At 65.1% G+C, this 55,663-nt stretch carries 57 protein-coding genes and 2 pseudogenes (1 of these 59 cut by a window edge); 29 read left to right on the top strand and 30 right to left on the bottom strand.

Annotation, left to right across the window (positions count from 1 at the left end; all coding sequences use genetic code 11):
* Positions 1-316 carry the final stretch of a thiol reductant ABC exporter subunit CydC gene (gene cydC, locus D4765_RS01240; protein ID WP_136640409.1) on the top strand. 3,077 nt of this gene lie to the left of the window's left edge, so the window shows 316 of its 3,393 coding nt (coding positions 3,078-3,393); the start codon falls outside the window, past its left edge; it ends in the stop codon at positions 314-316.
* Here the strand turns inward: cydC and D4765_RS01235 are convergent.
* Positions 313-1,062 carry an SDR family NAD(P)-dependent oxidoreductase gene (locus tag D4765_RS01235; protein WP_136640408.1) on the bottom strand — a complete coding sequence of 250 codons (750 nt, stop codon included), beginning with the start codon at positions 1,060-1,062 and terminating at the stop codon, positions 313-315. The two genes, cydC and D4765_RS01235, sit on opposite strands and share 4 nt — an antisense overlap.
* An 86-nt stretch (positions 1,063-1,148) precedes the next feature.
* Here D4765_RS01235 and D4765_RS01230 point away from each other — a divergent pair, with 86 nt between their 5' ends.
* Positions 1,149-1,775 (top strand): TetR/AcrR family transcriptional regulator, encoded by a 627-nt coding sequence (locus D4765_RS01230; protein WP_136640407.1) that lies wholly within the window; start codon positions 1,149-1,151, stop codon positions 1,773-1,775.
* 309 nt (positions 1,776-2,084) lie between these two features.
* Here D4765_RS01230 and D4765_RS01225 read toward each other — a convergent pair whose 3' ends face one another.
* Entirely contained in the window at positions 2,085-2,342 is a 258-nt protein-coding gene (locus tag D4765_RS01225) for a hypothetical protein (protein WP_136640406.1), read from the bottom strand.
* Positions 2,343-2,407: 65 nt separating this feature from the next.
* On the bottom strand, positions 2,408-2,686 hold the full coding sequence (locus D4765_RS01220) for a GlsB/YeaQ/YmgE family stress response membrane protein (protein WP_136640405.1): 279 nt from the start codon (positions 2,684-2,686) through the stop codon (positions 2,408-2,410).
* Positions 2,687-2,805: 119 nt separating this feature from the next.
* Here D4765_RS01220 and D4765_RS01215 point away from each other — a divergent pair, with 119 nt between their 5' ends.
* Positions 2,806-3,477, top strand: a complete 672-nt coding sequence (locus D4765_RS01215) for a response regulator transcription factor (protein ID WP_136640404.1) — start codon at positions 2,806-2,808, stop codon at positions 3,475-3,477.
* Positions 3,478-3,545: 68 nt separating this feature from the next.
* Here the strand turns inward: D4765_RS01215 and D4765_RS01210 are convergent, their stop codons facing one another.
* Positions 3,546-4,097, bottom strand: a complete 552-nt coding sequence (locus D4765_RS01210) for a dihydrofolate reductase family protein (protein ID WP_136640403.1) — start codon at positions 4,095-4,097, stop codon at positions 3,546-3,548.
* A gap of 391 nt (positions 4,098-4,488) precedes the next feature.
* Between D4765_RS01210 and D4765_RS01205 the strand changes: the two genes are divergently transcribed.
* The gene (locus D4765_RS01205; RefSeq protein ID WP_136640402.1) at positions 4,489-5,496 is read left to right on the top strand and encodes an oxidoreductase; all 1,008 of its coding nucleotides are present in this window, start codon (positions 4,489-4,491) and stop codon (positions 5,494-5,496) included.
* Between the two features lie 113 nt (positions 5,497-5,609).
* Here D4765_RS01205 and D4765_RS01200 read toward each other — a convergent pair whose 3' ends face one another.
* Positions 5,610-6,041, bottom strand: a complete 432-nt coding sequence (locus tag D4765_RS01200; RefSeq protein ID WP_136640401.1) for an Hsp20/alpha crystallin family protein — start codon at positions 6,039-6,041, stop codon at positions 5,610-5,612.
* Between the two features lie 205 nt (positions 6,042-6,246).
* On the opposite strand from D4765_RS01200, the pseudogene D4765_RS01195 reads away from it, so the two are divergent.
* Positions 6,247-6,700 (top strand): annotated as a pseudogene (locus D4765_RS01195) (LysE family translocator).
* A gap of 64 nt (positions 6,701-6,764) precedes the next feature.
* Here the strand turns inward: D4765_RS01195 and D4765_RS01190 are convergent.
* The 4 genes from D4765_RS01190 to D4765_RS01175 are packed head-to-tail and all read right to left on the bottom strand — an operon-like array spanning position 6,765 to position 10,359.
* Complete coding sequence (locus D4765_RS01190; RefSeq protein WP_136640400.1) at positions 6,765-8,000, bottom strand: redoxin domain-containing protein; 1,236 nt, start codon at positions 7,998-8,000, stop codon at positions 6,765-6,767.
* Positions 7,993-8,853, bottom strand: a complete 861-nt coding sequence (locus tag D4765_RS01185) for a cytochrome c biogenesis CcdA family protein (protein ID WP_136640399.1) — start codon at positions 8,851-8,853, stop codon at positions 7,993-7,995. Before D4765_RS01185 ends, D4765_RS01190 begins: the two co-directional genes overlap by 8 nt.
* A complete protein-coding gene (locus D4765_RS01180; protein WP_201799195.1) occupies positions 8,850-9,827 on the bottom strand; it encodes a cytochrome c oxidase assembly protein in 978 nt (325 codons plus the stop codon). Before D4765_RS01180 ends, D4765_RS01185 begins: the two co-directional genes overlap by 4 nt.
* A 55-nt stretch (positions 9,828-9,882) precedes the next feature.
* Positions 9,883-10,359: a MarR family transcriptional regulator gene (locus D4765_RS01175; RefSeq protein WP_161580306.1), complete on the bottom strand. Its 477-nt coding sequence runs from the start codon at positions 10,357-10,359 to the stop codon at positions 9,883-9,885.
* Positions 10,360-10,499: 140 nt separating this feature from the next.
* On the opposite strand from D4765_RS01175, the gene D4765_RS01170 reads away from it, so the two are divergent.
* The 3 genes from D4765_RS01170 (at position 10,500) to D4765_RS01160 (ending at position 14,584) form a co-directional block, all read left to right on the top strand.
* Positions 10,500-12,404, top strand: a complete 1,905-nt coding sequence (locus tag D4765_RS01170; RefSeq protein WP_136640397.1) for a chloride channel protein — start codon at positions 10,500-10,502, stop codon at positions 12,402-12,404.
* A gap of 67 nt (positions 12,405-12,471) precedes the next feature.
* On the top strand, positions 12,472-13,623 hold the full coding sequence (locus D4765_RS19560; RefSeq protein ID WP_237280202.1) for an RNA polymerase sigma factor: 1,152 nt from the start codon (positions 12,472-12,474) through the stop codon (positions 13,621-13,623).
* 142 nt (positions 13,624-13,765) lie between these two features.
* Positions 13,766-14,584 (top strand): SGNH/GDSL hydrolase family protein, encoded by an 819-nt coding sequence (locus D4765_RS01160; protein WP_136640396.1) that lies wholly within the window; start codon positions 13,766-13,768, stop codon positions 14,582-14,584.
* On the opposite strand, the gene D4765_RS01155 is transcribed toward D4765_RS01160, so the two are convergent.
* Complete coding sequence (locus D4765_RS01155) at positions 14,571-16,046, bottom strand: MFS transporter (RefSeq protein WP_136640395.1); 1,476 nt, start codon at positions 16,044-16,046, stop codon at positions 14,571-14,573. The genes D4765_RS01160 and D4765_RS01155 overlap by 14 nt on opposite strands.
* Before the next feature lie 166 nt (positions 16,047-16,212).
* Between D4765_RS01155 and D4765_RS19555 the strand changes: the two genes are divergently transcribed.
* A complete protein-coding gene (locus D4765_RS19555) occupies positions 16,213-16,806 on the top strand; it encodes a TetR/AcrR family transcriptional regulator (protein WP_338054612.1) in 594 nt (197 codons plus the stop codon).
* A gap of 9 nt (positions 16,807-16,815) precedes the next feature.
* Here the strand turns inward: D4765_RS19555 and D4765_RS01145 are convergent, their stop codons facing one another.
* The 9 genes from D4765_RS01145 to D4765_RS01105 form a co-directional block, all read right to left on the bottom strand.
* Positions 16,816-17,310, bottom strand: coding sequence for a hypothetical protein (locus tag D4765_RS01145; protein ID WP_136640393.1), 495 nt, complete (start codon positions 17,308-17,310; stop codon positions 16,816-16,818).
* Positions 17,311-17,450: 140 nt separating this feature from the next.
* Entirely contained in the window at positions 17,451-18,188 is a 738-nt protein-coding gene (locus D4765_RS01140) for an FAD:protein FMN transferase (protein ID WP_136640392.1), read from the bottom strand.
* Complete coding sequence (locus tag D4765_RS01135; protein ID WP_136640391.1) at positions 18,188-18,736, bottom strand: FMN-binding protein; 549 nt, start codon at positions 18,734-18,736, stop codon at positions 18,188-18,190. The genes D4765_RS01140 and D4765_RS01135 overlap by 1 nt, the downstream gene beginning before the upstream one ends.
* Positions 18,733-20,184, bottom strand: a complete 1,452-nt coding sequence (locus tag D4765_RS01130; protein ID WP_136640390.1) for a ferredoxin reductase family protein — start codon at positions 20,182-20,184, stop codon at positions 18,733-18,735. Before D4765_RS01130 ends, D4765_RS01135 begins: the two co-directional genes overlap by 4 nt.
* 124 nt (positions 20,185-20,308) lie before the next feature.
* Positions 20,309-21,670 (bottom strand): sensor histidine kinase, encoded by a 1,362-nt coding sequence (locus D4765_RS01125; RefSeq protein ID WP_161580305.1) that lies wholly within the window; start codon positions 21,668-21,670, stop codon positions 20,309-20,311.
* Positions 21,670-22,362 carry a response regulator transcription factor gene (locus D4765_RS01120; protein WP_136640388.1) on the bottom strand — a complete coding sequence of 231 codons (693 nt, stop codon included), beginning with the start codon at positions 22,360-22,362 and terminating at the stop codon, positions 21,670-21,672. Before D4765_RS01120 ends, D4765_RS01125 begins: the two co-directional genes overlap by 1 nt.
* A 58-nt stretch (positions 22,363-22,420) precedes the next feature.
* Positions 22,421-23,158, bottom strand: coding sequence for a VIT1/CCC1 transporter family protein (locus tag D4765_RS01115; RefSeq protein ID WP_136640387.1), 738 nt, complete (start codon positions 23,156-23,158; stop codon positions 22,421-22,423).
* A 47-nt stretch (positions 23,159-23,205) separates the two neighbouring features.
* Positions 23,206-24,321 carry a cation diffusion facilitator family transporter gene (locus D4765_RS01110; protein WP_136640386.1) on the bottom strand — a complete coding sequence of 372 codons (1,116 nt, stop codon included), beginning with the start codon at positions 24,319-24,321 and terminating at the stop codon, positions 23,206-23,208.
* A complete protein-coding gene (locus tag D4765_RS01105; RefSeq protein ID WP_136640385.1) occupies positions 24,318-24,680 on the bottom strand; it encodes an ArsR/SmtB family transcription factor in 363 nt (120 codons plus the stop codon). Before D4765_RS01105 ends, D4765_RS01110 begins: the two co-directional genes overlap by 4 nt.
* Before the next feature lie 155 nt (positions 24,681-24,835).
* Between D4765_RS01105 and D4765_RS01100 the strand changes: the two genes are divergently transcribed.
* Positions 24,836-25,741, top strand: a complete 906-nt coding sequence (locus D4765_RS01100; protein ID WP_136640384.1) for a Fic family protein — start codon at positions 24,836-24,838, stop codon at positions 25,739-25,741.
* Between the two features lies 1 nt (position 25,742).
* On the opposite strand, the gene uxaC is transcribed toward D4765_RS01100, so the two are convergent.
* Complete coding sequence (gene uxaC / locus D4765_RS01095; RefSeq protein ID WP_136640383.1) at positions 25,743-27,245, bottom strand: glucuronate isomerase; 1,503 nt, start codon at positions 27,243-27,245, stop codon at positions 25,743-25,745.
* A complete protein-coding gene (locus tag D4765_RS01090) occupies positions 27,238-28,320 on the bottom strand; it encodes a LacI family DNA-binding transcriptional regulator (RefSeq protein WP_136640382.1) in 1,083 nt (360 codons plus the stop codon). Before D4765_RS01090 ends, uxaC begins: the two co-directional genes overlap by 8 nt.
* A 157-nt stretch (positions 28,321-28,477) precedes the next feature.
* On the opposite strand from D4765_RS01090, the gene D4765_RS01085 reads away from it, so the two are divergent.
* Entirely contained in the window at positions 28,478-29,887 is a 1,410-nt protein-coding gene (locus tag D4765_RS01085) for a mannitol dehydrogenase family protein (RefSeq protein ID WP_136640381.1), read from the top strand.
* Entirely contained in the window at positions 29,884-31,122 is a 1,239-nt protein-coding gene (gene manD, locus D4765_RS01080; RefSeq protein WP_136640380.1) for a D-mannonate dehydratase ManD, read from the top strand. Before D4765_RS01085 ends, manD begins: the two co-directional genes overlap by 4 nt.
* A 34-nt stretch (positions 31,123-31,156) precedes the next feature.
* On the opposite strand, the gene D4765_RS01075 is transcribed toward manD, so the two are convergent.
* Positions 31,157-32,026, bottom strand: coding sequence for a hypothetical protein (locus D4765_RS01075; RefSeq protein WP_136640379.1), 870 nt, complete (start codon positions 32,024-32,026; stop codon positions 31,157-31,159).
* A gap of 101 nt (positions 32,027-32,127) precedes the next feature.
* On the opposite strand from D4765_RS01075, the gene D4765_RS01070 reads away from it, so the two are divergent.
* The 6 genes from D4765_RS01070 to D4765_RS01050 all read left to right on the top strand — a co-directional run bounded on the left by D4765_RS01070 (position 32,128) and on the right by D4765_RS01050 (position 35,930).
* Complete coding sequence (locus D4765_RS01070) at positions 32,128-32,496, top strand: hypothetical protein (RefSeq protein ID WP_136640378.1); 369 nt, start codon at positions 32,128-32,130, stop codon at positions 32,494-32,496.
* A 64-nt stretch (positions 32,497-32,560) separates the two neighbouring features.
* Positions 32,561-33,052 (top strand): MarR family winged helix-turn-helix transcriptional regulator, encoded by a 492-nt coding sequence (locus tag D4765_RS01065; RefSeq protein WP_136640377.1) that lies wholly within the window; start codon positions 32,561-32,563, stop codon positions 33,050-33,052.
* A gap of 30 nt (positions 33,053-33,082) precedes the next feature.
* The gene (locus D4765_RS01060) at positions 33,083-33,523 is read left to right on the top strand and encodes an OsmC family peroxiredoxin (RefSeq protein ID WP_136640376.1); all 441 of its coding nucleotides are present in this window, start codon (positions 33,083-33,085) and stop codon (positions 33,521-33,523) included.
* A gap of 119 nt (positions 33,524-33,642) precedes the next feature.
* On the top strand, positions 33,643-34,701 hold the full coding sequence (locus tag D4765_RS01055; RefSeq protein ID WP_136640375.1) for a PHP domain-containing protein: 1,059 nt from the start codon (positions 33,643-33,645) through the stop codon (positions 34,699-34,701).
* A 178-nt stretch (positions 34,702-34,879) separates the two neighbouring features.
* Positions 34,880-35,056, top strand: a complete 177-nt coding sequence (locus tag D4765_RS19055) for a hypothetical protein (protein ID WP_161580304.1) — start codon at positions 34,880-34,882, stop codon at positions 35,054-35,056.
* A 16-nt stretch (positions 35,057-35,072) separates the two neighbouring features.
* Positions 35,073-35,930 (top strand): phosphatase PAP2 family protein, encoded by an 858-nt coding sequence (locus D4765_RS01050; RefSeq protein WP_237280200.1) that lies wholly within the window; start codon positions 35,073-35,075, stop codon positions 35,928-35,930.
* On the opposite strand, the gene D4765_RS01045 is transcribed toward D4765_RS01050, so the two are convergent.
* The gene (locus tag D4765_RS01045) at positions 35,931-36,572 is read right to left on the bottom strand and encodes a hypothetical protein (protein WP_136640373.1); all 642 of its coding nucleotides are present in this window, start codon (positions 36,570-36,572) and stop codon (positions 35,931-35,933) included.
* A 102-nt stretch (positions 36,573-36,674) separates the two neighbouring features.
* On the opposite strand from D4765_RS01045, the gene D4765_RS01040 reads away from it, so the two are divergent.
* Entirely contained in the window at positions 36,675-37,754 is a 1,080-nt protein-coding gene (locus D4765_RS01040; RefSeq protein ID WP_136640372.1) for an NYN domain-containing protein, read from the top strand.
* A 56-nt stretch (positions 37,755-37,810) separates the two neighbouring features.
* Here the strand turns inward: D4765_RS01040 and D4765_RS01035 are convergent, their stop codons facing one another.
* Positions 37,811-38,107, bottom strand: a complete 297-nt coding sequence (locus D4765_RS01035; RefSeq protein WP_136640371.1) for a putative quinol monooxygenase — start codon at positions 38,105-38,107, stop codon at positions 37,811-37,813.
* A gap of 57 nt (positions 38,108-38,164) precedes the next feature.
* On the opposite strand from D4765_RS01035, the gene D4765_RS01030 reads away from it, so the two are divergent.
* From D4765_RS01030 to D4765_RS01020, 3 genes are all read left to right on the top strand, one after another.
* Positions 38,165-38,578: a YchJ family protein gene (locus D4765_RS01030; RefSeq protein WP_420824519.1), complete on the top strand. Its 414-nt coding sequence runs from the start codon at positions 38,165-38,167 to the stop codon at positions 38,576-38,578.
* Positions 38,579-38,640: 62 nt separating this feature from the next.
* Positions 38,641-40,113: a cardiolipin synthase gene (gene cls / locus D4765_RS01025; RefSeq protein WP_136640369.1), complete on the top strand. Its 1,473-nt coding sequence runs from the start codon at positions 38,641-38,643 to the stop codon at positions 40,111-40,113.
* A gap of 106 nt (positions 40,114-40,219) precedes the next feature.
* Entirely contained in the window at positions 40,220-41,359 is a 1,140-nt protein-coding gene (locus D4765_RS01020) for an ice-binding family protein (protein WP_136640368.1), read from the top strand.
* Here the strand turns inward: D4765_RS01020 and D4765_RS01015 are convergent.
* Positions 41,343-42,884 carry a tyrosine-protein kinase domain-containing protein gene (locus tag D4765_RS01015; RefSeq protein WP_272898601.1) on the bottom strand — a complete coding sequence of 514 codons (1,542 nt, stop codon included), beginning with the start codon at positions 42,882-42,884 and terminating at the stop codon, positions 41,343-41,345. The two genes, D4765_RS01020 and D4765_RS01015, sit on opposite strands and share 17 nt — an antisense overlap.
* Before the next feature lie 65 nt (positions 42,885-42,949).
* Positions 42,950-44,992 (bottom strand): glycogen debranching protein GlgX, encoded by a 2,043-nt coding sequence (gene glgX / locus D4765_RS01010; protein WP_136640520.1) that lies wholly within the window; start codon positions 44,990-44,992, stop codon positions 42,950-42,952.
* Positions 44,993-45,150: 158 nt separating this feature from the next.
* Between glgX and D4765_RS01005 the strand changes: the two genes are divergently transcribed.
* The 4 genes from D4765_RS01005 (at position 45,151) to D4765_RS00990 (ending at position 50,491) form a co-directional block, all read left to right on the top strand.
* The gene (locus tag D4765_RS01005; RefSeq protein WP_136640366.1) at positions 45,151-46,296 is read left to right on the top strand and encodes an acyl-CoA dehydrogenase; all 1,146 of its coding nucleotides are present in this window, start codon (positions 45,151-45,153) and stop codon (positions 46,294-46,296) included.
* Positions 46,290-47,699: a PIG-L family deacetylase gene (locus D4765_RS01000; RefSeq protein WP_136640365.1), complete on the top strand. Its 1,410-nt coding sequence runs from the start codon at positions 46,290-46,292 to the stop codon at positions 47,697-47,699. The genes D4765_RS01005 and D4765_RS01000 overlap by 7 nt, the downstream gene beginning before the upstream one ends.
* Positions 47,696-48,502: a glycosyltransferase family 2 protein gene (locus D4765_RS00995; protein WP_136640364.1), complete on the top strand. Its 807-nt coding sequence runs from the start codon at positions 47,696-47,698 to the stop codon at positions 48,500-48,502. Before D4765_RS01000 ends, D4765_RS00995 begins: the two co-directional genes overlap by 4 nt.
* Before the next feature lie 222 nt (positions 48,503-48,724).
* The gene (locus D4765_RS00990; protein WP_237280207.1) at positions 48,725-50,491 is read left to right on the top strand and encodes a glycoside hydrolase family 15 protein; all 1,767 of its coding nucleotides are present in this window, start codon (positions 48,725-48,727) and stop codon (positions 50,489-50,491) included.
* Here the strand turns inward: D4765_RS00990 and D4765_RS00985 are convergent.
* Positions 50,475-51,398 carry an SMP-30/gluconolactonase/LRE family protein gene (locus D4765_RS00985; protein ID WP_136640363.1) on the bottom strand — a complete coding sequence of 308 codons (924 nt, stop codon included), beginning with the start codon at positions 51,396-51,398 and terminating at the stop codon, positions 50,475-50,477. The two genes, D4765_RS00990 and D4765_RS00985, sit on opposite strands and share 17 nt — an antisense overlap.
* Before the next feature lie 80 nt (positions 51,399-51,478).
* On the opposite strand from D4765_RS00985, the gene D4765_RS00980 reads away from it, so the two are divergent.
* On the top strand, positions 51,479-52,279 hold the full coding sequence (locus D4765_RS00980; RefSeq protein WP_136640362.1) for an SDR family NAD(P)-dependent oxidoreductase: 801 nt from the start codon (positions 51,479-51,481) through the stop codon (positions 52,277-52,279).
* A 75-nt stretch (positions 52,280-52,354) separates the two neighbouring features.
* The gene (locus D4765_RS00975) at positions 52,355-52,900 is read left to right on the top strand and encodes a Dps family protein (RefSeq protein ID WP_136640361.1); all 546 of its coding nucleotides are present in this window, start codon (positions 52,355-52,357) and stop codon (positions 52,898-52,900) included.
* A gap of 85 nt (positions 52,901-52,985) precedes the next feature.
* On the opposite strand, the gene dhaM is transcribed toward D4765_RS00975, so the two are convergent.
* From dhaM to dhaK, 3 genes are read right to left on the bottom strand one after another with little or no spacing between them, the layout of a single operon-like run.
* Positions 52,986-53,729 carry a dihydroxyacetone kinase phosphoryl donor subunit DhaM gene (gene dhaM, locus D4765_RS00970; RefSeq protein WP_237280198.1) on the bottom strand — a complete coding sequence of 248 codons (744 nt, stop codon included), beginning with the start codon at positions 53,727-53,729 and terminating at the stop codon, positions 52,986-52,988.
* Position 53,730: 1 nt separating this feature from the next.
* Complete coding sequence (gene dhaL / locus D4765_RS00965; protein ID WP_136640360.1) at positions 53,731-54,396, bottom strand: dihydroxyacetone kinase subunit DhaL; 666 nt, start codon at positions 54,394-54,396, stop codon at positions 53,731-53,733.
* Positions 54,397-54,403: 7 nt separating this feature from the next.
* Positions 54,404-55,405 (bottom strand): dihydroxyacetone kinase subunit DhaK, encoded by a 1,002-nt coding sequence (gene dhaK / locus D4765_RS00960; RefSeq protein ID WP_136640359.1) that lies wholly within the window; start codon positions 55,403-55,405, stop codon positions 54,404-54,406.
* A 119-nt stretch (positions 55,406-55,524) separates the two neighbouring features.
* On the opposite strand from dhaK, the pseudogene D4765_RS19550 reads away from it, so the two are divergent.
* Positions 55,525-55,663 (top strand): annotated as a pseudogene (locus D4765_RS19550) (aquaporin family protein); the annotation flags it as partial.

The raw sequence follows: 55,663 nt of genomic DNA, 5'->3' as shown, positions 1-55,663 counted from the left end.
GCTGGTCGCCGAGCTGTCGAACGGTCTCGACACGCGACTGGGCCCCGAAGGCAGCTACCTCTCAGGGGGCCAGCGTCAGCGCGTGGCGGTGGCGCGGGCCGTGCTCGCCCGCTCCGACGTTGTGCTGCTGGACGAGCCCACCGCCCATCTCGGTTCTGACGACGCGCTGACACTGATGGGCGACTTACGGCAGGCTCTCGCCGACAAGATCGTCGTTCTGATCACCCACCACAGCGCCGAGGCCCTGCCCGGCGATGTGCGGGTGCGACTGGGGGCTCCGGCGCGAGCGTTGGAATCCTCGGCAAGAGGGCGCTAAACCGCCAGGCGCCCGCCGTCGACGGGCAGAACGGCGCCGTGGATGTGACGAGCCGAATCTGACACCAGAAAGACGATCGCATCGGCTATGTCGGTGGCCGCGCCGGGATGTCCTGCCGGAGTCGTGGCGGCGAGCTGATCGAGGCCCTCACCCATGCCGGCGGTTCCCTCGGTGCGGGTCGGCCCGGGGCTCACCGCATTGACTCGCACGCCGTGCCCTCCGAATTCTGCGGCCCACGCCTTGGTGAGCAGTTGCAGCGCGGCCTTGCTTGAGCCGTACAGGGCCATGCCGGGCATCCCGAAGTTCGCGACCATTGTCGAGATGTTCACGATGGCGCCTGAGCCCTGCGCTATCATCGCTGGAGCGAGGCCGGCAACGAGCAGGAACGGTGCTTTCACGTTGATCGCAGCGACACTGTCGATTTGCTCATCGGTGACGTCGACTGTCGGCCCGAATGGAAAGACGCCTGCATTATTGACCAGGATGTCGACGTGACCGCCGCCGAGTTCGAGCGCCCATGCGATGAGCTGACGCACGCTCGAGGCGTCTGAAAGTTCGACGGCGACGAAATCCGCGGTGCCGCCGGCCTGGCGGATGGCGGCCACAGCCGCCTGCCCACGGGTGATATCGCGCCCGCTGATGATGAGCCGGGCGCCTGCAGCGGCAAGCTTGTCTGCGGTGGCGCGGCCGATGCCGCTGGTCGATCCGGTGACGAGGGCGGTCTTGCCCGTGAAGTCGTATGTCATGAAACTCTTCTCTCAGTGGATGGTGATATCGCAAGAGTGGACGAGACAAAATGGAGTGGCAACTACAAAACGGATATAGTCATCACATGGCCGTATCGAATCTCGAGTACCCTGCAGTTCGCACCTTCACAGCGAAAGGCCTCGCAACGCGTGAACGAATCGTCGTCGCCGCAAGTTCATTGATGCTCGAGCACGGTGTCGACGCGGCGAAGCTCGAAGACATTCAGGCCGAAGCGCGCGTGAGCGCCTCGCAGCTGTACCACTATTTCGAAGACAAAAGCGCCCTCATCCTCGCGGTGATCGACCACCAGACCGACGCGGTTCTCGGCATGCACCGGCAGATTCTCGTGCGGCTCGACAGCTTTACTGCCCTGCAGGAGTGGCGAGACCTGATCGTCGCGTCAATCGAGTCGAACCAGTGCGTGGGCGGGTGCCCGCTCGGATCATTGGCGAGCGGACTCGCCGAGTCTGACCCGCTTGCACGGGCGGCCCTCGCGAAATCGTTCGCCGAGTGGCAACGGATGCTTCGCGTGGGCCTTGAGACGATGCGCGATCACGGCGAGTTGCGGGCCGACATCGATGCCGAATCTCTCTCACTGAGTATTCTCGCCAGCGTGCAGGGCGGACTGCTGCTGAGCCAGACCCGCCGCGACTCAGACGCGGTTCGCGCTTCTGTCGACATGGCAATCGCCTACCTGAAGACGCTCAGGTGACATCGCGCTGTGATCGCTTTTCTTCTTCGTCATGAAATGGGTTTGGCAGCGCGCTCGGGTCGCTGATAATGCACATTATGTCAAGTAAAGTGTTGGGCCAGCCCCCCAACCGCTGCTCGGCGGAGGAAAAAACGCAATCGGCGGCCCTGGTTCACACCGCGGCGAATACAGCAGAGGTATGAACGAGGGCCGCCGATTGGGTGCTTCCGGAGCGATTCTGGCGAGGCGAGCGCAGCCTACCGTCCGCGGTAAGGCGCAGTCGCGATCCGTTACCGCGTGAGAACGACCTGAGCGGCAAGCTGGCGTCCGTCAGTGTTTGGGCAGCCTCGCCAGTGCGGTGTCAGCCGAACCCTCGCTGACACCGAGGTCATCAATGAGCAGAGCACGGGCGGGAGCGTGGTCGCCGCTCTTGAGGGCCTGGTAAGCCGAGTCGGCCTTCTCCCCCAGCGCCTCGGTGGGTTCTTTTGTCACGCCGAGCTGGTCGGCGAGTTCTTGGGCTGTGTCGACACCGTAGACCGTCGTGATCGCTCGTGGCAGACGGTAGCTGCTGAGGTATCCGAGGTTCATGTTTGTACCTTTCCCTTGCAGTCGGGTGCAGGCGTATTGCCTGCGGGTTTCAGCGAACGGGTCGCTCAGCGGTTCACGGCGCGGCGGCCGCCGACGCGCGTGTAGATGAAAAGCACGATGATCGCGCCGATGACGGAGCCGATGATGCCGGCGGGCTGAAAGAAGCCGTCCATCGGGTCGTGCTGGAAGATCAGAAAGCCGAGGAAGCCGCCGACGAAAGAGCCGATGATGCCGAGCACGATCGTCATCAGAACAGACATGTGCTGACGGCCGGGGATGATGAGTCTGGCGAGGGCGCCGGCAATGAGGCCGATGACGATGAGGCTGATGATGAGACCAAGCATGATGTTTGTCCTTCTGGTTGTAGGTGGGTGGTACGTGTAAGAGCAAATCAGCCTAGAAGGCGTACCGGACCACCCCAAGGGGTGGTCTTTGACGAACCCGTGTGATGTACCTTCGAATCATGAGTGGATCGACACACCCGGCCCCCCTGCGCATCGCGCTCGTGGACGACTACGACGTTGTTCTGTCGGGCCTGGCGCACATGTTCGACCAGTATCGCGACCGTGTCGTGGTCTGCGAGATCGATGCGAATGCCCCGCTTGACGACGTGGTCGACATCGTTCTGTATGACTCGTTCGCCCAACCCGAGTCAGACCAGCAAGAACTTGGTGCGCTGGTTCGAAATCCGCGGGCAAGTCGGGTCGTTGTCTACACCTGGAACTTTCAGCCCGCACTTCTGAGTAGCGCCCGGCAGCAAGGCATCCACGGTTACCTTTCGAAAACCCTTCCGGCCAGGGATTTGGTTGCGGCCCTCGAGTCGGTTCACGCAGGCGAGATCGTCATCAGTACGCCGCCGCCGCGAAGCGGAAGCGCCATGGGCCTTGACTGGCCCGGCCGGAGGGAGGGTTTCACCGACCGCGAATCCGAGATCCTGGCGCTCATCACGCAGGGCAAGAACAATGCCGACGTTGCGTCGCTCACGTACCTCAGCCCAAACACCGTGAAGTCATACATCCGGAGCATCTATCGCAAGATACGCGTGACGAGTCGCACCCAGGCCGTGCTGTGGGGTGTCGCTCACGGATTCACGCCCGATCATCACCGCATCGACCACTGGCTCGGTGGGCCCTGAAGCCCGGTACACGCGCCCCGAAACATCACTTTTGTGCACCACTGACGAGCAGCGCTGCTGCATGTGAGCTAGTGCTTGCGCAGACCGTAGGTCGTGAGCACATTTCCTTTGCTGGTGGTGCTTGAGCGGAGTAATACGAGTGGCGTGATCGGGTCGTTGGTGGTGAAGAGATGCCGCCCAGCTCCGGCAATCACCGGATGGGTTATGAGCGTGAGTTCGTCGAGCAGACCCGCGAAGAGCAGGTGCCGTACGAGGGAGATGCCGCCCATGAGGCTGATCTCGCCACCGTCGATGTTCTTCAGATGGCGGATGAACGTGTCTAGATCGCCTTCGATCAATTCAGAATTCTGCCACTCGAGAGTGCCCGAAAGCGTGTTCGACGCCACGAACTTCTGTACCGGGTTGATGAAGACGCCGAATGGATCATCCGGCCCGGCGTTCGGCCAATACCCCGACCACTGCTGGTATCCGATCCTGCCGAGGATGACCGAATCGACTCTCGCCAGCAGCGAGCCCATCTCGTCGCCGAGCTCCGCGTCGAAGCTGTCGCCCTGCCACAGGTTTGGCGCTTCTACGACCCCGTCGATCGAATGAAACAATCCCGCACTGAGTTTTCTCATCGGTTACCTCCAGTACGAAACAGGCTACTCGGCCAGGCGCTGTCGCACGATATCCCGGGTCGCGAGGGTGACCACCGCATCCGTCGGCGCTCATGCACTTACTCAGCGGGTGCTCGGGAGCATCCTGCAGCCTGAGGCGCGCCTGGATCTGGTGAATGGTGGTCGCAGCTGACGACTGCGGGTGGGCCGTTGTGATGGGTTTTGGTCAGGTCAAGCCCTGCCCGTTCCGTCCAGATGTGAGAAGAATGGTGGATGTTCCGTTGGCTCGCGGCGGTGTTCTCTGAGACGGGTGTGTACGATGGTATCCAAAGTCAGATCGACCGTCCGGCTCGGCCTGTCAAGGCCCCTACTACCCGACTGCTAATTCGCTGCCGCTGCGTAGATTGGCAACATGACATCTCGGTGGACTACGTCGAACATTCCTGACCAGACCGGAAAGACCATCATTGTCACCGGAGCCAACAGCGGCCTGGGCGAGGCAACCACTAACGCCCTGGCCACACACGGTGCGCGGGTCATTTTGGCGTGCCGCGACACAGACAAAGGTGCCGCCGCGGCCAAGAAAATGAACGGTGACGTGACAGTGCGAGAACTTGACGTCGCTGACCTCGATTCCGTCCGCAGCTTCGCAGACCAGACCGGCCAGGTGGATGTGCTGATCAACAACGCCGGGGTGATGGCCACTCCCGAACAACGCACCTCGGACGGATTCGAGCTTCAACTCGGAACGAACTATCTGGGTCACTTCGCTCTCACCGGCCTGCTGCTACCGCACATAACCGAACGCGTCGTGATGGTGTCGAGCCTCGCGCACATCATCGGGCGGATCGACTATGACGATCCCAACTGGCGTACCCGCAGCTACCGGCGTTGGCCAGCATACGGGCAGTCCAAACTCGCCGATCTGATGTTCTCGTACGAACTGCACCGACGCCTGCAGGCCTCGGGATCCACGCTGCGATCGATCGCGGTGCATCCGGGCCTGGCCCGCACCGCACTGCACACCCACACCGATTCGGTGCAGAGCGGGCTGATCGCCGCTCTCACCAGCGTCGGCCAGAACAGCGCACGAGGAGCGCTCCCTTCGTTGTTCGCCGCAACCGCCCCGGATGCCGCAAGCGGCCACTACTACGGCCCGAGTGGACCCGGAGAGATTCGCGGCTACCCTCGCCCCGCGTTCTCGACACCGGCGTCTCGCAATGTTCAGGCCGCCGCCGCACTCTGGGATCTTTCTGAAACCCTGACGGACGTGCACTTCTTGACGCCGATTCCAGCTGGCACCGAATCAGTCCCTGTCGGTGGCGCGGCAACGGGCAGAGAAAAAGCTTCGTGGCTGACGGCGGGCGCTGTATTGGGGGCTGCTGTTCTCACAGTGGCTTTGCGGCGTTCCCGACGCTGATCGCAGGTCGTGAGCACCAAAGGAGGGGGTGCGTGCACGGCCCGCACCCCCTCCTTTCTGTATTCATATGGCTCGCGGAGGCGATCTCCTGGTCATGCACCGGCATCCGGTTCTCAGACGCTGACGGTTTTCCGATCCCCACTCTGCTCAGCCGAGCTGACCTGGATCTTTCGCGGCTTCGCTTTCTCGCTGACGGGCATCACGACGGAGAGCACGCCATTGTCGTAGCTTGCCGAGATGTGCTCGGAGTCGACACCCTCGCCGAGGCTGAACTGTCGGAGGTAGGTACCGTGCGGTCGCTCTTCGGCCAACCACTTCACGCCGTCCTGGCTCTCCCCGCTGCGTTGAGCTCGGATCGTGAGCAGCTGGCCATCAACGTCGACGTCGACTGATCCCGGGTCGACCCCTGGGAGGTCAGCGTTCAGTACGTACCGGTCGCCGTCACGATAAAGGTCCACAGGCATGAACCGGGGACCGGGGCGGAACTGGAGCAGGTTGCCGGTGAGGCGGTCCAATTCGCTGAAAGGATCAAAAGACATTGCCATAATGAGGATTCCCCTTCCTTGTAGTTGAGTCCCTATGACTCAACTTCCGAAAGATATTAACTCCACAAAGCGGGTGCACGCAACATACAGTCAAAATTTTTTGGGCCTTTTATGTCGCACCGGGAAAGCTGCCCCTCGCGTACCGTCCGGAGTGAACCGAGCCGGTCTACGTGTTTCGGCGGCAAAGCAATGGAAGTCGCCTTCGATGCCCGCACTCATTGTCATCCCTGGTCCGAGTGTGCTCTTCGTCATCGGACGATCGCTCTCGCTTGGTCGGAGGGGTGGATTCCTCAGCGTGCTCGGCAACGCCATCGGCATGCTGCCCGCCGTCGCACTGGTGTCGGCCGGAGTTGGTTCGACTACTCCGCGAAGGCTTCACCGTGGGTGCCACGAATCCCAAGTCGATCGTTTTCTTCGTCGCGGTCCTCCCCCAGTTCGTTGCCTACGACATAGGCTCCGTGCCTTTGCAGATGGCGCTCCTCGGACTGGTCTTCTTCGTTATCGCCCTCGCGAGCGACAGCGCATGGGCCTTCACCGCAGGCACCGCCCGCAACTGGTTTGCACGCAACCCCCATCGTCTCGCTCGAATGAGCGCCGGCGGGGGCGCCATGATGATCGGCCTCGGCGGAACGCTTGTACTTACGGGAAACAAATCCTGATGCGCCGCTAGCCCGCACCAGTTGTCAACGCGCTTCTCAGTACTCGTGAAAATACCGCGACGAGCTAACCGAGGCTGCGCAACAGGTAGTCGAGCTGGTCTTGAGTGAATGCGCCCGGATGCCGAATCACGACCTGACCGCCAGGATCCAGCACGACGGTGTACGGCAGCCCCGTAATCGCGTATCGGCCGGCAACCGCGCCGGTGGCGTCGGAGACGACGTCGTAGGTCGTACCGAATCGCTGAGTGAAGGCTCCTCCCGCCGCGGTCTTGTCGTCGACGTCGACCCCCACAAAGGCAACACGGCCGCCGAGAAGACGATATTCCGATTCGAGGGCGGGCATCTCAGTGGCGCAGGCCGTGCAGGTACTCCCCCAGAAGTTGATGACCGTGTATTTGCCGTCGTCTGCACGCGTGGAGACGGTGGTTGACGGGTCGCTGAGCTTCGGCAGTTCGACAGGCGCCGGGGTCGACCCGAGCTCCGCATTGTCGGTATTCGCCGACAGAACACCGTGCCCCGAGACGGTCGTGCGCTCCCCGGCCGGCAGAAGATCATCGGCGACCCGGGCCACCGCGTAGGCGAACGGCGCGGTGTCAGCAGATTCTGTGCCGAACTCCCCCAGCCGCGTCTCATTGCCAGAGGGGTCGATGAAGAAGATCTCCGTGCCGTGCTGAACGGTCCTGTCAGCAGGGTCGAGCTGAATGGGCACGCCGTATGCTGCAGCCACCGCAGAGAGCACCCCAGGCGTGCCCGTACCGAAATACCAGTTGGCGGTGTTGCCGAGGCCCTGCTGATCACTCCACTGTTTCACCGTGGCCGGAGCCGGGAAATACGGGTTGGCATTGAGAGAAACGAACGCAACAGTGTTCTGTGCCGCACCGAGATCGGTATTCGCGGCGAGTACGTCTTCGGCGAGCAGAGTGCAGAGGTCAGTGCACTGATCGTCGTTGAAGGTGAGCACCACCGAGCGGCCCTGAAACTGGTTCAGCGTCATCGGGGCGCCGTTCTGGTCGGTGAGCGAGAATGCAGGGGCGGCTACGCCTGGTTGATCGGTGCCGTCGAGTTGCAAGAGGTCAGCGGTGGCCTGCGTGATGCCGGGCATGACATCGGCACTCGCCGGCTGCGCCTGTGCTGAACCGTAGACGATGACGAGTGCCACAGCTACAGCGACCGTGACGGCACCGGTCAGCCAGAGCATCCAGACCGAGCCTCGCCGCTTGGTGGTGACAGAAGGCACCCGGATGCTCGGGTCACCCGTGTCGCGATCGTGCGTTTCGTCTTCTTCTGCCTTGTCAGGCATCGGGCGTGCCACCTTTCGGAATTGTGGATTCGCTGCGTGCGGCAAGGATCGTGACGAGAGCGAGAGCCGCGACGACAAGAAAGCCGAGACCCGCACCGACGGGAAGAGCAGCCGCGCCCAGCCCTGAGGCCATGGCGCTCTGAACCGTTTGCACGGCCGTTATCAGACCCGAGCCGATCGCCGGGTCGATGAGGTCATGAAGCCAATAGAAGACGAGATAGCCGCCTGACGTGACGAGCACTGCTCCGGCCAACGGCGACAGAATGCGTGTCAGGGGCCGCAGCACCCGCACCGCGTTGCCGCCGGCGAACGCCGCCACGATGCTCAGGGTTGTGACGAAGACGCCCATACCGAGGCCGTAGGCGACGAACGCAGACAAGCCGTTCACGAACGACCCTCGCACAAAGGCGCCGAAGACCCCGGCGAGAAAGAGTGGGAGGGAACAGCTGAGCGAGCCCACAGCGTAGCTTGCGCCGAAACCGAGGATGGCCGGCACACCGGTTCCGGAGCGGAAGGCCAGCGACGGAAGGTGAACGGCAACGGAACGCCCCGTCACGGTGATGACGCCGACGACGACGAGAGCCCCACCGACGGCGATCATCAGCCACGGTACGCAGGCGAGCACAACACTGACCGCCGATGCCGTCACCAGTCCCACGATGGTGAACACGAGGAGAAAACCGGCAGTCATGCAGAGGCCTGCTCCGAGACCCCGCATGAGCCGTTGGGGCCAGCGCACGCGCTCGCGGGTGACGAACAGGGTGAGATACGCCGGCAGCAGCGGAAAACCGCAGGGGTTCAGAACACCGACGAGACCGAGGGCGAAGGCGTATCCGACGACCGTGTAGCTCATCGCCCGACCGGTCTCGTGCCGGTCTGGTCGCGAGCGGCCAGCGCCGCCAACTGCGCGTTGTAGTCGTTCAGCTCGGCATCCCCATTCCGGGCCGCCTTGCGATCGGCCACTCGACTCTGGCGCGAGTCTGCCTTCTGCCACTGCCAGAACAGAACACCGAGAACGACGAGCGTCGGCAACTCGGTGAACCCCCAGGCGATTCCGCCACCGACCTGCTGATCGCCGAGTGGAGTGATGTTCCACCCCGGCATCGTGCCGGCATACGAACGCACAATGAGCACGGTCGACATCATCACCACAACCCCGAAGAACGCATGGAACGGAACCGTCGCGGCCAGCTCGATGACCCTCAGCGCAGGCTTGCTCAGCTGGTGAAGGCCACGGCCACTGTTGCGCGGGCTCGGGTCAACGCCTACGACACCCCAGAAATAGAGGCACCCGATCGCAAGAAAGTGCGCAAGCATCAGATTGTGGCCCCACATCGTGCCCATGAGGTAGTCGAATGCAGGGGGCAAATACAGCGCGTACAGACTGACCAGGAAGAGCAGCAGAGCCACAACAGGATGCGTCACAAGGCGCGCCGGCGCGCTGTGCAGCACGCGCAGAATCATGGCGCGTGCGCTTCGCCCAGAACCATGGCGGGCAGGCAGAGCTCGAAGCAGCAGAGTGATCGGTGCTCCGAGCACCAGCAGAATGGGAATGAGCATGTTGATCACCATGTGCTGAAGCATGTGCACGCTGAACAGCTCCATTCCGTAGCCGTCGATTCCCGTCGCGGTCATCAGCAGCAGGGTCGCTACACCCGCGACCCACCACACAATGCGACTAATCGGCCAGCGGTCGCCGCGCCGCCGGAGCCAGAAGACCCCGAACAGGTAGCCCACAAGCAGAATGACGGCGAAGGCGGGGAACAGCGGCACCGGTTGAAGGTGCAGAGCGAACAGATTCAGTGCGGTCGGCGGCGCGGTGGGCATCCACATCGCCCCACCCATCGCACGCAGAGAAGGTTCGGTGCTGGCGGCGACCAGCTCACAGACCAAGGGTCAGCAGATCTTCAACACTCGGCTCTGCCGCCGCGGTGGCAAACAGCGTGAAGGCTCGCACCAGGGCGACCCGATCTTCATCGGAGAGAGCCGCCAGAATCTTCTGAATCTCTTGTTCTCTGCGCGTTGTCACGTCGGAGACCAGCTGACTCCCCTTGTCGGTGAGCTCAACGAGAACCGCTCGTCGATCACCGGGGCCAGGAATGCGAGTGATCCAGCCCGCGACTTCCATTCGATCGAGAGAGCGGGTGAAGGTTGACGCGAGTGTGGTCATCTGGTCAGCCAGAGTTCCAACGCGCGTCGGTCCGCTTGCCGACAACAGAACGAGCACCCGAAACTGCGGCAACGTCACCACTTCGAGTGCGCTCGCCACCGATCGCGCGACAACGCCGAGAAGTGCCCGGGATGCCGTCAGGGTCGCGCTCGTGGAGTCCAGGTGCGCGACAAGCGCCGCTTCAGTCATGGAGTTCTTCTCACTCTCAGGGTGATGCATCTGAAATATGCATCTGTGCAATAGTTGCATGTCTGCAAATAATTTGCCACACGGTGGCGCACATCCGCAGTCGATGATGAGAAAGCTGGAAGACGGTGTTGCCAGAACCTATGTTCGAGAAAAAGCGGGAGGTTCGCAGTGCGCTCAGAGGGGCGCGAGCCTGGCTGCGTGGTTCGCGGTTCGGGCTGCTCACCCTCGCGCTCATCGTCGGAGTCGGGGCGGGGCTCGGAGCCGTCGCGTTTCGTTACCTTGTGTACGCGGTGACGTGGCTATTCACCGGCCAGGTCGAATTCGGCCAAGACGGTTGGGTCACGAGCTCGCATCTGCCGTGGTTGGGGCTGAGTTTCTATGTCGTCATTCCCGTCATCGGCGGGTTGCTGTACGGGCCGCTGGTCTACTTCTTCGCCCGCGAGGCGCGTGGCCACGGTGTTCCGGAGGTGATGGTCGCCGTCGCCGTGAACGGCGGTCGTATCCGGCCACAGGTCGCTATCGTCAAAGCTTTCGCGTCTGCTCTCACGATCGGAACCGGCGGATCTGTCGGACGCGAAGGACCGATTGTGCAGATCGGATCGGCCATGGCGTCGAGCCTCGGCCAGTGGCTCAGGATGCCTGAGCATCGCATGCGCATCCTTGTCGCTTGCGGGGCAGCAGGCGGTATCGCGGCCACATTCAACGCACCCATCACTGGGGTCTTCTTCGTTGTCGAAATCATCATTCGCGAGATTTCGGTCGACTCCCTCTTCGCAGTGATGCTCTCTGCTATGGTGGCCGACGCCGTTGCGATCCAATTTCTCGGCAACTCCCCCTTTCTGGCCGACTTCCCTCACGGACTCGCACTGGGCACCCCGAAGAACTACCTGCTCGTAGCGGTACTCGCCGTCATCGCCGCCCTCATCGGAATCGGTTTCACGAAGGCCCTCTACGCCATCGAAGACCTCTGCGACCGACTGTGGCGAGGGCGCCCCGAGTGGGCACGCCCGGCTGTCGGAGGCATTTTTCTTGGTCTGCTCCTGCTCGGCGTGCCGCAGTTGTTCGGCGTCGGTTACCCCGTCATGTTCAATGCTGTCGCCGGCGACTACTCCCTCTGGTTCCTACTCATTCTCGCCGCGGGTAAAGTGCTCGCCACAAGCCTCACGCTGGGAATCGGGGGCTCCGGGGGCATCTTTGCACCGTCCCTCTTCATCGGGCTGATGACAGGCACGGCGTTCGGCATCGTCGCTGACCACCTCTTCGGCCCCGCTGCCGGCGACCCCGCTCTGTATGCGGCGATCGGGATGGCAGCCGTCTTCAGCTCCGCGACTCGCGCGCCTCTGACCTCGCTCGCAAGCGTGGTCGAGTTGACCGGCGACTTCACTCTCACCCTCCCCGTCATGCTCACCGTCGGTATCTCGACTGCGCTCTCCCGGGGCATTAGCTACGGCACGATCTACACGACCAAACTCATCCGCCGCGGACAAGACCTCGATCGCGCAGCACCGTGGCGCGCATTCAGCGATCTGACGGCCAAGAACACCATGCGCCGGCTCCCCTCCCCCACGGAGATTCGAACGCACGACACGCCAGATCGTGCATCCGATCCCGATGTGCCTCTGCCCGGAACCTTCGTAGTGTCACGCACACCTCAGTCTGTCTTCGAAACAGAACCCCTGCCCGACGTGCTCCGTCAGCTCGAGGCCTACCCACACACCGGGCTGCCCGTACTCTCAGAAGACGCCACAACCATTCTGGGGTGGGTCAGCACTCACAGCATCGTGGCCTCCGTCGCCCGAGAACTGACTGCACGGTCAGGAGACAGCGTTCGCTCCGCAGCACCATCATCAAATCTCCGAGGTTTTCACGTACTCGAAGTCAGCATTTCAGCCGAATCCGACGACGTTGGCAGAACCCTCGGCTCGCTCACCTGGCCGCGCGGCCACATTCCCGTTTCCGTGGCACGAGGCGGGCAACTCGGCGAAGCCGATCCCTCAATGATATTAGTCACCGGAGACCATATCAACGTGCTCGCGCCCGGCTGAACGAGAATCCCTCGCCCGGTCACCTTTTACTGTTTCCTGACACTTCTATAGTGAGGGGGATGCGCATATGAGCCAACAAAACAACACCGACACCGATGCCGACAGCGAGCTGCTCGCGCGACTGGTCATCGGCGATTCCGAAGCGCTCGCCGCGCTGTTCGACCGATATGCACCAACCGTCACCCGCTACGCGTGGGCGATCGCCGACACGAAGATGGATGTCGAAGAACTCGTTCAAGACACCTTCGTCACCGTCTGGCTGAAGAGCGACACCATCGTGCTGCCCGACTCATCGCTACTCCCCTGGCTGCTCGTCACCTGCCGCAACCACGGTCTCAACCTCCGCCGAAGACACAAAAAACACCGTACCGACGAACTATCAGACGAACTCCGCGCGGACCCAAGAACAGACCCCCGGGCGAACGACGAAGCTCGCGAACAACTGCGCTGGGTACTCGACGAAATCGAACAACTCGACCCCGTCGACAGGCGCATCTGCGAACTCTGCCTCATCGAAGGGCGACCCTACTCCGAGGCCGCCGAGCAGATCGGCATCAGCGTCGATGCCGTCAAGAAACGGGTCTCCAGAACCCGCGCACGACTGAAAAAGGCGGTGACCGACAATGAGAACTGCCCCCCCAGCGGTGACGACCTCACCCGCATGCTCACCACGATGAAAACAAATATTCTGCGGCGGGCCGACGAAACCATGAACCAACAGACACCCGCCCGACGACCTCACAGCCGCACAGCCGCAATCACCATCGCGCTCGTCAGCCTGCTCGTCGTCGGCTCAGCGGGCGCCGCACTGGCCACCGGAGCCATCCCCAACCCCTTCACCGCACCACAGATTCCCGTCGCCACCACGACACCCACTCCCGCCAGACCGACCCCAACACCGACACCCACACCGACCCCCACCGTTTCTGACGATCCCCCGGCCGTCAGCGAGCCCGCCCCCGATTTCATCGACGGATACGACGCCCGAACTCTGTGGAACCTTTGCGTCGCCCGTGGCCACGACGAATTCCCGGGCTCCGTCACAACGAGCGAGTATGAAGCACGCTTCGTTCACCTGACGCCGAGCGGTGTGCCGGAGGTCTATGTCAGTTTCGCAACGCCCGCAGAGCCAATGCCGACAGGCACAATCTGGATCTGCCAGTTCGGCGGCGACCCCTCGTCACCCACACTCGATTTCTTCAACGCGAAAGATATCTGATGCGACAGACGCGCCCAGCGCGCGCCGGCGACAATCGAGCGAGGCGCGCCCATTCTCTTAGCGAACCCATAGCCCACTGAGAGGCCGCCCCCTCGAAATTCAGAATGTGCGAGCGTAGCGTCGACCTCAGAAGGAGGCCGAGATGCCCGCACAACACCGCACGCGACTGTTCGTCAGCGCCGGGGTGCTCCTGGTCGCAGTGGCGCTGGTCGGTGCCGTCAGTCTGTCGAACTCGCGGGTGGCGTCAGCACAAGGCACCCACCCCGCGGTTTCGGTCGTCGAAAGTGTACAACCGCCGCTCGCTCCCCCGGCCAATGCTCCGTCGGTCGCCATCCCCGACGTGACAGCGTCGCCCCTCGCCACCGCGGAAGCCGGAGAAGCCGCATCGGCGGGTGCGGCAGCAGCAACCGATCCCGTCGTCGTGGCCATCGGCGACTCGATCATGGACGGCCACGGCGTCGACCCCGACCAGGCCTGGCCTGTGCTGCTGGCAGACCAGAACACGTGGCAGTTCGCCGACCTGGCAACCGACGGCACAGGGTTCGTGCGGCTCGGCAACGACGCGAACACCTTCGAAGCGCAGGTCACTGAGGCCATCGGCCTCGACCCCTCGGTCGTCATCATCTCGGCGAGCAGCAACGACCTGGGTGAAGACAATGCCGACATCGCCGACGCGAGCACGAGCGCTCTCGAGCAGCTGCACACCGCTCTGCCCCAGGCCCAGATCATTGCGCTGAGCGCATTTTGGGGCGACACTGCGGTGCCCGAACAGCTGCTGCAGATCGATTCAGACCTCGACAGCGCTGCTCAGAACGTTTCGGCCTCGTACGTCGACATCGGACAACCGTTGGCCGGGCAACCCGATCTGATGCAGAGCGATGACGTGCATCCGACCGCCGACGGGCTGCACGTGCTGGCGTCGGCGATCGGTACTGACATAGCAGGCGTTATTTCTCACTGACGGGAAAGTCGTCGACGCCGAGGGCCAGAGCCTGGGCGCGGCGTGCCCGCATCGAGGGCGCCGCGAAGGCACCGAGTATGGCGAGAACCGCAACGGCGGCGCAGACCCAGAATCCGATCGTGAACGCGTCGTTCTGTGGCAGGCCCTGCGGCGAACTGTGCGACGAGATGAGTGCGGCGATCACGGCTGTGCCGATGCTGCTGCCGATGGTACGCGAGATCGTGTTGACGCTGATCGCTTCGCCCGTCTGCGTGGCGGGAACGCTCTCGATGATGGCATTCGAGGTCGAAGCCAGCGCCAATCCGATGCCCGCGCCGGTGAGCAGTCCCGAGACCACGATCTGCCAGATCTGGCTGTGGTCGATGGCGGGCAGAATGAAGGCCGCCGTGACGAAGACCGAGCCGAGCAGAAGGGGCGGTTTGGGGCCGGTTCGACGAACCAGAATGCCGGCGACGGGACCGAAGACGATCATCATCAACACCGTGGGCAGCAGGTAGAGCCCTGCCGCTGACACCGATTCGCCGAACCCGTAGCCGGTGGCGGTGGGCAGTTGCAAGAGCGTGGGTACGAGCACGAACGTACCGAACATGGCAAAACCGAAGACGAGTGCGACCACGTGAGCCGTCCACACCCCCCTGACCTTCATCAGGCGCATGTCGACCAGAGGTTCTTTCACCCGCAACTCGACAAACACGAACACGACGAGCGCAATCACGCCCAGCGCGATGAGGCCGAGCGTCTTGCCGTCGTCCCAGCCCCAGTTCTCGCCCTCACTGATGGCCAGCAGCAACGAGACGAGGGAGACACCGAGGATGCCCGCCCCCAGCACATCGAGACGACCCGGTTTCTTCACCGGCGACTCGGGCATGCCGAAGATGACGCCGGCCAGTGCAATGACGATGAGCACAGCCGGAAGCCAGAACAACCAGTGCCACGACAGGTTCTCGACGATGGGCCCGGCAGCCACGATTCCCACGCCGGCGCCGATTCCGAAGATCGCCGACAACAGGCCGATGGTCACGCCGACTTTGTCACGGGGCAACTCGTCGCGAACGACACCGATCGAGAGAGGCAGAATCGCGCCCGCAGCGCCCTGCAGCGCCCGGGCGACGATGAGCACGCCGAGGTTCGGCGCGAGGGCGGCGAGCAGCGTTCCGACCAGCAGCAGCGAGAGCACAACGATGAGAATGCGGCGCTTGCCGACCATGTCGCCCAACCGCCCGAAGATCGGCGTGAGCACGGCGGCCGACAGGAGGTAGGCGGTCAGGATCCACGACGCGTCACTGGTCGAGACGGTGAGGTCTCGGCCGATCGTGGCGAGGGCGGGCGCCACCAGCGACTGCAGTACGGCAAATGAGAGGCCCCCGAGCGACAGATAGATGACAATCAACGTGGTGTTGGGGCGGCGCTTGGTCAGCACCCCTGACACGCCCGTGGCCGGACTCTGAACGGTGGATGACATGGCTCTCCCGACGCGTGTAAACAAATGCTGACTTATGAAGCGTAACTATTTTCCACGACAAGTCAATACGCGTTTACTTATCACGCCGTGACCGGTACGGTGGCGAAGGGGCTCTTTAGAGCCCGACGCACACACGAGCGCGCACGCACGCGAAGGAGCGAAGACCATTTCCACCCCCCCGGCAGCACCGAAACAACGTGACGCCGAAGCCACCAGCCGACTGCTGCTGCACGCCGCCCGCCGGCGCTTCGCCCGCGACGGCTACTCGGCCACGACCGTTCGCGACATCGCAGCCGACGCCGGCGTCAACGTGGCACTCATCAGCCGCTATTTCGTTTCGAAAGAGGGCCTGTTCGAGGCCTGCCTGGCCCGTGTTGGCGAAGAATTACGACGCCCCGACACCGAGCCCGCCACGATCGAGAACATCATCACGACGATGATCTCGCAGATCGCCGACTCCCCCAACGGCGAGCAGGCGCTGCAACTGCTTCTGCTGCTGCGCTCGTCGGGTGACGAAGCCGCCGACCTCATCCGGCAGAATACGCTCGCCTCGTTCGCCGAACGCATGGCTCTAGCGACCGGATGCTCCACCTCAGCCGCACCCGCAGACCACCTTCTGCGTGCACAGCTCGCCATCGCCGCGGTAATGGGTGTCGTTCTCATGCGTACCTCGACGGGCCTCGAGCCGCTCTCGTCTGCGACGGCAGAAGACCTGCACACGCCGATGACAGAACTGCTCTCGGCCCTGTTGAAGCACTAGGTTGACGCCTTAGTACAGCCCTCCCGACGGATGCAATGCCACCAGCGCGGCGTCGGCCTCGACGATGCGGGCACCCTTCAGTACGGTGGTGACGGCCGGCATGAACTTGAACGACTGGGCTGGGCGCGACGTCGTGCCGGTGAGAGTGCACTTCGCTTCGCTCAATGACACCGGAATCGCCGCTTCATAGAAGAGCACGTTGCCTTCGGCGTACACCCGCAGCTCGACCGGCACCGATGTGCGGCCGCACTTCAGCGTGAGAGCGAAATCGTCAGTCGTCGAGCCTCGCCCGATGTTCTGCACGAAGCCCATCATTTCGACGGTGCTGTCGGTCGAGGGGAACGCGTCGGGAACTGTGAACGTGACGGTCGACCCGCCAGTTTCAACCGGAGGTGCGGCGGGGCTCGCCTCAGCGGCCGTCGCCCCGGTCACGACGAGGGCGCAGATGGCCGCGCCTACCAGGGTCGCGGCAGAGAGGCGGGCGGGCAGGGTGGAGATCGACATGGGAGTCCTTTCGAGTGTCTTACTCGAGAGACGCGCGAAAGCTCATTTCCTTACGCTTGTTTGCGATATGACGGCAGATTGCGAAACAACTGCGAGTGCGAGTGCGGCCCGATGAGGGCTCCGCCTCACGGCTGCCAGTACTACGTCAGCGACGCGCGCAGATTCGGGGTGGCCCGCAGTGCGCCATTCCTGTCAATTGCGAGCACGTCGAGCGGCCAGGTTCGGGTGACCAGGTCGAGAACGCTGTGACCGCCGGCCAGAATGGCGGTGGCGAGCACATCGGCGGTGACGATGTCTGCGGCGAGAACAGTGACCTGAACGAATTCGGCCAGCGCACCGGTGCGCCAGATGTGTTCTCCTCGTTCGGCGGTTCCCGATGTCGCGACGGCTCTCCAGCCAGGCCCTGTTGGTACGGAGCCCAGAAGCTGCTGCCGGTCACGAGGGTCGACGATGCCGACCTGCCACGGGTCGCCGCCGCCGGCGAGCACATCACCGCCCACGTTCAGGAGCCACCCCGTTGGGCTGAGCTGGTCGAGAAGCGGTGCGGCCGATGCCATTGCCTGGGCTTTGACGATGCCGGAGAGGTCGATGACACCGTCTGGCCGGTGCGGAGTGAACGCTCCACCGGTCAGGTTTCGCCAGCCGATGGCCTGTTCGTAGGCGTCGCGTAGCGTGGTCGAGGCTGCGGTGAGGGGGAGATCAGCCCGAGCGACAGCGCTCAGTTCGGAGTCGGCCCGATAGAGACTGAACCTCTCGTCGAGGGCTCGGAACACCTCCTCCAGAGCGTCATAGTCACCGCCCCCTCCCCCACCGCTGACACACGTGCGCAAGCGGATGCTGACCACGGTGCCCATCGCCTGGAACGTGTGCGTGCGCATCACATTTTGGCCTGGTCGAGCGCGGATTGCAGCGATTGGAGATACCCGTCAGTGGTGTACGTGGCACCGCTCACCGAGTCGACGTTCGCGGACTGCGCGGCCAGCACTTCTTTTCGAAGAATGGGGGCAGCCTGGTTGCTGATCTGAACAGAACGACCACCGTCGTCGGTGAGGTGCAGCGGGGTCACGTCTGTGATCTTTCCACCGCTCACGGTGATCTGCACTTGAACCGTTCCGTACCGGGTACTGACTGCAGACCCCGTGAACGCACCCTGGGTGGCTGCCGGAGTGGCAGCAGGCGCTGCGGCAGCGGGCGCAGCGGGCGCTGCGGGCGCTGGTGCAGTTGTCGTCGATGACTGCGCCGCGGGCGCTGTCGTCGGCGCAACGGCACTGCTCGCCGGCGCTGCCGTTGCCGCGGGCGCCGCCACGGGCGCCGCGCTGACCGCCTGAGGAGCATTCGCGGCCTGAGATTGGGTGCCGATCTGCCAGCCCAGAAGAATAACGGCGCCAGAGGAGACAATGCTGGCGGCAACGGCACGCCGCCTCATGAGCCGAACCTCTCGATGTGAATCTGGCGTTCGGGCATGCCGGCGTGCCGGGCATCGGCGACGACTTCATCGGCCCACGCGGCCGGCCCACAGATGAACAGGTCTGACTCGTGCAGGTGCGGGAACGTCGATTCGAGGGTGACGTTGTTCGCCAGCGCGTGCGCAGACATCCAGGTCGGGTAGTTGGCGGGCCTGTGGCCGAGCATCGAGAACGCGGTGGCGTTCGTATTGTGGGCGATCTGGCCGATTTCGTGCCAGAGGTACTGTTGGCTCTCGTCGGTGCCACGCAAGAGGATGCTCGCCTCCCCCGGTCGCAGCGTGGCGTGTTCGAGCATGGCCCGCACCGGGGTGACGCCGATACCAGCGGCGATCACCGAGAGGTAAGGAGAAGTTCTCGCCTGGTCGGTGAAGATACCGTACGGACCTTCGATCGAGACAAACGTTCCCGGCCGCAGCCGGGTGAGCCGTGAAGTTCCTCGGCCGAGCTCCCGCACGGTCAGTCTGACCGAGCGGTCGGTGGGCATTGCAGAGAAGGAGATGGGGTGTGCGTGCCACCAGGTGCGCCACGACCAGAACCGCCAGATTGCGTACTGCCCGCCTGAAGCGCCGAGCCTGCGAAGATCAGCGCCTGCGAGCTGCAACGACACCACTCCCGGGGCGACCTGGTCGATTCGTTCGACGCGGAGCCGGTGCCGCAGTGTTCGAGCGACGGGCACCGCAAACCGGAACACGGCGATCGCGCCGAACGCCACACAGTACAAGCCGAGCCAGTACACGCGTTGCAGAGTGCCGTCGGCGAGAACACCGCCGATGCTGAGTTGGTGCGGCAGTGCCACGAGAACCGCAAGATAGCTGAGCAGATGGATCAGGTGCCACGCTTCGTATGCAAAGTGGCGGCGAACGGCGACAACCGAGGTGACGACCACAACAATCAGCAGCGCGGTTGCGATATACGCGAGCAGGAGGTCGTTTCCGAGCCCGAAGAAACTGATCGTTTCTGCAATGACGTTCGTGCCGTCTTGCACCGAATAGCCGATGGTGAGCAGTACACCATGGCCGAGAATGAGGTAGAGCGCTGGTTTGCCGAGACGTTTGTGCAGGGCGATGGCGCGGTCTTGCCCAACGGTTCGGTCGATCCAGGGAACCCGTGCGGCCAGCACCAGCATCAGCAGAATGAGGTCGGTGCCCGCGAGCCCCGTGATGATTCCTGTTGCAGTGATGATGCCGCCGGGGCTGGTGAATTGACTTGCTCCGCTGTAAGCGAGGTACAAACCGACCGACACAGCGACAGAGAGCCAGCACAGCACGCCCATCAGGTCTGCAGCACGCGCCCGTGAACGGTAGTTTCGTGCCCGTTCCCGAGCCGCAATCATCGTTTCCCGGCTCAGCTGGGCGGGCGATGTTCTGCGGTGCGAGGCTCGGGGGTGATGCGCAGTGCTCGTGGCCACCGTGTGCTCCCTGTCTCATCAGACACGGCAACCCCCTGCGGGTCAGACGGTCTGTGTCATCTCAGAGCTTGTCGGCAGTTCTCGGGTAGACGGTGAGCAATCAGTATGAAACCTGTTCGAGACTTCATACGTTGTCGATCAGAACTTCGACCGTCAGGCCAGAGGGGTGACGGTTTGCGAGAGTGACACTCCCTTCGGCTCGGGTCACGATGCTGTGCACCAACGCCAGTCCGAGGCCACTGCCGGAGAGGCCGGATGATTGCGCGGTGTCGGGTTGGCTGAACCGGTCGAACGCATGCGGAAGAAACTCCTCCGGCATCCCTGTTCCCTCGTCGTCGACTCTCAGGTGCAGCGCGCTGGCGGTCTGGCTCAGCGAGACCACAATGTTTCCGGCCCCCCGGGAGGCGTTCAGAGCATTGATGAGGAGGTTGTCGAGCACCCGCCCGAATGCTGTCGGTGACAACGCGTACCGCTGGTCGGGTGAGACGATATCGTCTTCGAACTGGATGTTCTCGTGCCCCACTCCTGCCATCATCCGGGCCCGGTCGATGGCGCCCATCAGCTCGGTGACAAGCTCTGTCGCAGTTGCTGTCTCAGAGGGTAGCTGCCTGTTCTCGGCGGCGTCGAGGCGCGAGAGTTCCAGTAGATTGCTGGCCAATCGGGAGAGCCTGGACAAGGATGCTTCGGCGCTGAGGAGGTCGTGTTCGAGCGCGACGGCATCGCCGAAATGAGTGTGGGCCAATTCGAGTTGCGTGGTCATGACGGCGATGGGGGTGCGCAGTTCATGGCTGGCGTCGGAGATCATCTGCTTCTCGCGCACCGACGTGTTTCTGACCCGGCTGAGAAACGTGTTCAGGGTCACGGCGAGGGCTGCGACTTCGTCGTCGGCCGGGCCCACCGGGAGTTCGTCTGTGGTGTTGGTCTCGCTGAGCGCTTCAGCGGCTGCCCTCATTTTCTTCACGGGTCGAAGCGCAAGCGTGGTCAGCAACCACGCGGCCAGTGTGAACGCGATGAGGATGCCCGCAAGGGCGACCGCGAGCCGCCGATCGACTTCGTTCACGGTGAGGTCGCTGGTCGCGCTGCTGCGAACGGCCCACAACTGCCACACCCCGGTTGAGGTCGCGAGGCTCTTTCCGACCACCGTGAACTTTCCGGCATCGCTCGGCACCGTGAACGTGTCGTCGCCGGAGGGATGGTGTTCGAGTGCGCCCCGCAGACTCACGGGCACGGTATCGATGCGGTACGCACCGGCTGGATCTTTGATCAGCACCAGTATGCCGGCTGCGGGCTGATCGGGAGTTTCATCGGGGTTGTTTCGAATATCGGACATGAACGCTTCGAGATCGCTGGTCGCGAGCGTACGGTCGGACTGGGTCGTGACGGTCAGCATCTGAAAGTGGATGCCCACCCCCACCAGAAACAACAGCACCGCCGCGACCAGGGCGCTGCCGAGGGTGATGCGCACGCGGATCGAGAGGGAGCGCATCACGTGGCCGCGGCGGTCGACGCCGCATCGATACGGTACCCAGAACCGCGAACGGTGCTGATGGTCACGAGAGCATGTGCTGTTTCAAGCTTCTTTCGCACATAGCTGATGTACTGGTCGACAAGCGTGGGCTCGAAGAACTCGGCTGACCCCCACACCTCTTCGAGGGCCTGTTGACGAGAGAAGACCGACCCGGGCTGGGAGACCAGAAGTCGAAGCAGAGCGAATTCCTTCAGGCTCAGCGAGACGGTCTTGCCGTCGACGGTTGCGCGCACGACTGCGGTATCGAGCATCAGGTTGCCGACTCCGAGGGTGCTGGTGCCGCCAGCGGTGTTCCGGCGGATGTGGGCTCGCAGGCGGGCATTCAGTTCGGCGATGGCGAACGGTTTGGTGAGGTAGTCATCCGCTCCGAGATCGAGCCCGGTGACCCGGTCTTCGATGCCATCGCGTGCCGTGAGCAGAATGATCGGGAGAGTGTTGCCGGATTCCCGGATGCGGCGACACAGCTCGAACCCTGTCATCTTGGGCAGCATCACATCAATGGCGGCCGCAGAGAAATGGGTGTGCCGCAGAGCGATCAGAGCATCGATGCCGTTGGTGACAAGGTCGATGGTGTGACCCTCTCCCACCAGCCCCCGCTCGATCAGGGCGCCCATCTGCGGATCGTCTTCGACTACGAGAATTCGTGCCATGCCGTCTCCAATGGATGCCTGTGAGTGGTGTTGGTTCAGTGTCACAGGTCTCGTGGGTCTAGGCGATTCCCGACGTGCCGAGCAGCGACCCGATCAGGAAAGTTGCCGCAAGCGCTAACACTCCGCCGATCACGACCCTCAAGGTGGCCCGAACGACTCGGGCGCCCCCGAGAATCGCACCGGTGATGCCTGTCGCCGCCAGAGCGATGATCACGACGATGAAGGTGATCGGGATGCGTGCCGGTTCGGGCGGCAGCAGAATGGCCAGAAGGGGCAGGATTCCGCCGAGGAGGAACGAGAGAGCGGATGCCCCCGCTGCGCTCCACGGGCTCACGACGTCGTTCTCGTCGATGTTCAGTTCCATCGCCAGGTGGGCTTTCAGTGCATCTCGCTGAGTGAGCTCGAGTGCGACCTGTTTCGCGGTCTCTGCCGAGAGCCCCTGATTCTGATACATGCCCGCGAGTTCGGTGAGTTCGCCGGCGGGGTCGTCGTGCAACTCCGCTCGCTCCTTCTCGATCAGGGCGTGCTGTGAGTCTCGTTGGCTGCTGACGGACACATACTCGCCAAGAGCCATGGAGATGGCACCGCCGACGAGGGCCGCAGAACCGGCTGCGAGGATGACCGGGGTCGATGTGCTGGCACCAGCGACACCGACCACGATCGCTGCGACCGAGACGATGCCGTCATTGGCGCCCAGCACTCCGGCGCGGAGCCAGTTCAGTCGCCCGGCGAGGCTCCCGGCGTGGGGCTCGTCATCGTGGTGTGCAAAAGAAGATTCAGCGGATGCGGTACTCATGTGCACACCATAGGCAGATGCGGTTTGCGAATACTAGGACGGACAGGCTACCCTTGCCGACCCAGCGGCGGGGTGCTGGCCACCCCAATGGTGAAGTCGTCGAGGTTGGGCAGGGCCTCGCTGAGGTTCTGTTCCGCGCGCCGAACAATGACGTCGGCGGCTGACAGCGCAATTTCTCCCACCTGGATTCGGGCCGCACCCTGAAGCCGGTGGCCCACCCATCGGAGCTGCATCCTCTGAACCGAAATCACTCCGGTGGTGTCGAGCAGAGCTCGTTCGGCCCGGTCGAGGAGGTCGGGGTCAATGCCATCCATGAGTCGGCGACCGATGCTCCGCACGGTGCCCCAGAGCAGGATCAGAATCGATATCGCTATCAACAGACCGACGATCGGGTCGGCCAGGGGGAACCCCAGCATCACACCAATGGCACCGATGACGACAGACTGCGATGTGAATCCGTCGATTCGCGCGTGCACTCCGTCGGCGACGAGAGCGGCGGAGCCGATTTGTCGGCCGACGCGGATGCGGTAGATGGCGACGGCCTCGTTGCCGGCGAACCCGATGATGCCAGCGGCAACAACCCAGCCGAGATTCGAGACGGTCTGCGGGTGGAAGAACCGGCCGATCGCCTCCCAACCGGCCACGACCGCTGACAGCGCGACGACGGCTACGATGAACAGCCCGGCGAGGTCTTCGGCCCGGCCGAAACCGAACGTGTAGTGCCGGGTCGCCAGACGCCGGGCCAGAACGAACGCGATCCAGAGCGGAACGGCGGTCAGGGCATCGGAGAAGTTGTGGATCGTATCGGCGAGCAACGCGACAGAACCGCTGACCAGGAAGACCCCGAATTGCAGCACCGTCGTGCCGAGCAGCACGAACAAGCTGATCTTCAGCGCACGCACTCCCGCGGTACTGGCCTCGAGCGCGTCATCGATGGAGTCTGCGGCATCGTGACTGTGCGGCACGAAGAGCCCGTAGAAGAACGCACGGATGCCGCTGGGGTGACGATGGCCGCCATGGCCGTGGCCGTGCTCGTGGCCGTGGCCGTGGCCGTGCTCGTGGCCGTGCTCGTGGTCGTGCTCGTGGTCGTGGCCGTGGCCGTGCTCGTGCTCGTGCTCGTGCTCGTGGGGATGCTCGTGGTCGTGAGCGTGCGGAGTGTTCACTTCTGTTCGGCCTGCGGGTGGTGGTGCCGAGGGGTGGTGCCGAGGGTGTGTTCTGCCTGAAAGATCGCGTCGGAGACGAGGGCGGATGCGTGTTCGTTCTCAAGGCGGTAGAAGACGCGTTGGCCGTCTTGCCGGGCGGCAACGATGCGCGCGAGACGAAGCTTGGCCAAGTGCTGCGAAACTGCGGCAGGGCTCTTGTCGACGAGCTCAGCAAGCTGGTTCACCGATCGTTCGCCCTCTCGAAGTGCCAGAATCAGTCGCACCCGGGTCGCGTCAGCGAGCATGCTGAAAATCTCTACGGCCAATTCAACGTAGTTGCTGTCTGGTCTTCTGCCGCATACCCGCGCATCTGCATCCATACGCAGATCATGACATGACAGACCGCATGAGCAAAATCGCGGCCTGCCCGCAAACCGGTCGCCTGACGCCGCATTCCGTGGTTGACGAAACGTCATGATGAGAGCAGGCTACAAAGCGTGGGGTACGAAATACACGAGACGCGGGGAGAGACAGAATGGCTGAACACGCTCTGCAGTGGCGAATCGACTTCGCCGACGCCAACCTCGCACTGCTGAATGTCGATGTGGGCGACGCGGCCGTGCGCGATCTGGTCACGCGCGTGGCGGTGGGCGGGCTCAGCTACGACGAGGCGGTTGCCATGACCGCTGCTCGTTATGGCACTCGTATTGCGCCTCGACAGGCACCCGTCATCCATGACTTCGACGACTATCTCGTACCCGGTTCACTCACGCTCGCGAGCCGCATCGTCGACGACGCGCACCCCTTCGGCATCGTCGACGCTGACCAGTTTCGCATCGTCGAACTCGAGATATCGCGCCTCAGACTGGTCGAGCTGGCCGGCGACCCGGTACTGGGGTACTTCGACTACGAACATCTGAAGAGCATCCATCGCCGCCTCTTTCGCGACATCTACAACTGGGCGGGCCAGCAACGCGTCGGGCCAGAGACGTCGATGATTCGGTTCGCACCCGATACCGTCGAGCACGGGCCGGGCGACCCCGACGCGCCACTGATGAAATATGTCTACTACCCGGGCCCCGAAGTGGCTGAGGCTGCCTCGATGCAGTTCGCCCAACTGCAGTACTTCGGTCGGCGAACCGACCTGCCCCGAGCCGAACGCATCGACCGTATCTCAGAGTCGGGCGGCGAACTGCAGTCGGTGCATCCGTTTAGGGATGGCAACTCACGAGCCATGACCGCGTACTTCATCGAGTACCACAACTCGATCGGATTCGAAGTCGACCCGGCCGACTTTCTGATGGGCAAGCCGCTGCGCGAACAGATGATCCACTCGTGGTACCACTACCAGGCCACGGGGTCACACCGGCCTCTGAACGACACGCTCGACACCGCGCTTGACCCGGGAGTGGCTTCGCGCGAGAAGGTACTCGGCGACTGAGTCAGGGTCGGCTGCGGGCATCCTCTAGCCGAAATGTGCTCGTGGGAATGCTATCGACGAGGTCGACCGCGATGACCGTCGCCTCGTCTTCGGTGAGCTGGTGGCGCACGACGAGTGAGGCGAGGTGGCCCGCGTCGATGCGGCGGCTGAGGTCGTGCCTGGCCCCGATGGAGCACAGGGCACGAGTGTCGTCGATGAAGCCGGAGGTCTTGTAGAAGCCGGCGCTGTCGGTGGCCGCTTCGCGAAAGCGTCGCATTGCGTCGGGGGTATCGAGAAACCACCAGGGCGCCCCCACGAACACGCTCGGGTAGAAACCGGCCAGCGGGGCGATGTCGCGCGCGAAACTGGTCTCGTCGACGGTGAAGAGAACGAGCCTGAAGGCGGGGTTGGTGCCGAAATGGTTGAGAAGGGTCTGCAGGGGCCTCGTGAACTCGGTACTGACGGGCAGGTCGTGCCCGGTGTCGGGCCCGAACCGATCGAACGTGGCGGCGTGGTGGTTGCGCAGTACCCCCGCGTGCAACTGCATCACGAGGCCGTCATCGGCCGACATCTCGGCCATGCGGTAGAGCATGTTGCGGCGATACGCCGTGGCGTCGGCCTCTGAAATGGGGCCACTCAGTGCCCGCCGATGGATGCCCTCCGCAGCCCCCTCGTCGAGCGGAACGGCCCACGCGTCGACGACCCCCGAGTCTGTCGAGGTGGCCCCGTGGCGGGCGAAGTACTGGCGTCGGTCTCGAAGCGCGGCCACCACTCCGCGGTAGGTGGAGGTGTCGATGCCCGATGCCTCAGCCAGCGCCTCGAGAGATGCGGGCCAGCCGGCCTCAGACGGGTCGAAGTATCGGTCGGCGCGAAAGGTGGGAACGACGGCTGCGCGCACGCCCGGGTGCAGCGCCAGGGCCTGGTGGGCACCGAGGTCGTCTGCGGGAGCGTCGGTGGTGGCGAGCACGTCGATGCCGGAGCGGGCCAACAGGCGGCGGGGCGAGAATTCGGGCAGCGCGAGCTTCGCCGAGAGCTCGTCGTACTGGGCGTCTGCATTGGCCTCCGACGGCTGTTCTTCGAGGCCGAAGACGCCGGCCAGCTGGTCGTCGAGCCAGTACCGCACGGGTGTTCCGGCGAGCTTCGGGTACACGCGGGCGAGCTCGCGCCAAGCCGCGCGGCTGCGGGCATCCTGCGCTGCCGTGGGGCCTGGAGCGAGTGCGGGCACCGCCGGGCCCGTTCTGGCCCCTGCTCTTCGGTCTGCTGCCGGGTCTGACGGGTCGAGCCCCAGCGCGTCGAGCCCGACACCGAGACTGTGCAGCAGCCGCGTCACGTAGTGGTCGGGGGTGATGAATAGCTCGGCGGGGTTGGCGAACGGGCGATTCGTTACGAACAGCGCCGGGTCGACGTGGCCGTGCGGGGAGACGATCGGCGCATCGGCAACCGTCGCGTAGAGCCGTCTCGCGACAGCCCTCGTGCTGGGGTCTGCCGTCAGCATTCTGTCGGGGTGCAGTCGCAGCTCAGGCATCGTGACCACCGATTGGTGCGGGGCCGGTCGAGTGCCGGATGACCAGATGTGTGCCGATCGTGACAGCCTGGCGCCGCGGCGCGGCAGACGGGTCGAACAGGCCGAGCAGCAGCGAAACGGCCGCGCGCCCAGCCTGTTCGATGGGAGCGGCGATGGTGGTGAGCGCGGGCGAGCAGAAGTCGGTACCGAAGATGTCGTCGCACCCCACCACACTCATCTCGGCGGGAACCGCGACCCCGCGCTCGGCCAGGCGGCCGAGAATGCCGATGGCGAGCAGATCGTTGTACGCGATACAGGCCGTCGCGCCGCTGTTGATGGCCGTATCGGCGGCGGCCACTCCCGACTCCCGGGTGGGCCGAAACGGGCGGGTGACCGCCACGTCGACACCGAGCCGCTCCCCCGCCCGCTGCACGGCAGCCAGCCGCCGGGTGTTCGACCACGACTCGGCGGGGCCCGACACGTAAAGGAGCGAGCGGTGACCCAGCGACACGAGGTGTTCGACGAGAGCCTCGAACCCTGTCGGAGTGTCGACGATGGTGCTCGCGACGCCCGGGGTTTCACGGTTGAGCACCACGAGAGGCACACGGGCCGCCACGGTGATGAGCTGTTCGTCGGTGAGCCGCGACGCGGTGAGAACAACACCGTCGACCGTGCCGAGCAGCTTCTGCAGGGTCTGCCACTCCACGTCGCCTGACTCCTCGGTGTCGACGAGTACCTGCAGGTAACCCGCCGCCGCGAGCTGGCGCTGGGAACCACGGATGATCTCCGTGAGAAACGGGTTGCCGATGTCGGGCACGAGCAGCGCAACCACACCGAGACCGTCGGCCGGAGTGCCGGAGCGTCGCGCACGCGCCGGCCCGGCCTCAGCAGCGGCAGCCAACGATTTCGACTTTGCGGCCGAGGGCGGCAGGTAGCCGAGCTCGCTCGCAATCCGGCCAACGTGCTCGCGGGTGCTCGCGCGAACCCGCTCCGGGTTCGAGAGTGCCCGCGACACCGTCGACGTGGCCACCCCGGCGGCCAGCGCTACGTCGTGAATGGTCACGGTGCGCCGACGAACCGTGTTCGATGCGGGCATGAATTGTCTCGTCTCGTCGTCGGTTGAGTCTCAGCTGCACTGTATTCGAGTCTGGCAAATAATGGCAACCATTGATGCAACGTTGCCTTCTGTCCTAGGGTGAGACCCAGCACTGCTTGCACTGCCACCCGCCGCCGCCCGTTCGCCCGAGGAAGAAATGCCCCGTCTCACCCGCTCGTCGGTCTCCGCTCTGGCCGCCGAGGTGCGCATGGTGCATCTCGGGCTGGGCGCGTTCCATCGTTCGCACCAGGCCTGGTACACGCAGCATGCGTCAGATTCGTCACCGACGCCAGAGGGCCTTGCCACACCGGGAGCCGGCGGCTCGGTGCCCAGCGGCACCGAGCCGTGGGGCATCCACGGTTTCACCGGTCGCACCGCGCGGGCAGCCGAACAGTTGACCGCCCAGGACGGCCTGTACACGCTGCTCACCGCCTCACCCACCGCGGTCACTGCCGAGGTGATCGGCAGCATCGTGGCGGCCACCGACGGCGGAGACGCCGTGCGGTGGAGGGCAGCCGTCAGCGACCCGCGGGTGTCGGTGCTGACCCTCACGATCACCGAAGCGGGCTATCACACCACACCCGACGGCACGCTCGATCTGACCGACGCGGCCGTGCGCGACGACATCGCCCGCCTGAAAACGGGGGCACTCCCCCACACCGGCATCGCTCGCCTGCTCGACGGTCTCATCGCCCGCCGCGCGGCCGGCTCGGGCCCGCTGGCCGTAATGAGCTGCGACAACCTCGTCTCGAACGGCGAGCTCACCCGAGCAGCCCTCACCGCACTGGCCGAGCAGACCGACTCTTCGATGGCCGACTGGATGCACGAGGGCGTGTCATTCGTCTCGTCGATGGTCGACCGCATCACTCCCGCCACAACCCCCGCCGACGTCGTCGAGGCCCAGCGCATCACGGGGTTCGACGACGAGTGCCCAGTGATGACCGAAGACTTCACCGAGTGGATCTTCGAAGGCGACTTTCCCGCAGGCCGCCCCGACTGGGAGCGCTCCGGCGCCCGCCATGTGAGCGACGTTCGCCCCTACGAACAACGAAAGCTCCGCCTGCTCAACGGCGCCCATTCACTGCTGGCCTACACAGGTCTCGCCCGCGGGCACTCGAGTATCGACCAGACGATGGGCGATGCGTTCTGCCGACAGGTGCTCGAACAGTTCTGGGCCGAGGCGAGGCCCACCGTCACCGGCGACGCCGGCGACCTGGGTGCGTTCACCGACCGCTTGGTCGAGCGGTTCGAGAACCGCCGCATCGTGCACTCGCTCGCGCAGATCGCCCGTGACGGCGAGCAGAAGATCGCCATCCGCGTGCTGCCGGTACTGCGGTTCAACGCCGCGAACGGCGGTGAGCTGGTCGGGGCGGCGATGGCGCTGGCCGCGTGGATCAATTTCACTCAGACCGCCGCCTCGCCGACCGCGGCCGATTGCGACCACTCAGCAGAACGTGTTCTTGAGCGCATCGCACCCGACCTGGCCGGGCAGACCGCGGTGACCCATGCCGTCGCTGATGCGCTGACCGAAATACGATCATCCAACCGAACGAAGGCAGCCTCATGAAGATCACCCACGCCGACGTCATCGTCACGAGCCCCGACCGGAACTTCGTCACACTCAAACTGACCACCGATGACGGACTCACCGGGCTCGGCGACGCCACCCTCAACGGGCGGGAGCTCGCGGTGGTCGCCTACCTTCGCGAGCACATCGTGCCGTTGCTCATCGGCCGCGACGCGCACGCCATCGAAGACACCTGGCAGTTTCTCTACCGCAGCGCATACTGGCGTCGTGGGCCCGTGACGATGGCGGCCATTGCAGCGGTCGATGTGGCCCTGTGGGACATCAAAGCCAAGGCGGCCGGCATGCCGCTGTACCAATTGCTCGGTGGGGCATCCAGAACCGGCCTGCTCGCGTACGGCCACGCGTCGGGCAAGACCCTCGACGAGCTGTTCGACAGCGTGCGGCAGCATCAGGAGAAGGGCTACCGGGCCATTCGCGTGCAGACCGGGGTGCCCGGCCTGAAGTCGATCTACGGCATTGCCTCGAATGCCACGTTCGAAGCCAACACCGGCGTGCGGTACGACCACGAACCGGCCCAGCGCGGGGCCCTGCCGGCTGAAGAAGACTGGGACACCCGCAGTTACCTGCGGCATGTTCCGACGGTGTTCGAAGCGGTGCGCAACGAATTCGGCCCCGAGCTGCCGTTACTGCACGACGGCCACCACCGCATGACGCCGATTCAGGCAGCGCAACTCGGCAAGTCGCTCGAGCCGTACGACCTGTTCTGGCTCGAAGACGTGACCCCGGCCGAGAACCCCGAAGCGCTGCGGCTGGTGCGCCAGCACACCACCACCCCGCTGGCCATCGGCGAGATCTTCAATACCGTGTGGGACTATCAGCAGATCATCCGCGAGCAGCTGATCGACTACGTGCGGAGCGCCGTCACTCACACCGGAGGAATCACCCACCTCAAGCGGGTGCTCGAGTACGCGGCGCAGTACCAGATCAAGTCGGGCATGCACGGGCCCACCGACATCTCACCGGTGGGCATGGCGGCGGCGATGCACCTGGGGCTGAGCATCCACAATTTCGGCATTCAGGAGTACATGCAGCACGGCGACAAGACGAACAGCGTCTTCGAGCAGTCGTTCACCTGGAGCAACGGCCTGCTGCACCCCGGCAACAAGCCCGGCCTCGGCGTTGACCTCAACGTCGACGAGGCGGGCAAGTACCCCTATGAGACGGCGTACCTGCCCTACAACCGGCTCGCCGACGGCACCGTTCACGACTGGTAGCCGTAGTGCCGACTCCTTCGGGAGTCAGGTACGCCTACCCGGTGAAGGTGGCACCGAAGACAGAGCGCAGGTGGGCGCCGACCGCATCGAAGTTCTCGTCGATGTACGCGTTCACGGCAGCGCGAGCAGCGTTCGCGCCACGGTCGACGAGATACTGCGCCTCGATGCGCCGGGCGAGGGTGGGCGCGGCCCGCACACGGCCCGCCTGGTCGGGGCTCGAGAGGTCGGGCAGCGCGGCGAGGTCATCCAGAGCCAACCGCTCGAACAGCCAGCAGATGTCCCAGAGCGGGCTGAACGAGGGCTGGTCAAGCGTCTGGCGAACGGCGGCGGTTTCGAGGTAGTACGACGAGACGCCGAGGCCTGTGCGGTACTTCCAGGCCAGCAGCAGCCGGATGCTCGCCCGCAGGCTGCCCTCATCGAGCCGGTCAATCAGCCGCTGCCTGGCCCCGGGCCGAACAGCCACCCAACGCCGGGCCGCATCGGGCAGCAGCACGATCTCGCCAGCGGAGTCGGCCAGAGACAGCGGCGCCGCCCTCCGCTGCTCGAACGCCGGAATCAGCCGCAACCCAGGCGAATCGGGCTGGTCGATGAGAACCGAGTCGCCCGCCGGGCTCTGGCGCGCGGCCAGCAGGCCCTCTGGCAGCGACTCGGTCACCAGTTCTACGGCGCGGGCCAGCGACGTCGGTTTTGCCGAGAACACGACCAGGCTGTCGAAGCGGCTGTAGCCACGAACTTCGGTGCCGTGCTGAAACGAGCCCACGTCGACAAGACGGGTGATCGACGCAACCGAGCCGAGCTCGGCGGCGACAGAGTCGCGCACCTCGGTGAGCCGACGGCGCTCCTCTGCCGGAACACGCAGCGACTCGTCGAACTCTGCAAAAACGCCTTCGATGTCGGGTCTCACAATGCACTCAGCGTACGCCGGTCGAACCGCGGGTATTGCACCCCCGAGGGCGTGAGGTCAACCCGTTTGTTCGTCGTGGTCGCCCTGAGAAGATATTTCTCATGAGGCACCTTCACTACGTCGACGGAACCCTGGTTGTGAGTTTCACCGTGTGCGAGGCGGTATTCCACTATGCCGCGGCTCTCACCCGAGCAGGTCAGGCTGACGTTGTGACGATTCCTGTGCTCTGGCACGGCCGGCGGGCCGAATCGAACCTTGTTCTCGGCCCGGCGAGCCAGCTCTACTGCACCCCGGCAGACGAGTACCCCGAGAACATCGACCTCAACGATGCCGCACTCGTGGCCGAGCTGCACAGGCGAGCACGGGCCCTCGGACCGCGGGCCGCGGTGCCGACGCCACACGCCGAGGTCAGTGCAGCCCGTATCGACTTCGATGAACGAGCCGAGAACCTCGGGCATCCGGCGGCCTAGAAAAACGACGTCACTCGTTGAGTTGCGTGCAACCTAATTGTGCACAATGTGTTAGAGTTTCATCATGATCCCGAGCGAAACCCCCACCCTGTCGCTCGACGAACAGATCTGTTTCGCCCTCTACAGCGCCTCTCGTTCGATCACGTCACGGTATCGCGAACTGCTCGACCCTCTGGGGCTCACGTATCCTCAGTACCTCGTTTTCGTGGTGCTCTGGCACGAGGGCGCACTGAGTGTCTCGCAGCTCGGTGAACGCCTCGCCCTCGACTCCGGCACCCTGTCGCCACTGCTGCGCCGCCTCGAGAAGAGTGGTCTCATTGCTCGCGAACGCGGCACCGCCGACGAACGTGTTGTCATGGTCTCGCTGACGCCGAGCGGCAGTGATCTGCGGGCCGAGGCGGCGGGCATTCCAGCCGCCATCTGCGCCTCGACAGGTCTGCAACTGCCCGAACTGCAGGCGCTCACCCAGCAACTGGCGAGCCTCACCGATCACGTGCGTTCGACGCCGCCGCGCTCGACGCCCGCACGCTCTACTTCTCTTCGTTCCGCTCCGTAACAGCTCCACCCCAACCCAAAGGAAGTAACAATGCCCACACGCACCGCACGCACCGCTTGGAATGGCAGCCTCGAGACCGGCGCCGGCCAGGTCGAGCTGTCAAGCTCGAAGATCGGCACCTACGACGTGTCGTTCCCGAAGCGCGCCGCTGATGACGCCAACGGCTTCACCAGCCCCGAAGAGCTGCTCGCCGCAGCCCACTCGGCCTGCTACGCCATGCAGTTCTCGGCCGTACTGGGAGCAGCCGGCGGCACCGTTGAAGCGCTCGACGTCAAGGCCGACGTGTCGCTCGGCGCCGACCCGGCCGGCGGATTCCGTCTCACTGCCATTCACCTCACGGTGCGCGGCGAAGTGACCGGTATCGACGCTGACGCGTTTCTCGCCGCGGCCAACGAGGCCAAGACGGGCTGCCCCGTCAGCAAAGCACTGACCGGTGTCGAGATCACGCTCGACGCACAGCTCGACGAGTAACCGAAGTACCACCACCAGCTCAGATCCATCACAGTTGAACGCCGGGGGTGCGCCACGCAGACAAAACTGCCGGGCGCACCCCCTTCTTCTGTGAAGCGTCTGCCATCCAAGATAGAACTATGAATCCGGTTGAAGCACTGAACGAGATCGCGTTCCGGCTCGAGTTCGAACGGGCGCCCCAGTTCAAGGTGCAGGCGTTCCGCCGGGCATCCGCCATCGTGGCGGCGCTGGCACCCGACGAACTCGCCGAGCGCGCTGCTGACGGGCGGCTGAAGAACACCAAGGGCATCGGGGCGAGCACCTTCGAGGTGGTGAGCCAGGCGCTCGGCGGCGATGTGCCCCACCGGCTCGAGAAACTGCGCGCTGACGCGGTCGAGATTCTGAGCGAAGAGGGGCGGGCATTGCACGCCCAGATTCGCGGAGACCTGCACTCGCACAGCGACTGGTCTGACGGAACCACCTCCATTGATCTGATGGTCGAGGCCGGCCGGATGCTCGGTCGGCACTACCTCGCCCTCACCGACCACTCCCCCCACCTCACCGTGGCGCACGGGCTGACGGCCGAGCGGCTGACAGAGCAGCTGGCGGTGGTCGAGAGCATCAACGCGGGCGGCGGCTCTACTTCGACCGACCTCACTTCTGCCGACTCCGCGTATGCCTCCGAACCCCTCCGACTGCTCACCGGCATCGAAGTCGACATTCTCGACGACGGGTCGCTCGACCAGACGCCTGAGCTGCTCGAACGGCTCGACGTGGTGGTGGCGAGCATCCATTCGCACCTGCGGGTCGACTCACGCACCATGACCGACCGGATGCTCGGGGCCATCGCCGACCCGCACACCAACATTCTCGGCCACTGCACCGGCCGTCTCGTCGAGGGTAGCCGCGGCACCCGCCCGCCCTCGGAGTTCGACGCCCAGCGGGTGTTCGCCGCCTGCGCCGAGAACGACGTGGCCGTCGAGATCAACGCCAGGCCCGAACGGCAAGACCCGCCCGATGAGCTCATCGCACTGGCGCTCGAGGCTGGCTGCCTGTTCAGCATCGACTCCGACGCGCACGCTCCGGGTCAGCTCGCCCTGCTCGACTACGGAATTGAGCGGGCGGCGCGGGCGGGCATCGCGGCCGAGCGCATCATCACGACGTGGCCGCTCGAACGGGTACTCGCATGGGCCTCATGAGGGCCCCGTCTACGACTTTGTGTGTACGAACACGTCGTTCGCGGGGCGGATGCCATGGCCCCGCTGCACTCGTAGTGTTACCTGAACAACGAGCACTCTGAGCGTGAGCACCCACCCAGCACCACGAACAACCAGCACCTGAACCAGCACCACAAGCACCAGAGACAGAGGAACCCCCGTGATCGACACCCTGCACGACCTGCTTCGAGACGGAGTGGCTGCCCTCGCTCTCTGGAGCGCAGCATCACTGCCGCTCGCTGTACTGGTGGGCCGCATCATCACCGCACGTGATCGCCCCGCAGGTGGCAGCACCGCGCACAACCGCGTCGATGCCCGCTCGACGCGTCGGTTCTGACGGGGGCTGGCGCACTGTGACGAACAGAAGAACCCCGGCTGAATCAGAAGAGACGGCCGATGGCGACCGCGTCGGCGTCTCTGGCGAACTCACCCGCGACCGGTATGTCGGCTCGGTCGACCTGACGCACTGGTACACGCCCGTCGGGCGCGGTGTTGCGCGAACCGTCGACCGGGCATCCACTCGACTGGGGCCGAATGGCTCACTCATTCTGACGCTCGTGATCGGCCTGCTGATCGCCCTGGCACTCAGCGTGGCCGCCGCCCAGGTCTACGACGGTGTGACCGACGCCGAGGGCGTTGCCGGCCTCGACCAGCCGCTGCTGAACTTCGCCCTCACCCTTCGTTCACCCTGGTTCGACACCCTCGCAACCGGGTACACCGACATCGCGGGCCCCATCGGCATGCCCATCGTGGCGGTCGCCGCGCTGCTGCTGCTCTCGATCAGCCGCCGCTCATGGACCCCGGTCATTCTCATCGTGGCGGCCGGCAGCGGCTCGCTGCTGATGACCATCGCCGGCAAAGACCTCATCGGCCGGGTGCGGCCGCCACTTGCCGACGCGGTGCCGCCCTACGAGTACTCCCCCTCGTTTCCGAGCGGGCACACGCTGAATGCCGTGGTGGTGGCCGGCATCATCGCCTACTTGATTCTGCTGCGCCAACACAGCCCCCGCACCCGCGTACTCACCGTCTCGCTGGCCGTCTTCTTCGCACTCACTGTAGGGCTCAGTCGGGTCTTCCTCGGGCACCACTGGTTCACCGATGTTCTGGCCGGCTGGATGCTCGGGGCGGCCTGGCTCGCCCTCATCATCACCGCGCATCGGTTGTACCTCACCACCCGCCGCCACCGCGCTCAAGGCGTAGTGAGCGCGTAGTCATCCCGGCGGGGTCGACGTGCCACTCTGGCGGGCCGCCAACGCTGGGAGGTCGACCTCGCGGAGGGCCCGCATGCGCTGGTCGCGCTCGGCGGAGTAGTCGGGTGCGGCATCCACCCCCGCCACGGCCTGGAGGCGCACTTCGATGGCGCGACTCAGCTCAGACCAGGCCCACTTCTGTGATGAGTCAACCGCCTCGGCGACGAACTCTGTGTCGTCGTGCAGACGCGCGAGTTCCGTCGCAAGCGACGAATACGTGACGCGCCGCTGGGTGAGCCACTGAAAGTCGGCCACCGAGCGCGACTTCGTGAACTGCGGAGGAAACTCGAGCATCAGCCGCTTCATGTGCTCGGCCATGGTGGCCTGTTCGAGAGAGAGCAGGCGCAGCTCGTTTCTGACGAAGGCGGCAATCTCCACGGGGTCGTAGTCGATGGTGTGCATCAAGGCGCCCACGATGATGTGGTTCATGGTGGCCATGGTGAGAGCGGTACGCGACATCAGTACGCCCTCATCGACCGCGCGGCCCACAGCGTGGCGGCTCACCGGGAAATACAGCGAGCGGACGCGCTTCGGCTTCACACCCTTGGGCCGCTTCGGCTTCTCGCCCTTCGGGCGTTTCGGCTTGCCGTTCTTGGCTGACATAGCTGAACACTAATACGCGAAGTTGCCCTCACCTGCCCGGCACAGCAGACTGAAGACACCGGATCGCAACTGAGTCTTCCGTCGGCCGCTAAGGAGCACACCATGACCGAACCGAACGATTCCCGCGTGGGCCTGTACATCGACTTCGACAACATCGTCATCTCGCGGTACCAGCAGCTGCACGGGCGCAACGCCTTTCAACGCGACGGTATCCGCGACTTCGTGACCTCGGGTGCCGACGCTGACCCCGACATCGCCGCCCGGCTGAAGGCGGCCACGGTGAACTTCGACGCCATCATCGACTTCGCTGCGTCGTTCGGCACCATGGTGGTCAACCGCGCCTACGCCGACTGGTCGGTACCCGTCAATGCGAGCTACCAGCGCCAGCTGATGTCTCGCGCGGTCGACCTCACCCAGCTGTTCACCACGACAACCCGGGGTACAAAGAACGGCGCAGACATCCGGTTGGCCGTCGACGTGGTCGAAGACCTGTTTCGGCTGCCCGACCTGACCCACATCATCATTGTCGCGGGTGACTCCGACTACATCGCCCTCGCCCAGAAGTCGAAGCGGCTCGGCCGATTCGTGGTGGGAATCGGCGTTGCCGGCTCGACCAGCACGTCGCTCGCCGCCGCGTGCGACGAGTTCGAGGACTACGACTCGTTGCCCGGAATCGAGAAGATCGACCCCAGCGTCTCGACATCGACCACGAACTCAGGCAGGGGCCGCGGCTCGTCTGCGGCGAAGTCGTCGACGACCTCTTCGTCGGCGGGATCAGCTGGAGTGGCCGGATCAGCCGACGACAGTGACGCTGCCGCCGCCGCGGCGCCGACGAAGAGCCGCCGCGTATCGACCATTCCCATGTTCTCGCACACCGACGATTCTCAGTTCGACGATGCTGAACCGGCTGACGACATCGACCCGCAGACCGTCGCCACCGAACTGCTGATGCGCGCCCTGCAGATCGGGCACGCGAAGGGAGACGCCGATGAGTGGCTGAACACCGGCACGGTCAAGAACCAGATGCGTCGCATGGATCCGTCGTTCAACGAGAAGCCGCTCGGCTTTCGGTCGTTCACCGACTTTCTCGCGTCGCACGACGACATGGCCGAACTCGCCGACGACGGCCCGCAACGGTTGATCCGCCTGCGCCCCGGTACGGGAACCGGCTCCGCGGCCTGACGTCGGCGACGGCCCAGGTCAGACCGCGGGGGCGACGGGCGCCGGTGCTGTCGGGATCAGACCCCTGGCGCGTCGGTGAAGATGGTGAGGGTGGGGGCGGCCGCGAGGAGGCTGCCGAGATCGCTTTTTCCCTCGTCGGTTTCCCGCCAGGCGCGGTACGCCTCATCTGCTTCGATCGAAGCCCAGTGCTCGATGAGCAGAATGTGGGCCGGGTCGTTCACATCGACGACGACATCAACGCCGAGGTTGCCCTCGAACGCCCGAGTGGCTTCGAGAACCGTCGAGATGGCGGCGTGTGCGCCGCCCAGGGCTTCGGGCTTGATGGTGAGGTCGAGCAGGGCGGTTGTGGGCATGGTGAGCTCCTTCGCTGGTCACTTCACACTACCTCCGCCTGCCTGATAATGGCTTATGTGACCGATGACCCACTCGTGCCCTGGCCGGTGATCGACGACGACGCCCGGTGCCCGTGCCTCAGCGGCTCACCCTTCGCCGCGTGCTGCGCTCCGTTTCATCGCGGCATCAGCACCGCACCCACCGCCGAACGGCTGATGCGCTCGCGGTACTCGGCCTTCGTGGTGGGTGACGAGGAGTACGTGCTCGCCACGTGGCATCCGAGCACCCGCCCAGCCACCGTGGGCCTCGACCCGGCACAGCGCTTCTACCGTCTCGACATTCTTGGCCGAACCGGCGGCGGCCTACTGGAGCACACCGGCACGGTCGAGTTCGAGGCCCGCTTCCGCTTGAACGGCCGCGCCGGTTCGCAGCGCGAAAACAGCCGTTTCGTCAAACAGAACCAGAAGTGGTTCTACCTCGATGGCCTGTGACGCCGAACACCTCTACCCAATACCAATAGGGTGAGTGCAGCCGTTCGACGAGGGGAACCCGAATGACACGTGATCAGGTGACCATCATCATCATTGTGATTGCACTGCTCGTTGATCTGAGTGTGCGGGTCGCGGCCATCATTGTTGTTCCACGAAACCGTCGACCCGCCGCCGCCACGGCATGGCTGTTGGCCATCTTTCTCATTCCCTACGTGGGCGTGCTCGTCTTTCTGCTGATCGGCAGCTACAAGCTGCCCAAGAAGCGCCGCGACAAGCAGGCCGCCATCAACAGCTTCATCATCGAGACCACCGACGGTATCGAACTGGTGAGCAACGACCACCCGTGGCCAGCGTGGCTCAAATCCGTCGTGCACCTCAACCGCCAGCTCGGCGCCATGCCACTGGTAGGCGGCAACAGCGCCCGCCTGATCGGCGACTACGAGGCATCCATCGCGGCGATGACGGCTGAGATCGGCATGGCAAAACGGTTCGTGCACTGCGAGTTCTACATCATCGCGCTCGATACCGTGACGAGCGACTTCTTCGCCGCACTCGAGGCCGCGGTGAAGCGCGGGGTCACCGTGCGGGTGCTTCTTGACCACATCGCGTCGATTCGCACGTCGACCCACCGCGCCACCTTCAAACGTCTGACCGACATCGGTGTGATCTGGCAGTTCATGCTGCCCGTGCAGCCGTTGAAGGGCAAATGGCAGCGACCCGACTTGCGAAACCACCGCAAACTGCTGGTCATCGACGGCCTGGTGGGCTTCATGGGGTCGCAGAACCTCATCGACCGCAGTTACAACAAAAAGAGCAACATTCGCCGCGGCCTGCAGTGGCAAGACCTCATGACACGAGTCGAAGGGCCCATCGTCACCGGCATCAACGCCATCTTCATCACCGACTGGTACAGCGAGACAGACGAACTGCTCGACCGCGAAACGTCGCCGATTCGTGAAGAGGCCGTCAATTCGAATCCGGATGCCCTCGACTGTCAACTCGTGCCGAGTGGCCCCGGCTTCGAAGGTGAGAACAACCTGCGGCTCTTTCTCGCATTGATGTACTACGCGCAGAAGAAGGTCATCATCACGAGCCCGTACTTCGTGCCCGACGATTCGATGCTCTACGCCATCACCACCGCCGCCGAGCGCGGAATCCACGTCGAACTGTTCGTGTCGGAGATCGGCGACCAGGCAGGCGTTTATCACGCGCAGCGTTCGTACTACGAGGCACTGCTGCGCGCGGGAGTGCACATCTGGCTCTACGAGTCGCCCTACATTCTGCACGCCAAACATTTCACGATCGACGATGACATTGCCGTCATCGGGTCGAGCAACATGGATATTCGGTCGTTCAACCTCGACCTCGAAATCTCGCTCATGGTTCGCGGCGCAACGTTTGTGAACGAGATGCGCGCAGTCGAAGACGGCTACCGTGCCCGCAGTCGTGAACTCACTCTGACCCAGTGGATGAAGCAGCCGCTGCGCTCAACCATCCTCGACAACCTCGCCCGCCTCACCTCGGCGCTGCAGTAGCCAACGAGTCACCCGAACTGGGGGTTACCGCAGTTCTTCCCCAGTATTACCTCCGTTTCGGGCACGACCGGCCCGTGTACCCCGTTCGCGTGGCACACTTCGGAACATGTACCCCACCCGTCGAGCTGTTCTGATCGGGGCCGCCTGGAGCGTTCCCGTCATCTCACTCGCTGTGGCGACCCCGGCGTCGGCCGCCAGCGGTGGAGTCTCCCAACTGTCGCTCGCTTCGTCGTCGCCGAAGCTTCAGGGCATGCCATCGGGCGGAGGCACTGCACCCCTGATCGTCTCATTCGCCGAGGTCGGCGGTGCGCCCACGACGGGACCCGCATCGGTGTGGGTGACCCGCCTGAACGGCGCGAACGGCTACCCGACCGTCACAGACGAGCTCGTGAATGGAACGAACCCGGACTGGACCGTGTCGAGCAGCCCCACTCACCACGTGCTGACCTACACCGCGATCATCCCTGCAAACGCCGACTCCACGGGCTTCACCGGAACCTGGAATGTGATGTCAGCGGCACCGACCTCCGGTTTCTCAACGGCTACCCTTGTCGGCAACGATGTCGGCACCAGCACCAGCACCGGCAGCACCGACAGCAGCACCGCGGCGACCAACGAGGTCACCATTCCGTTCTCGATCACCAACACGGTGAATCTCGGTACCGCGCGAGCGTACGCCCTCATCGGTCAATTGGCGCTCACCGACGACGGCACTTCGACATTCGATGGTGCGATCGGATTCGATCCTGGCGCCGCCCTTACCGGCTTCTCTCCGGCGGCACAGACGCAGTACGGCACTGAGAGTCAGAACTCCCAGGCCACCCGTGATGCCCATGCCGCCTTCGCTTCGGCACAGTCGATGACGGCGACACACGCCTTGCCCGGCCAGCTCGGCGCCGCCGTCATCACGCCCGGCGTCTGGCACTCGGTGGCCGCCCTCGGCCTCACGGGCAACCTCACCTTCGATGGCGGTGGCCAGTCGAACGCCGTCTTCATTCTGCAGTGCGATGCCGCCATCACCACCGCTGCCGCGAGCACCATGTCGCTTGTCAACGGCGCCAGGGCCGCCAACATCTTCTGGGTGATCGGCGCTGCCACCACACTCGGCGCAGGATCACTGTTCATTGGTACCGCGCTCATCGGTGCTGCTCTCACCGTCGGTTCGGCCAGCCGCATCGAGGGCCGGATGCTCACGCCGAACGCTGCCGTCACACTGGCGTCGTCAACGATCACAGTGCCGCGGTAGGGTCTTTCAGCTCAGTGCTCTCGGCTCGTGCCGTGCTGTCGGCGCTCTCGGCTGCCGTGACCGGTATCGTGGGCGTCAGACGGCCGTTCGCAATGAGAGCGCCTACTACAGGCGCATCCTCTGAGTAGCTGCCGTGGTAGTAGCCGTAACCCCGGCCTCCCGCACCCTTCGTCGGAACCCTGTTGAGCACGACGCCGAGTGTGCGGCCACCACCCATGCTGATTCCGGCGAGAGCACGTTCGAGTTCGTCGGTCGTGGTGCGACCCGCCGACACCACGATGATGGCGCCGTCGGAGATCGCGGCCAGAATGGCGGCATCTGTCACGGGCAGGAGCGGTGGGGCATCGACGAGCACAATGGCGTCGAGTGCCAGTTCACGAAGCAGCGTGGTCATTCCGTGCGACCCGAGCAGCTCGCTCGGGTTCGGCGGAATCGATCCAGCCCCCAGCACCCGCAGGTTTCCTCTCTCACCCCACGGTTGCAACACATCGTCGAGTTCGGCCGAGCCGATGAGAAGGTCGGTCACGCCAACGCCGCCGACCACGTTGAACGTCGAAGCGACCATGGGCTTTCGGAGATCTCCGTCGACAACCACCACCTTCTGGCCGGCGGCCGACAATGCAACAGCCAGGTTCGCCGTCACCGTCGATTTGCCGTCGTTCGGCGAGGGGCTCGAGATCACGATGATGCGAGGCGGGCTGTCGACGCGCATGAACCGCATGTTCGTGCGCAGCTCGCGAAAAGCTTCAGCCAGAGGGCGGCTCTGCACTGTGACGGAACCCGCGTGAATACCACCCGTCTCCGAGACGATCCGATTCTCGTCGGTGAGCGCTGCGTCTTTGGGCAACACCCCGATGACCGCGAGTTTGAACTGCTGCTGAATCGTCGCCGCTGTGCGAATGCGTCGGTCGAGAACATTGCGCACCATTGCATAGACAATCGCCAGCACGAGCCCGATCAGGGCGCCGATGATCACCGATAGACGTACGTTCGGAAAGATCGGCTGGGTCGGAGCCACAGCCGACTCCACCGGTTCGAGAAACGTTACTGCCGCGACGACCGTGTTGCCGGCCTGCTGAGTGACGGCTTTGTTCTCGAGGGTGGCGATCTGGGTGGTCAGACCCACGATCCAGGCGTCGGCGAGCTTCTTCGCCTCTATACCGCTTGACGCACGGGCCGTGACGTTGATGGTGGGGGTGTCTTTGATGTTCGTCACGGTGATCTCGCCCGCCACCGTCTCGGGCGACGCCGTCAGACCGAGGGCAGTGATCACAAGCTGGGCGACAGCGCGCGACTCCCCCACCGCCACGTAGGTGGTGGCCTTCGATTTTGCCAGCGCATCAGACGCGACGGTGTCGCCGATCGAACCGTCAGACATGAGCGTCACGATGCCACTCGAGTTGGCGGTGTACACGCGCGTCTGGGTGAAAGTCCACCCGAACGCCGCCGCGGCCCCCAGCAGAGTGATTGCAACGACGGTCACCCAGTGGGCTTGAAGAACGCGGATGTACTCCTGAAGTGAAATGGCGACCTCTGCCTGTTGGCTGAGCAGTCTACGCGCACCACACCCCCGATCGGGTTACAAATTCACTACCGGCGACTACGGAGAAGCGTGAACGAGCGATCGCGCACGATGAGGCTGGTGACCTCACCTTCCACCGTCTGGCCGGGATCGCTCGAGAGCGCGAGGCTCCATTCGTTCAGCGGCGCGGCAGGAACAGTGAACTCGACTCCGTTCGAGGCGGAGTTGAGCAGCAGTGCGAAAGCGTCGGCACCCTCGTGTTCGAAGACGAAAGTGATGGTGCGGGCATCCGGATTCGTCCAGTCGTCGTCGCTGAAACCTTCGGCGTCGGAACGCAGAACGCGAACCGTGTTGGGGCCACCCACCTCAGGCGCCTGCCTGAACCAGGCCGGGTGCAGCGCCAGATTCTGCTGTCGCAGCGCGATCAGCTGCTTCGTGAACTCGAGCAGCTCAGTGTCGGCATTCTGCCAGTCGAACCACGAGATCTCGTCATCGTGGCAGTAGGCGTTGTTGTTGCCACCCTGGGTGCGGGCGATCTCGTCGCCGCCCAGCAGCATGGGAACACCGGCCGAGAGCAGAACGGTCGCGAGAAAGTTGCGTCGCTGCAGGTCGCGCCGCTCGTTCACCTCTTCGTCGTCGGTGGGGCCTTCGGCACCCTGGTTCGACGACTTGTTGTCGCTCTCGCCGTCGTTGTTGTCTTCGCCGTTCGCCTCGTTGTGCTTCTCGTTGTACGACGTGAGGTCGGCCAGCGTGAAGCCGTCGTGGGCGGTGACGAAGTTGATGCTCGACAGCGGCGAGCGGCGATCGCCCTCGTACACGTCGGGGCTGCCGAGAACGCGCTGCGAGAGGGTGCTGAGCACGCCGTCGGCGTCGTTCCAGAAATCGCGCACATCATCGCGGAACTTGCCGTTCCACTCGGCCCAGTCGGCCGGAAACCCGCCTACCTGATAGCCGGCTGTATCCCACGGCTCGGCGATCATCTTGACGGGCGCGAGCACAGGGTCTTGCTGAATCAATGTGAGGAATGCGCTGTGCAGCTCGGCATCGCCGCCCTGCCGGGTGAGGGTGGTGGCGAGGTCGAAGCGAAATCCGTCGATGTGCATCTCGGTCACCCAGTAGCGAAGCGAATCCATGATGAGGCCGAGAGCGGTGGGGTGGCCGACGTTGAGGCTGTTGCCGGTACCTGTCGTGTCGAAGTAGGCGCCCCGGTCATCCTGAACCAGGCGGTAGTAGGCCTCGTTGTCGATGCCCTTGAATGACAGGGTTGGGCCCATGTGGTTGCCCTCGGCGGTGTGGTTGTAGACCACATCGAGAATCACCTCGAGGCCGGCCGCGTGAAACGCCTTCACCATCTCTTTGAACTCGGCGACCTGGGCTCCGCCGTCGCCACCGGCCGCATACTCGCCGTGCGGTGCGAAGAAGCCGATGCTGTTGTAGCCCCAGTAGTTGCGAAGGCCCTTTTCGAGGAGGTGACTGTCTTGCACGAACTGCTGAACGGGCATCAGTTCGACCGCGGTGACACCGAGCTCAGTGAAGTACCGGATGGCCGCAGGGTGGGCCATACCCGCGTAGGTGCCGCGAATGTCTTCGGGAATCTCGGGGTGCAGCTTGGTGAAGCCCTTCACGTGCGTTTCGTAGATGATGCTCTCGGAGAGCTGTGTGCGCGGGGCTCTGTCGTCACCCCAGTCGAACGCGGGGTCGGTGATCACCGAGCGGGGGGTGGAGTCGGCTGAGTCGGTGGGGTCGAGCTCGTCGGGGGCATCCATGTTGTGGCCGAACACGGCCTGGCCCCAGGTGTAGTCGCCCCCGATAGCGGTGGCGTGCGGGTCGAGCAGCAGCTTGTGGGCGTTGTGCCGGAGGCCCTCTTCGGGGTTCCACGGGCCGTCGACGCGGATTCCGTAACGGGTGCCGATGCCCGCGCCCTCGACGATGCCGTGAAAGACGTGGCCGGTGCGCTCTGTCAGACGCGTCTTCGTCTCGGTGCCGTCGTCGGCGAACGAGCAGAACTCGACGGAGTCGGCGGTCTCGGAGTAGACGGCGAACGAAATACCGCCGTCGAGCAGGGTCACGCCGAGCGGGTACGGAAGGGAACGAGGAAAGACTGTGGGCATGAGCACCATCATGACCGACAGAGGCGCCGGCGCACCGATCTGCAGCTGGGGCTTGACGAAGGCCTCGAAAACCCTCACTCTCAGCTGGTGCCAGTGCGCGCGAAACAGTGTGCACGAGACGGTGTGCGAAGCAGCAGTAAGAACGATTGGAGCATCGTGTGACAGAACCGTTCGTTCCCGTGTCGCTGTCGCCCTCGTCAGCTCCGGATGCCCTCCCCAGCCCCTGGCCCGCACTCGCCGCCCTCCGGCTGCCCTCGACCGTGGCCGAGGCGCTGGCGTTCGCCGAAGAGCTCAGCCTCCAGCGCGCCGTGCCCGGAGACGGCCGCACCCGTGAACTCTTCGAGGCCCTCGGCACCCTGGCCTGCCACGACCTCGCGGTCGCTCGCGCCGCCGAACCGCACCTCGACGCGCATGCCATCCTCCGCCAGTCGGGAATCGACCCGGGGGCGCGCGGAACGTGGGGTGTCTTCGCGTCGGAGGGCGGCGAGCCACTCGTCGTTGAGCGCTCCAACGACACGTGGCAGGTCACAGGCACGAAGCAGTGGTGTTCGCTCGCGGGTCAGCTCGACATGGCCCTTGTCACCGCAATTGTCGCGCCTGAGGCCGGCTCGGGCGGGTCTGGTTCGGGCGGGTCTGGTTCGGCCACCGGCCCCGGCGAGCGCCGCCTCTTCGGCGTGCGGCTCCGCGATCCGGGCATCACCGTCGAAAGGGGCGCCTGGCACGCCCGCGGTCTCACCGAGGTCGAGAGCGGCCCCGTGCACTTCGACCGCGTCGATGCCCTGCCGATCGGCGCCCCCGGCTGGTACCTCGAGCGGCCCGGCTTCTCCTGGGGCGCCATCGCCGTCGCAGCGTGCTGGTTCGGAGGCGCCGTAGGGCTTGCCCGTACCCTCTTCGAATCGGTCTCCCCCGACTCGTCGGTCTCCCCCGTATCCCGCGCTTCCTCCTCCTCCCCGGCATCCCCCGGCATCAGCCCGTTCGCCCTCATGCACCTCGGCAGAGTGGATGCCCTGCTCGAAGACTCGCGCCGCGCCCTGCTCGAGGCGGCCGAACGCATCGACGACGGCCGCGCGACCGGGCCAGAGGGCCGCCTGCTCGCCAAGCGAGTGCGGGCAACGGTCGCACGGGCATCGGAAGAGATTCTGCTGCGCGTGGGGCACGCCCTCGGCCCGGCCCCGCTCGCCCTCGACGCCGCTCACGCCAAACGTGTCGCCGACCTGACCCTCTACCTGCGCCAGCACCACGCCGAGAAAGACGACGCTTCGCTCGGCTCCACGGTCGCGGCGCTGGGCACTCCGCCATGGTGAGCTTCGACGCACGCCTGCCCGGTACTTCGGTCGCCGACTGGGTGGCGGATGCCCGACTGCACACACTCCCGGCGTTCACCCTCGACGGATTCGCGCACCTCATCGTTCTCGCCGCCCACCCCGACGACGAGACGCTCGGTGCCGGCGGCCTGCTCGCCGAGGCCTTCGCCCGCGGCATCCCCAGCACCGTGGTCATTGTCACCGACGGCTCGGCGTCGCACCCGCGCTCGCCCACCGTCTCGCCCGAGGCCCTCGCCCGTCTCCGCGCCGCCGAGGTGCGTGCCGCCGTCGCCCTGCTCTCCCCCGCCGCCGAGGTCGCACTCCTCGACTTCGCCGATGGCTCCCTCGACCGCCAGCTGCCCGCCATCCGCGCCGCGCTCGCCGCGCACCCGGCCCTCGCTACACCCACCGGCCCTACCCTGCTCGCGGCTCCGTGGCGCGGCGACGGCCACCGTGACCACCGGCTTCTCGGCGAGCTGGCGGCAGAGCTCGCCCGCGAGCGCGGCCTCACACTCGTCGAGTACCCGATCTGGCTGTGGCACTGGGCGAACCCCGGTCACCCCGACACCCCGTGGACCGGTCTCGTCGCGCTCCCCCTCGGCGACAGCGTTCGTGCGGCGAAGCAGAACGCGATCCGTGAGCACCGCAGCCAGGTCGAGCGGCTCTCGCCCGCCGACGGCGACGAAGAGCAACTTCTGGCCGAGTTTCTGCGGCACTTCGACCGCGGTGACGAGATCTTCGTGCGTTCCGAACATCCAGAACAGGAGCCCGGCGTGGCCCACCCGCCCACTCGCACAGCCCTCCCCGGCACCTACTTCGACGACACCTACGCCCGCCGGGCCGATCCGTGGGGGTTCACCACCCGCTGGTACGAACGGCGCAAGCGCGCCGTGACCCTGGCCGCCCTGCCGCGCGAACGGTATGCGAACGCTCTCGAGATCGGCTGCAGCATCGGCGTTCTCACCCACGACCTCGCTGCCCGCACCGACGCGCTGCTGGCCATCGACATCGCCGAAGCCGCCGTCGAGCGGGCACGCGAACGGCTCGCCGGCGAACCCCACGTCACCGTCGAGCTCGGTGACGCCGCCACCGCATTCCCAGCCGGACGCTTCGACCTCATCGTGCTCTCAGAGGTCGGCTACTACTTCGACGCCCCCACCCTCGCCGCGGTCGCCGCAGACATCTTCGCCGCCCTCACCCCCGACGCCACCTTTGTCGCCTGCCACTGGCGCCACCCTGTCACCGACTACCTGCAGACCGGAGACCACGTGCACACCGTCATCGCCGCCCAAGCCGCCCGGGCCTCCTGCACCCGCCTCGCGCACCACATCGAAGCCGATTTCGTGCTCGACGTCTACTCGCCGAACCCGCGGTCTGTGGCAGCCGAAACGGGCTTGGCATGAGCGCCAGGGTTCCGGATGCCCACCCCCGGCCGTTCGCCACATCCCGTCTGCCAGCTTCCCCCAGCCCGTTTGCGCCTGTGAGGTCATTCGCCATTGTCGTTCCCGCTCGCAATGAAGAGCTGCTCATCGCCCAGTGCCTCACAGCCCTTGGCCTCGCCCGCAGCAGCACAGAAGCGAGCTTCGCCGAACTCGGCGCTCCCTGCCCCCACATCAGCATCACCCTCGTGGTCGACAACAGCGTCGACGACACCGCCCGCATCGCCCGCACCTTTCCCGGAGTCGACGTTCTCGAACTCGATCGCTCCAACGTCGGTGTCTCCCGCGCCGTCGGCGTCGCCCACGCGCTCAGGTCACTGCGGCCTCATCTGCTTCACACCGCCTGGATAGCCAACACCGACGCCGACTCGGCCGTACCCTCGAACTGGATCACCTCGCAGCTCGCCCTGGCCGCCGCCGGGGCCGACGTGATCATCGGAACCGTGCGCCCCGACTTCGCCGACCTCACCGACGCTCAGGTCGCCCGCTGGCGGGAGACCCACACCCCCGGCACCGCTAACGGCCACGTACACGGCGCCAACCTCGGCGTGCGCGCGAGCGTCTATGTCGCGGCCGGCGCGTTCGACTCGCTCGCCGAACACGAAGACGTCGACCTCGTCGCCCGGCTGCGTTCACTCGGCGCTCGCATCGTCGCCTCGGCCGACGCCGAGGTACTCACCTCCGGCCGGCAGCAGGGCCGCACTCCCGGCGGCTACGCCGGTTACCTTCGCAACAACCTGCTCGGCGAGCCCGCTCCGTCGCGCTAGCCGCGCCCAAGCACCCCCGAGCCGCACCGCGCAAGGCTCAGCACGAGCCGGTTTTCCGTCGTACCGTAAAGGGTGACCAGAGCGACCACCCCGAAGAAAACCGCCCCGACGAGCACTGCCACCCGGCGCGGCACTGCCCAGGCCAACAGGGCCACCCCGAGCGCCCAGCCCAGCGAAAGTACCCAGCCCGCCCAGCCGCCCGCCGGCACTGACCCCATCCGCGTGAACGGTTACACCGACCTCCGCTCGTACGGTGCCATCGGCGACGGCCGCACCGTGGCGCTCATCGCCCTCGACGGCAGCATCGACTGGTTTCCCGTGCCGAACCTCGGCGGCACCCCCGTGTTCGCGCGCCTGCTCGACGAAGCCGACGGCGGCTCCATCGAACTGACGCCCACCCAACCGTTCACCGCCACCCGCCGCTACATCGAGGGCACCAACGTGCTCGAGACCACGTTCACCACCGACAGCGGGGTCGCCGTTCTCACCGACGCGCTCGTGACCGGCTTCGCGGGCCGCCTGCCCTGGGCCGAGCTCGCTCGCCGGGTCGACGGCGTGAGCGGCACCGTTCGTTTCCGCTGGCGGGTCGCCCCCGGCACCTGTCTCTCGACGGCCTCGCCGTGGATCCAGAAGACCACCCACGGCCCCGTCATCCGTGTCGACTCCACTACCATCGCCGTACGCGGCATCGACCACGGCCCGCGTGGCGGCGGCGACCGCGCTCTGGCGGGTCGCTTCACCACGGCACCGACATCGCGCCACCTGCTCGCCGTCGTCGGCACGGCCAACGAGCCCCTGCACATCCCCGTTCCCGAACTCACCGACAGCGGAATCGAACGCACCGTCTCGAACTGGCAGTTCTGGTCGCGCGAGTTCACCTACGACGGGCCGTGGCCGGATGCCGTTCAGCGCAGCGCCCTGGCCCTGAAGTTGCTCATCTACAGCCCCACAGGGTCGATCGCCGCCGCAGCCACCACGTCACTGCCCGAGAGCTCGCGTGGCGGCAAGAACTGGGACTATCGCTTCGCCTGGGTGCGCGACGCGGCCTACACACTGCACGCGCTCATCCGGTTCGGCCTGCGCGAAGAGACGCACGCCGCCGTGGCGTGGCTGCTGAAGACCATTCGGGCCAACGGCCCCGACCTGCACGTGTTCTACACGCTCGACGGCCAGCTGCCAGAGGGCGTCACCAAGCACGACTCGCCCGGCTGGCGTAACGCCGGGCCCGTGGTCACGGGCAACCCGGCGAGCGGTCAGCTTCAGCTCGGCGTCTTCGGCGACCTCTTCGACGTACTGCGGCTTTATGTTCAGGCCGGCAACGTGCTCGACAGCGAGACGGGCCGCATGCTCGCCGGCATCGCCGACCGCACCTGCGATGCATGGCGAAGCCCCGACTCCGGGCTCTGGGAGCTCGAAGACATCCGGCACTACACCTCCTCGAAGATGAGCTGCTGGCAGGCTCTCGACTGTGCCGTGCAGCTCGCCGAACTCGGCCAGATTCCGGGCGACCCCGCGCGCTGGCGTGCCGAGCGCGGGCTGATCGCCGAGTGGGTTCGGGAGAACTGCTGGTCTGACGAGCGCCACAGCTACGTCGCCTACCCCGGCACCGACGAACTCGACGCCAGCGTGCTGCTGCACACCGTGAGCGGCTTCGACCGCGGCGAACGCATGTCACAGACCATCGACGCCATCCGGTCTGAACTCGGTCGTGGCCCGCTGGTCTACCGCTACTCCGGTGCCGAGGCAGAAGAGGGCACCTTCGTCGCCTGCGCCTTCTGGCTCGCCTCAGCGCTCGTCTGCGTCGGCCGCCATGATGAGTCGATCGCCCTCATGGACGAGCTCATCGGCCTGTCGAACGACGTCGGCCTCTACTCGGAGATGATCGACGCCAGCGACCTGTCGTTCCTCGGCAACATTCCACAGGGCCTCAGCCACCTCGCCCTCATCAACGCGGCCATCACCATCGAAGAGCTCATGCGTTCGATGTGAAGCTCCGCGCCGGCACGCCCCGGCTGTCGGTGTCGAGCGCGAACACCGAGCCCGAGAGCGGATGCTCCCGCAACTGCTGCTCGGTCAGATTCTCTCGCGCGCTCGTCACGAACAGGGTCGAACGCCCCGGCCCCCCGAAGGCCACCGACGTCAGGTTCGGCGCCGGCAGTTCCCGCCGCAACACCTCGTCACCATTCGCCCGGTACTTCACCACCACGCCTTTGCCGTACAGCGCGGCCCAGAAGTCGCCAGCCGCGTCGCGGGTGAGCCCATCGTGCGGCCCATCGTTCAGAAACACGCTCACCTCACCCAGTTCGCCGGTCGCCGAGTAGGGGGCCACGTACACCGTCTCGACACTCGTGTCGGTGAAGTAGATGAGCGACCCGTCGGCCGACCACTCCAGCCCATTGCCCACGCCCACCCCGCCGCACAGCACACGTTGTTCACCACTCGACGTCACCGAGTAGAACGCTCCGTCGGGCTCGCCGGTGGTGAGGTTCATCGACCCGGTCACCCATCGGCCCGCCGGGTCGACCTTGCCCTCGTTGAGCCGCAATCCCGTGTGGGCATGCCGGATGCCCGCCAGCTCCCGCACGATCACCCCCGCCTCACTGACCAGCACCACCCTGTCGCCGAGCGAGACGACGAAGCCGGGCTCGCCGTCGATACTCGCCAGGTGAAACGAAGCGAGCGGTGCGGGCAGCTCGATGTGCCGATCATCCGCCCCACTGACGGCACCGCCGTAGGGGCTGATGTGAAGGATTCCCGATGTGATGTCGCACCAGAGAAGGTCACCCTCGAGGTCGGGGGTACCCGCTTCACCGCCCGCCGCGCGCCACACGAGGCTCTCGCCGAGGATAGCCTTCTGCTCGCGAAAGACCCGAGGTTCTGAAACGAAATCGCCCATCGAACCATCGAACCACACCCGGTGTCAACCGCCCGCAGGCCGACGTGACGGGTTGACACTGCGAGCGTAACGTGAAGGTCATGGATCTCGGTATACAAGGAAAAACAGCACTCATCTCCGGCGCCGATTCGGGTATCGGCTGGCACACGGCACGTCTCCTTCTCGCTGAGGGCGCAACCGTCGTCATCACTGACAAAGACCAGCAGAGCCTCGACACGGCCGCTAGCGAACTGAACGCGCCCGACGGCGCGCTGCACGCCTTCGCCGCCGACATTACCGACGTGGCATCGATCGCCGCCCTGCACGACAAAGTGACCGGGGCTGTCGGCGACATCGACATTCTGGTTCAGTCGGCTGGCATCACGGGAGCCCAAGGCCTCTTTCATGAGATCGACGACAAGGGCTGGACCTCGACGATCGAGGTCGACCTGATGGGCCCCGTGCGACTCGTCTCGGCGTTTCTGCCGAGTCTGCGAAAGGGCGGCTGGGGCCGGCTTGTGTTCGTCGCCTCTGAAGACGCCGTGCAGCCCTATGACGACGAGCTGCCCTACTGCGCGGCGAAGGCCGGCATCCTCGCCCTGGCGAAGGGCCTCTCCCGCAGCTACGCCCTCGAGGGGCTGCTCGTGAACTGCGTGAGCCCGGCCTTCATCCACACGCCCATGACCGACGCGATGATGGAGAAACGGGCCGACCAGCAGGGCACCGACGTCGACGAGGCCATCGAAAGCTTTCTCGACGAAGAACGCCCGTACATGGAACTCAAGCGGCGCGGCGAGCCCGAGGAAGTGGCGAACGTCATCGCGTTCCTCTGCTCAGAGGCCGCCAGCTTCGTGAACGGTTCGAACTACCGCGTCGACTCCGGCTCGGTCGCCACGATCTAGACCGCCAGCCGCCACCACCACCTGCCCGGTCATCCGGTCGGGCCATCCCCACGATTCACACCAGAAAGGCACACCATGTCTACGACAACCATCGAACGCGACGTTCACGTTCCCGCCGACGGCGGACCGAAGAGCACGCGCCGACAGAACGCCGAGCGCGGCTTCAAAGCGCCCAAAGAGCTCACCGACGCGCTGCAGCAGGTACTGGTCGACCTCATCGAACTGCACGTTCAGGGCAAGCAGGCGCACTGGAATGTCGTCGGCAAGAACTTTCGAGACCTTCACCTGCAGCTCGACGAGATCATCGATGCAGCTCGTGAATTGAGTGACACCGTCGCTGAGCGTATGCGTGCGTTGCATGCGGTTCCGGATGGCCGTTCCGACACAGTCGCGGCCACGACGACGTTGCCCGAGTACCCCAACGGCGAGATCGACACCGCCGAGACCGTCGACCTGGTGACGGTTCGCATCGAGTCTGTCGTCGGAACCATGCGCGACGTTCACGACGCCGTCGACGAGGCCGACCCGACCAGTGCAGACATTCTGCACGCCATCATCCAGCGGCTCGAGCAGTACGCGTGGATGGTGTCGGCCGAGAACCGCAAGGCGACCGCCAAGTAGAGCCACAAAATACGAAACCCGCGAACACGGGCCTCACCGGGCTGGTCTTCGCGGGTTTCGTGTTCAACTCAGCGTGCAGCGCGGCTCAGGCCTCACCGAAGCCCGACTCGATGAGCCCGGCCAGCGCATCGAGCGCGTCGGTACCCGATTGATCGGCGGTGCTGAGCGTGGCGGTCGCCCCGCGCACGAGCCCGAGCGACATGATGCCCAGCAGGCTCTTCGAGTCTTTGCCGTTGATGGTTACCTTCGCGGCGAAGGTGTTCGCGAGTTTCACGAACTCTGCCGCCGGGCGAGCGTGCAGTCCGTCTTTGTTGACGATGCTCACCGTTCGTACGAGCGAACCAGAGGCACCTCTGGCGGCGTCGACACTGCCGCCCGCCGCACCGTTGGTGTCACCCGGGGCGCCCATCAGGGCATCCGGAGCCTCACCGAACGAACCGCGTGCACTCTCAGCCGCCGCAACGACCTCATCGAGCGCGCCACCCGTCTCGGCGGTCACCGACGCTGCCACCGCGCCCTCGACCAGCGGCGCGTCGACGATGCGCACACGCTCGCGCACCTCGTCGTCGAGAAAGTCGAGCGCTGTCTCGGCGGTCAGAATGGCCGAGCCGAGGTCGCAGAGCACCACGACCCCGACGCCGGAGTCGACCTCGGCGATGGCCTTCGTCACCTTCTCGAAGCTGGTGCCGATTCCGCCCTCGTCGGTGCCGCCGGCCGCAGCCATCGCCGTTGCCGGCGCCATCTGCGACGCGAGTTCGATGAGGCCCGCCGCGATCTTCTCGCTGTGCGAGACGAACACCAGGCCTACCTTGCCGTCGACTGCCGCCACGCTAGGCGCCGGGGCTTTCGACCAGGCTGAAGCCGGGCTGCGCCGCGTCGGATGCCGCACGCAGCATCAGCGCCGACGACTGCGACCCGGGGTCGCGGTGCCCGATGGCTCGCTCGCCGAGGTAACTCGCCCGGCCCTTGTGGGCCACGAGTGGCTCGGTCGACTCGGCACCCTTCTCGGCGGCATCGGCTGCGGCCAGCAGAATCTCGGGCTCACTCTTGCCGTCGGCCTCCGCTGCCGTTGCAGCGTCGACGGCGGGGCTCCACGCGTCGATCATGGTCTTGTCGCCCACAGCGGCCTTGCCGCGGAGCACTACGCCGTCGCGCGCAGCCGTCAGCAGCGCCACGATGGCCGCGCCGTCGAGCTCAGCTTCTTTGCCGGCGGCCTGCGCCGCCTTCAGAAAAGCCGTGCCCACCAGCGGCCCCGATGCCCCACCCACGGTGGAGATGAGGGTCGTGGCGACGAGTTTGAGGGCATCACCCGGTAGAGCGTCAGCCGGCAGCGCGTCGAGCTTCACGATCACGGCGCTGAACCCCCTGTCGAGGTTCTCTCCGTGGTCTCCGTCGCCGATCTCCCGGTCGAGGGTGATCAGCTCCACTCTGTGCTCGGCGATCACGCGCGCGCTCAGCCTGATCCAGTCGGTCACCCAGGTGATGCCCAGTGTCATGCGTATACTACCTTCCCCACCGAAGCGCGGCGGTCTGCACGGGGGCATCCCACAGCTCGGTGAGTTCGTCGTCGAGTTTCAGAACGGTGATGGATGCCCCCTGCATCTCGAGCGAGGTGACGAAGTTGCCCACGAGCGTGCGCGACACCGTGATGCCCTTCTCGGCCAGTACCTCGGCCGCGCGACGGAACAGAATGTACAGCTCCACCTGCGGGGTGCCGCCCATGCCATTCACGAACAGCAGCACCTGGTCTCCGGAGGCGAAGGGCAGGTCTTCGAGAATCGGCGCGAGCAGGCGGTCGACAATGGCGTCGGCCGGCTCGAGCTTGATGCGTGCACGACCCGGCTCGCCGTGGATGCCGATACCGATCTCGATCTCGTCTTCTGGCAGGTCGAAGCTCGGCTCGCCGGCGTGCGGCACCACAGGCGCGGTCAGCGCGACACCCATCGACCGCGTCTGCGCGTTGACCTTGGTGGCGACGGCCGCGACGGCGTCGAGATCGTCACCGCGTTCGGCAGCGGCGCCCGCGATCTTCTCGACCAGAACGGTGCCGGCGACACCGCGTCGGCCGGCGGTGTAGAGCGAGTCCTTCACGGCGACGTCGTCGTCGACGATGACGGTACGCACGTCGATGTCTTCTGCACCGGCCAGGTCGGCGGCTGTCTCGAAGTTCAGCACGTCTCCGGTGTAGTTCTTCACGATGTGCAGAACGCCTGCTCCGCCGTTGACGGCGATCGTGGCGGCGAGAATCGGGTCGGGCGTGGGCGAGGTGAACACCGGGCCGGGAACGGCGGCATCGAGCATCCCGGAGCCGACGAATCCGCCGTGCAGGGGTTCGTGCCCACTGCCGCCACCGCTCACGATGCCGACTTTGCCCGGGGTGGGGGCGTCTTTTCTCACGATGAAAATGGGGTCGTACGACACCGTGACGAGGTCGGGGTGAGCCGCCGCGATTCCGGCGACCGCTTCGGCCACCACGTTCTTCGGATCATTGATGAGTTTCTTCATTGAAATTCCTTCGCTATCGGCGATCCAGTTCACTCAATCTACGCCAAAAAAGCCCAGCGCCAGTAGAGTGACGGGCATCGCCGCATTCGAACAGATGCGGCACGTACAAAGGGGTCGACATGAATGGTTTGGGTCTTGATTTCGTTTCGGAGCTGGTAGGCACAGCTCTGCTGGTACTCCTGGGAACAGGAGTCGTCGCAAACGTCGCACTCACGAAGTCGAAAGGCTTCAACGGCGGCACCCTGATGGTCAACTTCG

Source organism: Subtercola vilae, from assembly GCF_004923255.1.
In the GTDB taxonomy this organism is placed as follows: Bacteria; Actinomycetota; Actinomycetes; order Actinomycetales; family Microbacteriaceae; genus Subtercola; species Subtercola vilae.
This window is presented reverse-complemented; position numbering and strand designations above follow the sequence as displayed.

What these genes read in the sequence shown, in the direction of transcription:
- D4765_RS01055 (WP_136640375.1), top strand. Translation starts at nt 33,643, where the DNA reads ATGAATCCGGTTGAAGCACTGAACGAGATCGCGTTCCGGCTCGAGTTC.
- D4765_RS01215 (WP_136640404.1), top strand. Translation starts at nt 2,806, where the DNA reads ATGAGTGGATCGACACACCCGGCCCCCCTGCGCATCGCGCTCGTGGAC.
- D4765_RS01155 (WP_136640395.1), bottom strand. Translation starts at nt 16,046, where the DNA reads ATGTCATCCACCGTTCAGAGTCCGGCCACGGGCGTGTCAGGGGTGCTG.
- D4765_RS00975 (WP_136640361.1), top strand. Translation starts at nt 52,355, where the DNA reads ATGTCTACGACAACCATCGAACGCGACGTTCACGTTCCCGCCGACGGC.
- D4765_RS01090 (WP_136640382.1), bottom strand. Translation starts at nt 28,320, where the DNA reads ATGCCCGCATCGAACACGGTTCGTCGGCGCACCGTGACCATTCACGAC.
- D4765_RS01185 (WP_136640399.1), bottom strand. Translation starts at nt 8,853, where the DNA reads ATGAGCTACACGGTCGTCGGATACGCCTTCGCCCTCGGTCTCGTCGGT.
- D4765_RS01065 (WP_136640377.1), top strand. Translation starts at nt 32,561, where the DNA reads ATGATCCCGAGCGAAACCCCCACCCTGTCGCTCGACGAACAGATCTGT.
- D4765_RS01190 (WP_136640400.1), bottom strand. Translation starts at nt 8,000, where the DNA reads ATGCCTGACAAGGCAGAAGAAGACGAAACGCACGATCGCGACACGGGT.
- D4765_RS01140 (WP_136640392.1), bottom strand. Translation starts at nt 18,188, where the DNA reads ATGCGCACGCACACGTTCCAGGCGATGGGCACCGTGGTCAGCATCCGC.
- D4765_RS01060 (WP_136640376.1), top strand. Translation starts at nt 33,083, where the DNA reads ATGCCCACACGCACCGCACGCACCGCTTGGAATGGCAGCCTCGAGACC.
- D4765_RS01120 (WP_136640388.1), bottom strand. Translation starts at nt 22,362, where the DNA reads ATGGCACGAATTCTCGTAGTCGAAGACGATCCGCAGATGGGCGCCCTG.
- cls (WP_136640369.1), top strand. Translation starts at nt 38,641, where the DNA reads ATGACACGTGATCAGGTGACCATCATCATCATTGTGATTGCACTGCTC.
- D4765_RS01230 (WP_136640407.1), top strand. Translation starts at nt 1,149, where the DNA reads ATGGCCGTATCGAATCTCGAGTACCCTGCAGTTCGCACCTTCACAGCG.
- D4765_RS01040 (WP_136640372.1), top strand. Translation starts at nt 36,675, where the DNA reads ATGACCGAACCGAACGATTCCCGCGTGGGCCTGTACATCGACTTCGAC.
- dhaL (WP_136640360.1), bottom strand. Translation starts at nt 54,396, where the DNA reads ATGACACTGGGCATCACCTGGGTGACCGACTGGATCAGGCTGAGCGCG.
- D4765_RS01035 (WP_136640371.1), bottom strand. Translation starts at nt 38,107, where the DNA reads ATGCCCACAACCGCCCTGCTCGACCTCACCATCAAGCCCGAAGCCCTG.
- D4765_RS01085 (WP_136640381.1), top strand. Translation starts at nt 28,478, where the DNA reads ATGCCCCGTCTCACCCGCTCGTCGGTCTCCGCTCTGGCCGCCGAGGTG.
- D4765_RS01210 (WP_136640403.1), bottom strand. Translation starts at nt 4,097, where the DNA reads ATGAGAAAACTCAGTGCGGGATTGTTTCATTCGATCGACGGGGTCGTA.
- D4765_RS01205 (WP_136640402.1), top strand. Translation starts at nt 4,489, where the DNA reads ATGACATCTCGGTGGACTACGTCGAACATTCCTGACCAGACCGGAAAG.
- D4765_RS01135 (WP_136640391.1), bottom strand. Translation starts at nt 18,736, where the DNA reads ATGAGGCGGCGTGCCGTTGCCGCCAGCATTGTCTCCTCTGGCGCCGTT.
- uxaC (WP_136640383.1), bottom strand. Translation starts at nt 27,245, where the DNA reads ATGCCTGAGCTGCGACTGCACCCCGACAGAATGCTGACGGCAGACCCC.
- D4765_RS01115 (WP_136640387.1), bottom strand. Translation starts at nt 23,158, where the DNA reads ATGAGTACCGCATCCGCTGAATCTTCTTTTGCACACCACGATGACGAG.
- D4765_RS01200 (WP_136640401.1), bottom strand. Translation starts at nt 6,041, where the DNA reads ATGGCAATGTCTTTTGATCCTTTCAGCGAATTGGACCGCCTCACCGGC.
- D4765_RS01045 (WP_136640373.1), bottom strand. Translation starts at nt 36,572, where the DNA reads ATGTCAGCCAAGAACGGCAAGCCGAAACGCCCGAAGGGCGAGAAGCCG.
- D4765_RS01100 (WP_136640384.1), top strand. Translation starts at nt 24,836, where the DNA reads ATGGCTGAACACGCTCTGCAGTGGCGAATCGACTTCGCCGACGCCAAC.
- D4765_RS01225 (WP_136640406.1), bottom strand. Translation starts at nt 2,342, where the DNA reads ATGAACCTCGGATACCTCAGCAGCTACCGTCTGCCACGAGCGATCACG.
- D4765_RS01175 (WP_161580306.1), bottom strand. Translation starts at nt 10,359, where the DNA reads ATGACTGAAGCGGCGCTTGTCGCGCACCTGGACTCCACGAGCGCGACC.
- D4765_RS01235 (WP_136640408.1), bottom strand. Translation starts at nt 1,062, where the DNA reads ATGACATACGACTTCACGGGCAAGACCGCCCTCGTCACCGGATCGACC.
- D4765_RS01170 (WP_136640397.1), top strand. Translation starts at nt 10,500, where the DNA reads ATGTTCGAGAAAAAGCGGGAGGTTCGCAGTGCGCTCAGAGGGGCGCGA.
- D4765_RS00985 (WP_136640363.1), bottom strand. Translation starts at nt 51,398, where the DNA reads ATGGGCGATTTCGTTTCAGAACCTCGGGTCTTTCGCGAGCAGAAGGCT.
- D4765_RS01105 (WP_136640385.1), bottom strand. Translation starts at nt 24,680, where the DNA reads ATGGATGCAGATGCGCGGGTATGCGGCAGAAGACCAGACAGCAACTAC.
- D4765_RS19560 (WP_237280202.1), top strand. Translation starts at nt 12,472, where the DNA reads ATGAGCCAACAAAACAACACCGACACCGATGCCGACAGCGAGCTGCTC.
- D4765_RS00980 (WP_136640362.1), top strand. Translation starts at nt 51,479, where the DNA reads ATGGATCTCGGTATACAAGGAAAAACAGCACTCATCTCCGGCGCCGAT.
- glgX (WP_136640520.1), bottom strand. Translation starts at nt 44,992, where the DNA reads ATGCCCACAGTCTTTCCTCGTTCCCTTCCGTACCCGCTCGGCGTGACC.
- D4765_RS01160 (WP_136640396.1), top strand. Translation starts at nt 13,766, where the DNA reads ATGCCCGCACAACACCGCACGCGACTGTTCGTCAGCGCCGGGGTGCTC.
- D4765_RS01220 (WP_136640405.1), bottom strand. Translation starts at nt 2,686, where the DNA reads ATGCTTGGTCTCATCATCAGCCTCATCGTCATCGGCCTCATTGCCGGC.
- manD (WP_136640380.1), top strand. Translation starts at nt 29,884, where the DNA reads ATGAAGATCACCCACGCCGACGTCATCGTCACGAGCCCCGACCGGAAC.
- D4765_RS01125 (WP_161580305.1), bottom strand. Translation starts at nt 21,670, where the DNA reads ATGCGCTCCCTCTCGATCCGCGTGCGCATCACCCTCGGCAGCGCCCTG.
- D4765_RS01145 (WP_136640393.1), bottom strand. Translation starts at nt 17,310, where the DNA reads ATGTCGATCTCCACCCTGCCCGCCCGCCTCTCTGCCGCGACCCTGGTA.
- D4765_RS01020 (WP_136640368.1), top strand. Translation starts at nt 40,220, where the DNA reads ATGTACCCCACCCGTCGAGCTGTTCTGATCGGGGCCGCCTGGAGCGTT.
- D4765_RS01000 (WP_136640365.1), top strand. Translation starts at nt 46,290, where the DNA reads ATGGTGAGCTTCGACGCACGCCTGCCCGGTACTTCGGTCGCCGACTGG.
- D4765_RS00995 (WP_136640364.1), top strand. Translation starts at nt 47,696, where the DNA reads ATGAGCGCCAGGGTTCCGGATGCCCACCCCCGGCCGTTCGCCACATCC.
- dhaK (WP_136640359.1), bottom strand. Translation starts at nt 55,405, where the DNA reads ATGAAGAAACTCATCAATGATCCGAAGAACGTGGTGGCCGAAGCGGTC.
- D4765_RS01070 (WP_136640378.1), top strand. Translation starts at nt 32,128, where the DNA reads ATGAGGCACCTTCACTACGTCGACGGAACCCTGGTTGTGAGTTTCACC.
- D4765_RS01180 (WP_201799195.1), bottom strand. Translation starts at nt 9,827, where the DNA reads ATGCCCACCGCGCCGCCGACCGCACTGAATCTGTTCGCTCTGCACCTT.